The organism is Arthrobacter sp. P1_D4 (genome assembly GCF_056406115.1).
In genome coordinates this window covers 223444-274902 of record NZ_JBFUAU010000006.1, presented here as the reverse complement: position 1 = coordinate 274902, position 51459 = coordinate 223444, and the positions used below count along the sequence as shown (strand labels likewise).

Genomic DNA, 51459 nt, shown 5'->3' with positions numbered 1-51459 from the left:
GAGTTTCTCGGCGGCATTGTGGATCTTGTCACCCAGGCCCATGATGAACCTCCTTAGTTATGTCGCCCCCGCGACGTGAATGCCATGGAGGCCACACTTAATTGTAGGGACGGAACCGTGGAAAGCGGGGGCCATTTGGTGCGGTCCGGGCCATTCCCGGCTCCGGGACAACAATCCAGGTCAGGCGGTCACGGTTCCAGAATACAAATGCCGCCAGCCGAAGTTATTCGGGCAGGGACCCTTGGCAGCGGTGGCAGTGCGCCGGCCGAAGCGGCGGTGTTAGTCGGCAAGAATGCGGTAGAGCGCGCGGCGGGTGTCATCGATTACCGTCATTGCGGCATTGCGTTGTTCCTCGGTTGCCGAGAAGCGGAATTGGTGGATGACTCCCATGAGTTTTCCGACGCTTTGGTGGAACGCCGGCCCGGATCCCTCCGGGTCGGTGTTCCAGGCGTTCCCCAGCTCCTCGGCGTGATCGGCCACGTAGGCCTTGCCCGCATCGGTGAGGGTGAACTCGGTGCGCCGGCCATCACCTGCGGGCGCAATGAGCTCTTCATCAACGAGCTGCTGGAGCGTCGGGTAGACGGACCCCGGGCTCGGACGCCAGGCGCCCGAGGTTTTTTCTGCAATGGTCTTGATCAGCCCGTAGCCGTTGGACGGTGATTCGGCCAAGAGGGAGAGAATCGCCGAACGAACATCGCCCCTGCTGGCCCGCCGCGACCCGCCGGGGCCAAAACCCGGTCCGAAGCCCGGTCCGAAGCCCGGTCCAAACCCGCGGCCCGGGCCGAAACCACCGTGTCCGTGGGGTCCGCGGCGGCTCCTGCCGCGCCCGAAACGTGCCTGGGCGGGTCCGCCGTCCGTGAATTTGTCGTCATGCATGCCTTTCATAGCGGCATCGACCTTTCTCAATCAGTTGTGATCAATGATGGTCGCCGATTGTTCGGCGATAATTAACGATATATCGGTGAGTATCGGCGGTCAAGAGTCGATTTACCCCGGCATCCGCTGACTCGCGGACGCTGCCAGCCGCTGCCGTACAGGTCACGGATACAGCAGGTCATCGAGCAGCCGTTGCACATGCTCGGGCCGTTCGATGTTCGCGAAGTGGCCGCAATGCGGGAGTGTCACCGTCTGGACGCGTGGGATTATCTCGGCCAGTCGGAGCAGGTCAGAGGGTGGTGTGAACACATCGCTGTCCCCGCGGATCGCCAGCACCGGACACAGAATGCCCCGCCACTGGCCAAAATCGTAGTGCGCCGCGGCCCGGGCTGCCGCGGAGAAACAGGCCGGCCGGGCGTCCTCGCCAAGCCCTCGAAGCACCCCCGCGGAGATGGATGCGGGTTCTGCAAAAAACGGGAACAACAGCGGCCGCATCACGGCGGTGGACCCGATTGCACGGACCAGCGCGGGCCCTGCCGGGGCGAGGGCTGCCGCGGCGCGCATGGCCAGCAGCATGCCCAGAAACATCGGGAACCGGAACAGGCTGCGCAGTGGCTTGCCGGCCGCTTCGGACACGCCGAAGGTGGTCGCCGAAATCGCGGTCACGCTGGCGGTCCGCCCGGGCCACGCCGCGGCGATGTGCAATGCCAGGAAGCCTCCCATGGAGTGGCCCACCAGGTTCCACCGCCGGTAGCCGAGCGAGGTCAAAGTACCGGTGACGGCGCGTGCCATCGCTTCGATGCTCAAATTCGCCATCCGGGCGTCCTGCGTGGACTCGCCCCAGCCCGGCAGGTCTATCAGCACCCGGTCATGTGCCGCTGCCGGGTGAAGAAGCTCCCGGAAGGACGTCCAGGAGCCCGCGGCGCCGTGGAGGTAGACATCCGCCGTCCCGGATACGGCGTGCGGGCCCCCGGTGCCTTCCTGGACATGCACCGTGCAGGGGCCCAGCTCCGTGGCAAGGGTGCGCCGCCGCAGCGTGGCAGCCCCCGTACTTGCGGTTTCCTGCTGAACACCCATGGTCACCTTCTGTTCGTGGTCTTTGAAGGTGATTCGGAGCGGCGGGGGTGCAGGACCGGACGCGAGGCTCGAGGCGGTGGAGGCCGGTGCGGATCAGGGCCTCCGAGGCCGCCGTTATCCGCGGCTCGGGGGAGGCGGTGGTCCGGCCGTCGCGGCCGGGCCGAACGTGGGGACCGTTGTCACGGAGCCCACGTTCGGGAGTGCGTGGCGGGTGGCGTGGTCGATTTCGTCGTGGATTGTGGCAAGTTCGCCCACGTCGGTGATCGTGGTCAGGGGGATGGAGACCTCGACGTGAAGCCGGTGGCCGGACCAGCGCAGCCGGGATGTTGCGCCCGCGGGGGCGTGGGCAGTGACAACCGCCGCCAGGCGTTCCGTAAGGTTCGGGTCCACGCCGTCCATCAGCCTGCGCCCGATGTCGCGAATGGTTCCCCAGAGGAGCACGGCGATGGCTGCGGAGATGAGCAGGCCCACGATCGGATCTGCAAGCGGAAATCCGAGCCATATGCCGATGACTCCGGCGACGACGGCCAGCGAGGTGAAGCCGTCGGTGCGGGCATGAATGCCATCGGCGACGAGCGCGGCGGACCCGATCCGCCGTCCCACGCGGATCCTGTAGATCGCGACTAGTTCGTTGCCGGCAAAGCCCACGAGCCCGGCGGCGAGCACCCAGCCCAGGTTCTGGACGGGTTGGGGTTCAAAGAAACGCCGGATGGATTCGACGGCGGCCACCACGGCGGAGAGCGCGATCATCGCCACGATGAACAGCCCTGCGAGGTCCTCGGCGCGGCCGAATCCGTAGGTGTACGTCCGGGTCGCGCGGCGGCGTCCGAGCAGAAAGGCGATCCACAGCGGAACGGCGGTCAGGGCATCGGAAAAATTGTGGACCGTGTCCGCCAGCAGTGCCACGGAGCCGCTGATGAGGACGATGACCAGCTGGAACAGCGACGTGGCCCCCAGTCCGAGCAGGGAGACCTTGACGGCGCGAATGCCCTGGGAACTTGTCTCCAGGACGGAGTCGATTGAGTCGGCCGAGTCATGGGAGTGGGGCACGAAGAGCTCCTGCAGCCAGCCCTTGAACCCGGTCGCGTGGACATGGCCGTGCGGGCCGTGGTCGTGGTGATGGGCGTCGTCGTGAGCATGTCCGTGCGGGTGCGGGTGGACATCGTGGCCGGGATGCATTGGCCGGTTCATGCGCCGGCCTCCCTTGTGAGGCTGTGCGGGGCTGTGCTGTGATGCGGGGCCGTGCCGAGGGTGTGTTCGGCCTGGTGGATGGCGTCGGCCACGAGCTGCCAGGCGTGCCCGTCCTGCAGGCGGTAGTAGACCTTAGTGCCTTCCTGGCGGGTGGCGACCATGCGCGCCAGCCGCATCTTGGCCAAATGCTGGGAGACCGCGGCCGCCGATTTCCCGGCCTTTTCGGCCAGTACGTTGACGGGCAGTTCACCGTGGCGCAGGGCCAGGATGAGCCTGACCCGGGTGGCGTCAGCCAGCATGGCAAACACCTCCACGGCCAGCTCGACGTACTGGCTGTCCGCGGTGAGCGTGCAAGCCTTGTTATCTGCATTCATACGCAGATACTTACATATAACCCCGCTCCACTCAAGACGGCCGACTCAACGGGATACCGTTAGTGGCCATCAGGACGATTCCGGTGCGTCCGGATTCCGAAGGCTCAGCTGCTTGGCGTGGAAGTCGAAATGAAGCGTGGGGTAGGCGTAGACATCGTTGAGTGTCATCAGCGGCGTGAAGAAGGGGTCCCACCTGTCAGGAAACGGCATTGACCTGGCAAGGGACTGCGGGTTCTCGTGTTCGAGCCGGCGGGAGAGCGCGGCGATGGTTCTATCCAGTTTCCGGCTCATCCTGCGCCTGTTGTAGACGCGGGCGGCGGCCCGGGAACCCCAGTAGTTCACCACATCAAAAGGACCGGTGCCCGCGTTGAGGACAGCAGCGAATGCCCGGCCCGCCGGGCGGGGGAGCCGGCTGACGACGTGGACCAGCGGAAGCAGGGCGCGGACCACCATGTAGCCGAAGACCATGTGGAAGAGCAGTTCCTCGTTGGTCCAGCGGGTGCCCGTACTTTTGCGGCCGAGGTCATTGGGCGCCGCGTCCTGCAGCAGGGCGTCGAGGTGGCGGCGGGCGCCGCTGTACCCGGCCAGGATTTCGTCCATCGTCGGCTCCACAATGTGCCCTTCGCCGTCTCACGCCTTCAGTCGTGCCCTTATTATGTCCCGTGTCTATCAGCCTCAGGGGCAGCGGGTCTCTTAGCTGGTTCTGGAGGGCCTGAGCTGCCGCACGCCTCCGGCAGCGGCGAGAATGGCGGCCGTGGCGGCTGCAGCGGTCATGGCGTACGCCATGACCGTGTATGTCCCGAGCCAGGCGGCCAGCACGGGTCCCGCCGCCGGGGCGACGGCCGTGACAGCTGTGAGCGGTGCCGCGAACAGTCCCTGCAAAGTGCCAAGATTCTGGGTTCCCCAGCGGTCAGCCATGATGGTGGCCTGCAGCAGTGTCTGGCACCCGCGGACCGCGCCGGCGAGCATACCCGCCGCGATCAGCGCCGGCATCGGGCCGGGCAGTGCCGCGAGCAGGAAGACGGCGCAGGCCGCCGTGCCGGCGATGACCTGCAGCCGGGCGCCGGACGGGATGGCTGCGAACAGCAGCCGGCCGCCGACCTGACCGGCGCCCACAAGACCGAGCCCGAGCGCGGCCGTGGCATAGTCGGCGCCTTTCTCTACGAGCAGCGGAATGATGTTCAGCGTCACGGTGTAGAGCCCGAGGCAGAGCAGGACCATCAGCGCCTGCAGACCCAGGAATTCCGGGCTTCGCCGCACGGCCCGCACCATCACCTGGTGGTCCGGGGCCGGGATTCCGGGGGCAGCCGGGGCCCAGTTCCGGTTCAGGTACCGGGCGTGCAGCGGCACGGAGATGATTCCCATGATCCCGGCGAGGATGAGGAAGGCGCCGCGCCAGCCGAACGCGGATATCAGGGCTGCGGTGAGCGGGGCGAAAATGGTGGATGCGAACCCGGCGACAAGGGTCAGGACGGTCAGAGGCCGTACCCGGGCGCGTCCGTACCAGCGGCTGATCACCGTGAAGGCCGGCTGGTACAGTACCGTGGCCTGCGCGGTCCCGGCGACGAGCCAGGCCGCAAAGAACACTGGCAGATTAGGGGCCAGTCCCACCGCGACCAGGGCCAGCACTCCGAGCAGGGATCCGCCGATCATCAGCGCACGCGGCCCGGTCCTGTCCAGCCTCCTGCCGACGGCGATCCCGGCCGCAGCGGAGACCAGCAGGCCGGCGGAAAAGGCTCCCGTCACTAGCGCCGGGTCCCAGCCGGTGTCCTCGCTGATGGGCCGGACCGCCGCGATCAACGAGTAGTAGAGCACGCCCCACCCGGTCGTCTGGGTGATACACAGCGCGGCCAGGCCGCCGCGCGGTGCACCCTCCGCGACCACTGTCCGGGACAACGCCGGGGCGGGCATGGCCTAGTCCCCGGTCAGCTCCGCATGCAGTTTCCGGACCCGGGCCTTGATGTCGTCCCGGACCAGGCGCATGCGTTCCATGCCTTCGATGCCGCGTTCGGAGGGCTCGTCCGTATCCCAGAACTCGAGCCGCTGGCCCTCGCGGGGCTCGACCTTAGCCTGGTTGCCCAAGACGATGACGACGTCGGCCGTGTCCAGGGCCTCGTCGGTGACGGGCTTGGGGTATTCGCCGGTGATGCCGATGCCGAGTTCATTCAGAGACTCCACGGCCTGGGGGTTCAGCGACTGACCGGGCTTGGTCCCGGCGGAGTGCACCGTGACGCTCCCATCGGCGAGATGGTTCATCAAACCTGCGGCGAGCTGGGACTTTCCGCCATTCTTGCTGCAGACGAACAGGACGCTGGGCGTTTTCGTGGTCTCGGTCATGCGTTTGATTCTTCCTTCTCTGGGCTGGGTTCGTGGAGCAGTGATACTGCCGGTTGATCTTCGCCGGAGCGTCCGTGGGACAGTCCGGTGGGGAAGCCGACGAGCACCGGCTCGGGAGCGGCGCAGCACGAGGACTCTGATGCGACGGCGACGGCCGCCGGAACGTCGCAGCTGGTGCCAGCGTCGGCGGAGCAGACACCGGTTTCGGGGAGTTCGAGCTGGACGGTGTCCGCGGCCTCGCGGTCGCCGGCCAGGGCGGCGGCGACGGAGCGGACCTGTTCGTAGCCGGTGGCGAGCAGGAAGGTTGGCGCACGGCCGTAGGACTTCATGCCGACGATGTAGAAGTCCTTGTCCGGGTGGGCCAGGAGCTTGGCGCCGTGCGGTGCAACAGTGCCGCAGGAGTGGAACTCCGGGTCGATGAGCGGGCCGAGCTCCACGGGTGCTTCGACGGCCGGGTCAAGGTTCAGGCGGAGCTCACGCAGGATGTCCAGGTCCGGGCGGAAGCCGGTGCAGGGGACGACGACGTCGGCCTCGAGGGTGCGTCCGTCAACGGATTCCACAGTCACGCCGGAATCCAAGGCTTTGAGGGAAGCAATGCCGAAGCCGGTATGCAGTTCGATGGTCCCGGCCTCGACGAGGCGGCGCAGGCGGGCACCGAGCTGGCCGCGTGCGGGCAGCCCGTCGGCGTCGCCGCCGCCGTAGACTTTCTCGGCGGACGCGCCGCGGACCGCCCAGAGGATCCGGGTGCCCGGTTCGTCCTTGGCCAGGTCCGCGAGACTGATCAGGGTGTTGGCGGCGGAGTGGCCGGCGCCGACGACCAGGACACGGCGTCCGGCGAAAGCGCCACGGTCACGGCCCGTGACGTCAGGGAGCGGCGAGGAGATCCGGTCTGCGGCGGAGTCCTCGCCGATGGCGGGAAGCCCGGAGGTCCCCAGCGGGTTGCGGGTGGACCAGGTACCGGAGGCGTCAATGACCCCGGCCACGGTGTGGTCGCGGGTTTCCCCGTCCTGGTGCTCGACGCGGACGACGAACGGTGTGATCTCGCGGTTACGGGTGTGGGTCTTGTCCATGCCTGTGCGGGTGACGGCGATGACTCTGGCTCCGGTCTGCAGCCGGGAGCTGATGGCCGGGAGCGCGGCCAGCGGAGCCAGGTATTGATCGATGAGTTCCCCGCCGTAGGGCAGCGCGGTGGGCCGGGGCGCCTCCCAGCCGGCGGCTTCGAGCAGGCGAACGGCGGCGGCATCGATGTTGAACCGCCACGGGGAGAACAGCCGGATGTGGCGCCACTGCTCGATCGTGGCGCCGGCGGAGGGGCCGGCTTCGAAGATCAGCGGTTCGAGTCCGCGTTCGATCAGGTGGGCCGCGGCGGCCAGGCCCACGGGGCCGGCGCCGATCACGGCAACGGGAAGGTTCTTCGCTGAATCCATTGGTGTCCTCTTTCATCCGTTGTGGTGTTGCGGTTGTTTTCGGTTGGCCCTGCCGGCCGGGGTTGGGCCGGCAGGCGCCGGGGTTGGGTTAGCAGCAGTCCTGATCCTCATCGTCGCAGCATCCGTCGCTGCAGCATCCGGTGTTCATTCAGCTCACCCCCTCTCCGTCCTGTGTCAGACGTGTGGTGCTGCCCCTTACTTGGCGGCAGGGGTCAGGGACTCGATCAGGTCCTCGATGCGGCCCTTGATCTCGTCGCGGATCGGGCGTACGGCTTCCACGCCCTGGCCTGCCGGATCCTCCAGGACCCAGTCTTCGTAGCGCTTGCCGGGGAAGTAGGGGCATTCGTCGCCGCAGCCCATCGTGATCACGACGTCGGATTCCTGCACGGCCTCGGTGGTGAGGATCTTCGGGATTTCGGCGGACATGTCGATGCCGAGCTCCGCCATGGCCTCGACCGCGGCCGGGTTGACCTTGTCGGCGGGCTGGGAGCCGGCGGAACGGACCTCGATCCGCCCCTCACCGAGGGTGGTCAGGAAGGCTGCGGCCATCTGGGAACGGCCGGCGTTGTGGACGCAAACGAACAGGACGGACGGCTTCTTGGCGGTTTCGGTGCTCACGGGGTTTCTCCTGGAATCAATGAGGTGAGTGGGCGATACAGTCTGGAGTCTTGCGCCCGGCTTGAAACTCTCAACCGAACATTGATGATGATCGATATAGAGAGTATCGGGCTATAGATTGATGAATGTCAATATTTGCTGTCGGTGGATTTCTGCGACGGACCTAGACGGCGGTTACGCGGGGTGCAAGGTCATTGATGCGGCGGGTGATGTCGTTGAACGCCATGTCGAAAGCTTCTTTGGTGCCCGGGCGCAGCGGGTCCGGCACGGACCAGTGGATTCCACCCAGTCCGGGCAGTTCCTCGTGGGCCTTGTCGCAGACGGTCACGATGAAGTCGCCCTCGTCTGCCACCTGGATCAGGGTGCGCGGGGGAAGGTCCGCAAGGTCCAGGCCATGACGGCGGGCGACGTCGATAGCGCCTTGGGCGATGCGGTCTGCGGGGTGCGTTCCCGCCGACGTCGAGGGAATTTCACTGACCTGCTGCCAGAGAGCGGCGGCCAGCTGGGACCTGGCGCTGTTTCGTGTGCAGACAAACAGGACGCGGCTCGCCCCGTGTTCGGCCCCCGGCACCAGGCCCTCCAGGGCGCCGGCAGCAAGCCGGATATAGCTGCGGCGCCTGTCGGCTTCGGAGCGGTGCCGGGTTGCCAGCCCGGCATCTTCCAGCGTGCGCAGATGGTGGGACAGCAGATTCGACGGCATCCCCAGCTCGGCCTGCAGCTCCGTCGGGGAGAAGTCCCCCAGGGTCAGCAGATCAACGATGCGCAGCCGCGCAGGATCGCCGAGGGCTGCGTGCTTGGCTACCCGCACCCGAAAGCCTTCTGCTGCCTCAATATTCATTGGTTCAATTTTGACTGACTTAGTTCTTTGGATCAAGCTGTTGCCATGACTTCCAACCAGCCGCCGCTGTGGCGCCGCGCCATCGCCGAATTGCTCGGTACCAGCCTGCTCGTGGCCATCGTCGTCGGCTCCGGGATCGCCGCGCAGCAGCTCTCACCCAGTGACGTTGGCCTGCAGCTGCTGCAGAACAGCACCGCCACAGTGCTGGGGCTGACGGTGCTGATCCTGATGCTCGGGCCTGTGAGCGGCGCGCATTTCAACCCCGTGGTCTCCCTCGCCGACTGGATCCTGGGCCGACGCGCCGGTAGCGGCTTGACCCTGCCGGAGCTGGGCACCTATGTGGTTGCCCAGACCGTGGGTGCGGTCAGCGGCAGTATGGTCGCGAACGCCATGTTTGAGGTGGGCACCTCCATCTCGTCCAAGGAGCGCGCAACGCCGGGGCATCTCCTGGGTGAAGTTGTCGCCACTGCGGGGCTGGTCCTGCTGATCTTCGCCTTGGCTGCCACCTCCCGCGGCGTCCTTGCCGCGCCGGCGGTGGGCGCCTACATCGGAGCCGCGTACTGGTTCACGTCCTCGACCTCGTTCGCGAATCCGGCAGTGACGGTGGGCCGCATCTTCAGCGACACCTTCGCCGGCATCGCACCGGCCTCAGTTCCCGGCTACGTTCTGGCGCAGCTGATCGGCGCAGCAATAGGAATTGGCCTTCTCCTCATCCTGTTCCCCTCCGCGGCCCGCACCGCGGACGGCGTCGTCCTGGCGCACAGTGCCGAAACCGCCCGCTCCTAGCCTTGGCCGGCGGCCGAACAATGCCGCCTCCACACAAAACAGATCTGCGCCGGGGACGCTTCCGACCCGAGCTTTTGCGCCCATACATTGATGTCTATCAATATCAGGGCATAATTGGTACATGAAGTTGTTGCCTGTACTCGAGCCGGCCACGGATGAATCCTGCTGCACCCCGGCAGGGCCCCCTGCCCTGGGTGCCGAGGAAGCCCAGCAGAGGGCCCTGGTTTTCAAGGCGCTGGCCGACCCGAACCGGCTCCGGCTGCTCTCCATCGTCAAGGCCGGCGAGTCAGGGGAGGCATGCGTCTGCGACCTCACCGAGCCGCTGGACCTGGGCCAGCCCACGGTCTCCCACCACCTGAAGGTCCTGGTCGAGGCCGGGCTGCTGCACCGTGAAAAGCGCGGCACGTGGGCCTACTACTCCCTGGTGCCCGGGGCGCTCGAGCAGACGGCCGGGCTCCTGGCGACGCTGTGACCGCGCAACAGTCCGCGGTGACGATCCGCTCCATGCGCGAGGACGACTGGCCGGCCGTCCGGGGAATCTACCGTGAAGGAATCGCCACCGGCCATGCCACCTTTGAGGCGGAAGTGCCGGACTGGGAACGCTTCACCAGTTCCCGGCTTCCCGCGCACCGCCTCGTCGCCGAGGCTCCCGAGGGCGGGATCCTTGGCTGGGCGGCTGTCTCCGCGGTGCCGGCGCGGCCCGTTTATGCCGGCGTGGTCGAACACTCCGTCTACGTCGCCGCGGAAGCCCGCGGCAAGGGAGTCGGGGCCGCGCTGCTTCAGGCCTTGGCCGCATCGACCGAACGGTGCGGGATCTGGACGATCCAGGCCAGTGTCTTCCCCGAAAACGAAGCAAGCCTGAAGCTCCACCTCGCGAACGGATTTGCCGTCGTCGGCCGGCGGAACCGCATTGCCCGCATGAGCTACGGCCCCAGCGAGGGGCAATGGCGGGATACGGTGCTGATCGAGCGGCGCTCCCCGGTCGTCTAGGACTCCGCCTCGCCAAACCGCTGGAAGGATGCGCTTTGCTGGGCAAGCCGGCGCATGGCCAGGAGTACCGGTTCCATCAGGAGTGTCCCAAGAACCACGTGCCTCATGGCGGCCTCGGCCGAATCCGTGGGGACACTTTCGACGTCGGCCGCCGCGATGTCCCGCATTGCTGCGGCGTAGCGGTCCAAGAGTGCGGCCGGCGCATCGAACCCGGCATCTGAGAGCCCGTGCAGGGCGTCCACCAGGGCGGCCTGAGTATCGCGGTCGCATGTCTCTGCGCCCCATCCCCAGCGGTCCAGGAGCCGCTGTGCCGGGGAGAGATCGACGTCGTCCGGTGCGGTCCGAGTGACCGCGTGGTGCGCAATTCCGAGCAGGTCGTGGCCTGACTCCGGCGGGTTCTCCAGGCCAAGCAGTACCTGGCGGGTGGCGCTGATGCTGAGCCCGGCGGTCCCAATGAGTGCCCGGATGAGCTTCAGCCGCCGAACATGCGAGTCGTCGTAGCGGGCCTGCGTCGCGGACGTCAGTACGCCCTCATGAAGCAATTTCTCCCGAAGGTAGTACTTGATGGTGGCCACCGGAATCTCAGTAGCAGCGGCCAGCTGTGAGATGCGCAAAGTTTCTCCTTGACTTGGATAGTCGCACTCGCCAATATTGGGGAGTAGCGGTATCCAGTTAGGAGAAAAGTATGGCACGCATCAATGCTGGACGTTTCACTCACCGCCATTCCGGTGATTTGGTGGTCTTCCTCATCGGCATGCGCATCAACAGGACCTGGCGTCCGGATCTCTGGCTGCCGGTGTTCCTTGCGATGCCCCGGATGCTGACCGAACTCTTCCGGGAGCCGGGGTCGGGCCTCCTTGGTTGCCGGTTTGCCCTCGGAGCCGGCGGCCCGGTCATTGTGCAGTACTGGGACTCGGTGGACAAGCTGTATGCCTACGCCAGCGCGCCCCAGTCCGAGCACAGACCCGCCTGGGCTGCCTTCAACCGCCAGGCAAGGAAGGCCCCAAAAGCTGTCGGCATCTGGCATGAGACCTTCCAGGTAAGCAGGGCCGAGAGCATGTATGTCTCTATGCCTACCGAAGGTCTCGCGCAGGCCACAGAGCTTCTGCCCGTGGGGCCCGGAAGCCATCAGGCGAAGGACCGGCTGTCCAGCCCGGGCTGAGATGCCCGGTGCCTTTCCAAGGGGAAATTCCGGATCAGGGTTCGGTCGGGGAGTCCGGCAGCGGGAGGCGGGCCGCGAGCCCCGAGAGCAGGATGGTTATCCCCTCATCCAGTTCGGCCATCCCGTCGTAGTCGGCGAGGACCGGGGCGAGGGCGCGGAGTCGGGGGAAGTCTTTCGGCGGCAGGCGGTGCAGGCCCAGCCGGAGAAGGGCCTCGTTTTCCTCGGGGTCGACGACGAATTCCTGCAGTTCGTTGAGGATGTGCCCGTAGAGGTATCCGTAGTAGGCGCGGTAGACGTGCAATGCGTCAACGGGGGCGAATCCGGCGTCGATCAGCAGGGACAGGATCTGCTCCAGCGGACGCAATGTTCCCAGCGGCCGCAGGCCCAGGGGCGTCGACAGGGGGCGGGTCACGAGGAGGGGCACGACGTTGGGGTGCCGGAGCGCCAGGAGCCGCAGGTCGTGGGCAATGCGCCGGAGCTGCGACTGCCAGTCGGGATCATCGGGAATGATGGCCAGTTCATCCAGCACGAGTTCTGAGACGCCGTCCAGCAGGGCTGCGCGGTTGGCGGCGTAGCGATACAGGCTCATGGGGTCCCGGCCGAGCTCCTGCCCGAGCCTGCGCATGGTGAGGGCGTCGAGTCCTTCGGCGTCCACCAGCGCCAGTGCCGTCGACAGGACAATCTCCCGGCTGAGGCGAGCTTTCTTGCCGGGAGCCGCAGGGGGCGCCGGGTGCTCTTCGGGCGACATGGTTTTCCGTTCGGGTCGATACAGAGTGGTTGCATTTCCGGGATGAAAAGCCGGTTGCTTAATGTGTAGTCTACGCCTACAGTCTACATTGTAGAGAAGTTGCATTGGCTGGTTTCCGCAGGATGTGGACTGCCAGCCCAGTAACGCTTTATCCCCGGATCTGCGGTGACGCAGCAGTGCGGGATCTTGCTTCATCGCCCCGTGCATGGCCTTGACGCTCAGCTGCTGTAGCCACACGGCGGCACAAAATGCACCGCGAAGAAACGAGCCACTCATGGCAACTTCCCAATACGACCAATTTCTGCAGGAAGCCACCACCCGGGACCCTGCATCCGACCACGCCCTGGGCCGGGACTGCCTTTACGGGCTCTACACCAGCTGGTGCTTCCTGCGCCAGACCGCGCCCCGCACCGAAGATGCCTTCTGGGCGGCAATGAAAGAAAAGCAGATCCATCCCAAGCGCAACGGCCTCCGCATGAAAGGACCAGCCGCGGCGGACTACATCCTGGCCAGCTACCCGGGCCTGGTCTGACCCGGATGACAATCACGTCAAGCACGTACTTGCCCCGGGATGCCCACCAGCCCCGAGGGCGCCGGCCTTGGTGTGCGACATGTGAGACCGACCGGCACCTGCTCCTGGACTCTGTCGCCACCTTGAATCCGCAGCAGGAAACCCTCGCGGCCGCCATCAGCTGCACCAACTGCGGCAGCTCGCATGTGGTAGCAACGACTGCGGCGTTTCTCGCAATCATCCCGGCGCGGAACGGGAACAGCGGCGGCGCCATGCACCGGGAGGACGCCTACCGCCACTGCCAGGAGCCGATGTCCGCAGTGGACCCCGAGCGGCGAAGTGCCCACCGGGCGGTTTCCACACACGCCGGGAGCCCGGATGTTCTGGGCGACTATCTTCGGACGCGCGTTCTCCGGTGCCGGTGCGGGTTCCAGATGGAAATACCCCGCCCGTGACAGGCAGCACCCTCCGGGGCCTGTATCCAACAAAGTATTAGGGGCACACCGTTTCCAACCACAGCACTGCCACCACCGGAGCTTCCGCGGCCCACAATCAACGACCCGCGCTGATGGACATGGATCTGTCCCCTCAGGGACTCGCGGATGCCCCGGCGAACGAAGTCGACCCGGACAGCCTCGTCTACACCGGCAACAGCTAAGGGGCTGCACCCATGGGCCCCTCCGGCCAGTACCCCGCGCCGGACCCGCATCGACGCACTTTCACCGGCCGCAGCCAGTATCGCTGAGGCCCACGTAGGAGAAAAACATGAAGATCCCTGACGCGCGCGGACCCATAAGCGGCGCCCTGTTCCGGCTTCTGGCCGACGGGACCGGAGCTGATTCCGCAGCCCAGGGCACGCTGCTCGATCTCACCGAGGGGCAGCTGGCACTCGCCGATGACCTCATCGACGACGGCGATGTGCAATTGACCCTGTTCTGCCTCTACGAGCTGCATTACGGCGGCCTGGACGGGGTGGACGACCGCTGGGAATGGAACCCCGGGCTGGTCACACTCCGGCAGCTGCTGGAGGAACCCTTCGAGCTGGCGCTGCGGTCTGCGGCCCGCTCGTCCGCCGGATCAGTCCAGCCTGCTCCTGCCGCCGGCCTGGACAGCGACGCGGTGGCGGACATTCTGTTCGGGCTCGCGGGCCAGGACGGTGGACCGGACATGTCCCGCCATGTGGCGAAGAAGGCCACCCTCGGGCAGCTCCGTGAATTCCTGGTCCACAAATCGATCTATCAGCTCAAGGAAGCCGATCCGCACACCTGGGCGATCCCGAGGCTGACCGGGCGGGCCAAGGCTGCACTGGTGGAGATCCAGGCTGACGAGTACGGCGGAGGCCGCCCGGACCGCATGCACAGCGCACTTTTCGCCCGGACCATGCGAGGGCTGGGGCTGGACGATGTCTACGGCGCTTATGTGGACGCCGTCCCGGCCATCTCCCTCGTCGCGGTCAACATGATGTCCCTTTTCGGGCTGAACCGCAGACTGCGGGGAGCCATCGCAGGGCATCTGGCGATTTATGAGATGACCTCCTCCCGGCCGAACCAGCAGTACGGCAACGGTTTCCGGCGTCTCGGACTCGGGGCCGATGTGACCGCGTACTTCGACGAGCATGTCGAAGCCGACGCCGTCCACGAACAAATCGCGGGCCGGGATCTCGCCGGAGGGCTCGTGGAGGCAGAACCGGACCTTTTTCCGGACGTCCTGTTCGGCGCGACGGCGGCGCTTGCCATCGACGCCCGGCTCAGCGCGCACATCATCGGGGCGTGGCAGAACGGCACGTCGTCGCTGAAGCCGCCCGTCCCCGCCGGGGTCTGACCCGGGCACGAACCCAGCCAGGGAGCATCTATGAACCAGAGCCCGCAAGAATCGTCCAACGACGCCGCCATTGTTATGTATCCCGACGGACCGATCCTGGTCCGCGGCGAGTTTGAGATCGTCACCCCGTCCGGGGGAGCAGTGCCGCGGACGCGCAAAACAGTGGCCCTGTGCCGCTGCGGCGCGTCCGCGATCAAACCCTACTGCGACGGCACCCACAAATTGATCGGGTTCCGGACCGAATTCCCCGCCACCCCGGGGACGAAAGAAGCGACGTGAGGCACCCGGGAATGGTTGGGGATCTGTGGCACCTATCGCCGGATTCGTGGCCCCCGGTGACCGGAGTACCAACGCTTTAGGCAGCCCGGTGCCTTACTCAAGGCGCCGGCGTCGGACTCAGCAGTGCTGGGCTGGGTGATGGACGGCCGCGGGGCAACGAACGGGTAAACGGCGGGCGACGTGAAAAAGAAAGCATATTTTTTAGGAAATATTTGACTGAATCTTAGAGTCGTGGCACGCGCGCGGAGAGATTGTGCAAGCGCTTACATCGACCGGGGTGTGAGCCGTTTTGGTGTCTGAAATGTGGTTTTGAATCCTCGCCGGCACTGTCTACGGTGATGAACGTCCAGGAGGTCAGCACCCTCCCGGGCCACTGACGGGGCCCTACCGAGGTCCCGTCCCCTCGACACGATGGCGTCCTCGATGACGCCTGTGGTGTCATCGGGGCTGCCGGAGTTTCGGGGAATGAGGGCATATGCCCGTCTTCCACGAATGGTCTCAACTCCGCGAGAAGAGCAAAAATGCACGAGCACCCCAATACACACCGGAAGCTGCGGTGGCGTTCTGTCGCCGCGGCACTGGCGGCGGCCGTGGCGGCCTCCGTCTTCCTTGCCGTTCCGTCAGCCCAGGCAAACACGCCCTCGGATCCGCCGAGCGGCGGCCAGATGCCGGCTCCGACCCCCGGCTTCCCCCTGCCCACGAAGCACACCCAGCAGGCGTTCGATCCGGCCGCGGCCTTCACCTCCAAGTGGACGCGTGCCGATGCCAAGCAGATTATGGCCCAAAGCAGCACAAGCGTAACCCCGGGCCAGAACTCCATGAGCCCGAACGTCACCATGCCGGAAATCCCCCAGGACTTCCCGGCCATGAACGACGACGTCTGGGTTTGGGACACTTGGTCCCTGACCGATGAGAACGCAAACCAGATCAGCTACAAGGGCTGGGACGTGATCTTCTCACTCGTTGCCGACCGCCACGCCGGCTACGGCTTCGACCAGCGGCACTGGAACGCCCGGATCGGCTATTTCTTCCGCAAGACCAACGCCGATCCGGCCAAGGACAAGTGGAACTACGGCGGACACCTGTTCCTGGACAACACCTCCGTCGGCAACACCGAATGGTCCGGTTCGACCCGCCTCATGCAGGGGAACCACGTCAACGTCTTCTACACCGCAACGACGTTCTACGACGTTGCCGAGCGCAACGCCGGCGGCGGCGGAATCGCCCCGGATGCCGTGATTGCCAAGGCGCTGGGCAACATCCACGCTGACAAGAACGGCGTGAGCTTCGACGGCTTCGAGCACACCAAACTCCTTGAGCCGGACGGCGTCATGTACCAGAACAAGGCCCAGAACCCAGGGTTCGCCTTCCGGGACCCCTACACGTTCGCGGACCCGGCGCACCCGGGCAAGACCTTCATGGTCTTCGAAGGCAACACCGGTGGCCAGCGGGGCGATTACAAGTGCACGGACCAGGACCTGGGCTACCAGCCCGGGGACGCCAACGCCGAATCCGCGAACACCGTCAACGCCACCACCGGTGCATGGTTTCAGACCGCCAACGTGGGCCTGGCCGTGGCGGACAACAAAGACCTGACCAAGTGGCACTTCCTGCCGCCGGTCCTGTCCGCCAACTGCGTCAACGACCAGACCGAGCGTCCGCAGATCTTCATCCAGAACGAGGGCGGCAAGAACAAGTACTACCTGTTCACCATCAGCCACCAGTTCACCTATGCGGATGGAATGCGCGGCCCCGACGGCGTGTACGGCTTTGTTGGCGACGGCGTCCGTTCCGACTACCAGCCCATGAACAACAGCGGCCTGACGCTGGCATCCCCCACGGACCTGAACATGCCGGCCAATGCCCCCGAAGGGCCGGACCCCCGCCAGAACGGCCGCCAGTTCCAGGCCTACTCGCACTACGTGCAGCCGGGCGGGCTGGTGCAGTCCTTTATCGACAACGTGAACGGTGTACGCGGCGGTTCCCTCTCGCCCACCGTGAAGATCAACTTCCGCAACGGAGTTTCGGCCGTTGACCGCACTTTCGGCCAGAACGGTCTGGGCCCGTTCGGGTACCTGCCCACGAACCTCAACGTCGGCGGTGCCGGCCTCTACAAGTAGTGCACTAGGCAGTCATGGGGCGGAAGCGCCCGGAATCCCGGGTGCTTCCGTCCTTCGCATATACAAGCCACAGGTGGGGCGGGATGGCTTCCGCCAGAACCAGGAATGTTGAATCATGAAAAACCGTCGGACGATCTGGATAGTGGCCGCCGCGGCCGCGGCCGTTCTGATCGCAGTGGCGCTGGTCCCATCGCCGGGATCCCGCCCGGGTTCCCAGAGCCACGCCGGGCAGGCGCAGTCAGCCTTCGACCGGCCCGAGGGGGCATCCGAGTTCCGGCCGAGCTATCACATCACGCCCGGGAAGAACTGGATGAATGATCCGCAGCGTCCCATCCTGCTCGACGGCGTGTGGCACTACTACTACCTCTACAACGCCGGGTACCCGAAGGAGAACGGCACCGAGTGGTACCACCTAACCAGCACGGACCTGGTGCACTGGAAGGAGGAGGGAGTGGCGATCACCAAGTACAAAAACGGGCTGGGCGACATCGAGACCGGAAGCGCCGTGGTGGACCACGACAATTCGGCCGGCTTCGGCAAGGGAGCCGTCATCGCGGTCATGACGCAGCAGGACCAGGGCATCCAGCGCCAATCCTTGTTCTATTCCACCGACCACGGATACTCATTCACCGCCTATGCGGAGAATCCGGTCATGGAAAATCCTGGCGAACCGGACTGGCGGGACCCTAAGATCATCCGCGATGAAGCCCACGGCCAATGGGTGATGGCCCTGGCCGAAGGCAGCAAAATCGGCATGTATACCTCGCCGGACCTGAAGAATTGGCACTACGCCTCGGGCATCGAACGCAAAGGTCTGGGCGTCCTGGAATGCCCGGACCTCTTCCAGCTGGATCTCGACGGTGATCCAGCCAAACGGACCTGGGTCCTTGCCGCCAGCGCCAACGGGAGTGAAGAGGGATTCACCACGGGCGTTGCCTACTGGACTGGCGAATGGGACGGAACCCGATTCACCCCGTCTGACGGGCCGCACCAGTGGCTCGACGCCGGCTCCGACTTCTACGCCGCCGTGACGTGGGATGATCCCAGGCTCACCGAAAGCCAGCGGATGTCCTCGCGGCACGCTCTCGGGTGGATGAACAACTGGGCGTACGCCCGGCAACTGCCCACCGAGGACTGGCACGGCGGTGCCGACACCATTGTGCGCGACATTCGGCTGGAAACAATCGCGGGAGAGCCGACTCTTGTCTCGAACCCCACCGCCGCCATGAAGTCCATTGAAGGCCCGGCGGCAACAACTGGGGAACGTCGATTGACACAGGATGGCGCAGGGCAGTTGCCGGTTCCGGAGGGCCGGGCGTACCGGCTCGATGTGACTCTTGAGCGGACGGAGGAAGACGACGGATCCGAAGCGAGGATCGAGCTCGGAAGCGACGGCGGAACGTTCGCGACCGTCGGATATGACTTTTCCGAAGAATCAGCATTCATCTCCCGGGAGTCCGACGCTGCCGCCACCGGCAAGGCCGAACTCAGTCCGGACTACCGGGCATCGCGGCGGGCAGTCAGCCCAGCGCGAGACGGGAAAGTGGAGCTGTCGATTTTCGTCGACTACAGCTCGGTGGAGGTTTTCATCAACGGCGGAGAAAAGACCATGACGTCACTGGTCTTCCCCACCGCGGGGACGCCGAACATCAAGGCCGTCACGGCGGGGGGCACGCTGACGCTGAAGTCCTTCAGCTCCAGGCAGCTGGCCGCCACACACTGACCAGCACCCGTTTGGAGGATCACAGAGATCCACGTCGATGAGATGAAATTCCGCTCTATCGCTACCGGCAAGAGGCCTGGGCCAGGTTCCATGGGAACGAGGGTACGAGTTTTTAGTTTTGTCATGTTGACGGACGGTTCATTCGAACCTGGAACACGTAGGGTTGTCAGCATCGGCGGTCAATATCCAGTCAGCCCGATGGCATCGCACGTATTCCCCTGTCAGCAAAAGCCCGACAGGTTTTTCGTTGAACCGATGCCTGAGAGGCAGCAGTGACTAACATGCACATCAAGGAACAATGGAACCGGCTCGATCCGACCACCCAGCAGTGGCTGATGGACAACCCTGGATGCATGGTGCTGCCCCGCACCCTGACGGCAATTTTCAACAAGGAAACGGGCGAAAACGCCGACATCGACACCCATGGCGAAGCCGTGCTTAGCGACGAGGACAGGGAGTTCATCCAGGGCAAGGCACGCGAAGCCGCCGGCGGCCTTTCGGATGACCGCTTTCTTTGATTCCGCCCAACCCTAACCCCGTCTCCGGGGGGTCCTGCGTGGGCGAGCTGTCCTTGGCGCCCAATCGGCCGCGACGGGAAAGAGAACCCTCTATTGGAGATAATCGGGCGCCGCTTCCAGACCGAAGTACTTCTCAAGGGTGGCAATCCCGGTGCTTTGCATATCCTCGGCGATAACCTTTCCCACATAGCGCAGATGCCATGGCTCGTAGGTGTAGCCGGTAGTGGCCTCGGCCCCGGCCGGATATCGGATGATGAATCCGTACTCCCAGCCGTGCTCGGCCGCCCACCGCCCTGCCGGGGTATTGGCGAAGCAGGCTTGCAGGGCGCAGGTTCCGCTGGCATTGCCGATGTCCATCGCCAGGCCGGTCTGGTGTTCGCTGTAGCCGGGCCGGGCAGCAAGGGTGTCCGCCGTCGCCTGTCCGTACTGGCGCACGTAGCTGTCATAGAGGCTGGCCTGCTCGCTGAACGAACGGTAGCCGCTGATCGGCATGACGTTCACGCCGGCCGCCTTGGCGGCTTTGGCAAACTGCTTGTAGGCGTCCGCGGCCGGCGCCCGCAACCGTTCCGCTTGGACCCTGACCAGCTGCCCCGGTACATAAGCGGCCGGGTTCAGCTGCCGGTGCTTGTTGACCACCACCTGCAGGCTGGAGGCAGAATCAAAGTCGTAGCCCGCCGCGGCCACTGCCGTCACGGACGGTGCGATCATGCCGAGCGAAAGCACCAGCCCTGCCACAGCACCCGTCATCCTGCTGATTCCTCTAAGCACGGTGGCCTCCTAGAAGTGTCCGGAACAGATTCGGGAACTCTACCGGCCTGCAGGGTCCGTGGTCGAGAGGGATCCGGAACAACTACGCGCCCACGGCGGTCCGCACGGGACCGTCAGCACTTGACCTCGGTCCTGAGGTCCCGGATCGCGGCCTCGACGTTGGAGGCTTCGTCCCGGAGGGAATCAGCTGCTTGAGTCAACGTGGCGTTGTCAGGCACCGCGGCGACGGCGGCATTGAACTTGGCTTCGGCGGCCATCACCGCCTCCGCCCGTTGCTGGGCGAGGTTCTCGCTTGCCTTGGCCAGCTCTTCATAGGTCTTGGAGACTTGGTCTTGGGCCGCGCGCACCTGCTCGATTGTGGCGTCCGGCTTGAGCGTGGCCTTGAAATTCGCCAGGGCCGCGGCATGGGCATCGGCAGCAGCGCAGATTTCCGACACGCTCGCAGGCGGGCTCGAGATGGCCGCGGTGGGGCTTGGGGTGGCAGCCGGCGGACTCGCGGGGCTGCATCCGGTGAGCAGTACGAAGGCGGTCGCAAGCGCGATGGATCCCACGGTGATTGCGTGCGGTCTTGACATTTGAGGGCTCCTCTCCCAGCTTGGATCGCCCCCGAGCAGTGGGGCATCGAAGGGCATATCCATCGTCTGCCCGGACGCGGGTGCGGACCTCATCCGCCTGGGGTGAAATGGGCGGTAGTGCCCTGCCGACCCGCACGGGCCCAAAGGCCCTTTTGGGACCGGCGGAACGCGGGTATTAATGGTTGTGCCACGGCGGGACGGGTCCTCCGCGACTGGTGTTGAAGCCGGGGCGGGCGGTCCAGGGCGGATGTTGAATGCCTCCCTGGGCCGCCGCGGCGCTGAAGCGGATTTCCCGCTGTCACGGGAACAGCTCAGCGGAACAGCTGCCGGAACAGCTGAGGAAAGTTCATCGAAACAGGTCGCCGGGACAGCCCGGAACCATACCAATGCGACAGAGGCCCTGGCTCTGACAAATGGGAGGCGCGGCGGTGTCCGCCCGGACGTATGCTGTTTTCATCGGTTCAGCAGTGAGCTGCGTGCTTTGATCTCGAGCGTGGAACATGACCCAAGGAATTGCAAGAGACGGCCGGCAGGATCGTTATGCCTCCTTCTGGGAGCTGCACTTCAACGACCCGGATGTCGGTGCCTTCCTCAGCGAAGCCGTGAGTGAGTTTGTCGACGACATCGGTGGTCCCGGCCGTGGGATCAGCTGGGCAGTGACACTGGTCGGGTCCGCGGAGGCACTCACGCTGACCGCGGGCAGCGCACCGGCACGGGCCGCCGGCGCTGGCCCGGATACGCCAGCGCCGCCGCAGCCTTCGGGGTCCGGTCCCTCGTATCCGTTCCACTGGCACCACAAGCGGTCTTCCATGCCGCCGTGAACCTGTACGCCGCGTGGCCGCACGTCTTCACCAGCGCAGACATCATCGCAGCGGCTCGGCTGGCCCGCTACATCTCCCGTGCACTGCGATTGGTCCAGGAGTTGGCGCTGAGGTCCGGCGGCGGCGCAGACCTCTCCTCGGCGCAGCTCTCCCGGGCACTGGCCGGGCTGGCGCTGCGGACGCTGGTGCGGGAGTACGGGTTCAGCGAAGAAGGCGCCCTTGACTACCTGCGCAGCGTCGCAGGCGGAGCCGCGCGGGAATCATCCGGCGGCACGGTCCACGTCCTGGTGCCCGATTCCGTTCCGGGCCAGAACGTGCCCCAGCCCAGTCCCTATGCCGCGGCGCCACACGGCGGAGACACGCCCCCCGTCCGTCGGCGGCGGCGCAGGACGGGGACTCCGGCGTAGGCGGACACCGGCATGCGCCGGGACGGCAATCCGGGCTCAGCCTGGGCAGCGGTCACGCCGCGCTGGCGTCTTCTGTTCCGTGGGCATGGCCTGGCCGGAGGACCTTCAGCGCGCCGGACCACGCGATCACCTGGTCAAACAGGATCTGCAGGCTCTTTTCCGCGGCCGCCGTCGGGATGAAAGTGCGGTAATTCGCGAATTCCGTGGCCAGGGGCAGCGCCACCTGGGCCCGGACGTCGGCCATCTGCAGCTCCGCGGACACTCCGCGGAAGTGTTCGACGGCGCGGATGCCGCCGCTGCTTCCGTAGCTGACAAACCCGGCCGCCTTGTTGTTCCACTCCTTGTAGAGGTAGTCCACAGCGTTTTTCAGTGCGCCGGGAATCGAGTGGTTGTACTCGCCCGTGACGAAGATGTAGCCGTCGAATCCGTCGACAGCTTCGGACCAGGCCTTGGTGTAGGGCTGGCTGTACCGGCCGAGGGAGGGTGGCAGCGGCTCGTCCAGCAGCGGAAGATCAAAATCGGCGACGTCGAGGACGTCAAAGGTGGCATCGCCGCGTTCTGATGCCCGGGCACTTACCCAGTCGGCGACGGCCTTTCCGAGGCGACCGGGCCGGGTGCTCCCGAGCACGATAGCGATGCGGATCATGGCGGGCTCCTTTCCGGAAGTAATGTTTGCCCACACTCAGAACAACAAAACGAGGGGCTCGAAACTTCCGCGCCGCCGTGGGCCCCGCGGGTTCAGGGGCTAACGCTCGGCACGTCGATGGTCCGGCAGGATCCGTCCGCCGCGCAGCACGGCCACGAGGTCGAAACCCGGGTCGACGGCGATGATATCCGCGCGCATTCCCGCCCGGAGGGCGCCGATCTCGGCCTCCAGGCCCAGGACACGGGCCGGGACCAGGGTGGCCGCCGCTACGGCGTCGGCCGGACTCACTCCCGCCGCGATGGTGGCGCGGACAACCTCCAACAGGGTCGCCGTTCCCCCGGCAAGGGCGCCGTTGCTCCGCAGGGTGGCCACGCCGTCGTGCACCACCACATCCGCGGGGCCGAGTTCGTAGTCGCCGTCGGGCAGCCCGGTCGCCGCCATGGAGTCCGTCACCAGCGCGATGCCCCCGGCTCCGACCAGGTCAAAGACCATCCGGACCGTCTCCGGGTCGAGGTGGACGCCGTCGCCGACGAGCTCGACGACGACCGTGCCGGCGGCCGCCAGCCSCAGGCACGCGGCCGCCGGTCCGGGACTCCTGTGGTGCAGGGGAGGCATGCCGTTGAACAGATGGGTCACCGTGGGCCGGGCGCGCGGCCCGAAGGCCCCGGAAGCCGCGCCCCCGCGGATGAGGTCCGCGGCCTCCGCCAGTGAGGCCGCGGCCACGGGGGCAGCGGCATCGGTATGGCCCAGCGAGGGGATCACCCCGTGGTCAGTGAGGATCCGGAGGAGCTCACCCGCGCCGGGCAGTTCGGGGGCGTACGTCATGGTCCGCAGGGCTCCGCCGGCCGCCGCCACCAGCCGCCTGAGCAGCGCAGGGTCGGGGGCGCGGAGCCAGTGCGGGTCCTGCGCGCCGGAGCGGGCGGCGGAGAGGAAGGGTCCCTCGCAGTGCACGCCGGCGATCAGTCCCTCGGCCGCCAGGACCTTGAGTACGCCGAGCGACCCCACCAGCTCATCTTCCGGGGCCGTGACGAGGCTGGCCAGGAGGCTGGTGGTCCCGTTGCGGTGCAGGAAGTCCACGGCGGCCCGGCAGGCCCGGTCGTTGCCGGCCGGGAATCCGCCGCCCGCGGCGCCGTGGCAATGGAGGTCGACAAGCCCGGGAAGCAGGGAGCTGCCGGGCGGCAGCGGGAGCTCCTCCGCACCCGGGAAATGTGCGGCGTCAAAGCCGTCGCCGGGTCCCGCGTAGGCGATCAGGCCGCCGTTCACCGCCACCACGCAGCCCGGTGTGCAGTCGCCGTCCGTGATGAGGGCACCCCGCAGGATGTAGGCAGGGGCGGCGGCTTCGCGGTCCTCGAGGGGCAGGATCATGCTGCCAAACCTAGCGCAGCACGACCGTCCTGTTGCCCTGGAGGATGACGCGTCCCTCGCAGTGCCAGCGGACGGCGTTGGAGAGCGCCTTGCACTCGGTGTCGCGTCCGGCGGCCACGAGGTCCTCGGGCCCGAAGGTGTGGTCTACTTCCACCACCTGCTGGGCGATGATCGGCCCCTCGTCCAGTTCGGCGTTGACATAGTGGGCTGTGGCGCCGACCGTCTTCACGCCCCGGGCGTGCGCCTGGTGGTAGGGCTTCGCGCCCTTGAAGCTGGGCAGGAAGGAGTGGTGGATGTTGATGGCGCGGCCATCCAGCTGGCGGGTGAGGTTGTCGCTGAGGACCTGCATGTAGCGGGCCAGGACCACCAGTTCAACGTCCATCCGGTCGATCAGTTCCAGGAGCCGCTGCTCGGCCGCGGGCTTGGTGTCCGGGGTGATGGGCACATGGAAGAACGGGATTCCGTGCCATTCGACGGTCCGCCGGTGATCGGGATGGTTCGAGACGACGCCGACGATCTCGATGGGCAGTTCACCGGTGCGGGCCCGGTACAGCAGATCGTTGAGGCAGTGCTCGAACTTCGAGACCATGATCAGGACCCGCCGTTTGCTGCCGTGCCGCCGCAGGTCCCAGCGCATGCCGAATTTGTCGGCGACCGGAACGAAGGCTTCCCGAAGCGTGTCCAGGGTTGTTTGGTCCCCGGTCGAGGCGAAGTGGAGCCGCATGAAGAAATGGCCGTCCAGTTGTGAGTCGAACTGTTTGCTTTCCAGGATGTCGCAGCCCTGGTCCAGCAGGAAGCCGGAAACGGCGTGGACGATCCCGCGCGTTTCCGGGCAGTCCAGGGTCAGGATGTGCTCCACGGTTTCGGTGCTCTGGTTCTCGGCCATGGTCAGCACTCCACGACATTCACGGCGAGGCCTCCGCGGGAGGTTTCCTTGTACTTGGTTTTCATGTCTGCTCCTGTTTCGCGCATGGTCTTAATGGCCTTGTCCAGCGAGACTTTATGGCTGCCGTCCCCGTGCAGGCACAGGCGGGCGGCGTTGATGGCTTTGACGCTGGCAATGGCGTTGCGTTCGATGCAGGGGATCTGCACCAGCCCGCCGACGGGGTCGCAGGTCAGACCGAGGTTGTGTTCGATCCCGACTTCGGCAGCGTTTTCCACCTGTTCCGGGGTGCCGCCCAGCACTTCGCAGAGCCCCGCCGCCGCCATGGAGCACGCCGATCCGACTTCACCCTGGCAGCCGACCTCTGCCCCGGAGATGGAGGCATTGATCTTGAACAGTATCCCGACGGCGGCCGCGGCCAGCAGGAAGCGCACCACGCCGTCGTCGTTGGCGCCAGGGACGAACTTGACGTAATAGTGCAGCACGGCCGGCACAATGCCCGCGGCACCGTTGGTGGGCGCCGTGACGATCCGGCCCCCCGCGGCGTTTTCCTCGTTGACGGCCAGCGCGAAGAGGTTTACCCATTCCATGGCGAGCAGCGGGTCGGCAGGGACCTGGACCGGCGATGGGTTCCGGGCGTCCGCCTCGGCGCTGACGGCGGATGCTGCCAGCGTCCGAAACAACGACGGGGCGCGCCGTTTGACGTTCAGCCCACCGGGCAGGATTCCCTCGGCAGCGCAGCCGTTTTCCACGCACTGGCGCATGACCGCCCACAGGGCCAAGAGCTTCTCCCGGAGGTCGGCTTCGGTGCGCCAGACGAGTTCGTTGGCCAGCATGACGTCGGAGACGGACTTATTCTCTCGATGGCATATTTCGAGGAGTCCGTCAGCTGTTGTGAACGGGTAGGGCAGCACCGTGTCGTCGGCCACCACGTGGTCGGCGCCTTGTGCATTGCCATCGACGACAAAGCCGCCCCCAATCGAATAGAAGCTCCGTTCGCTGAGGACGTCGCCGGCGCGGTCAAGGGCCCGGAAGGTCATGCCGTTCGGATGGGCGGGCAGCGACTTGCGGCGGTGCAGGACCACGTCCTCATCCCAGTTGAAATCCACCCGGTGATGGCCGGCGAGCTGCAGTTCCGCATCCAGGGCAGCGGCTGCCACCTGGTCATCCGCCGTAGCGGTGTCCACTGTCTCGGGGTCCTGGCCCTGGAGGCCCAGGACGACAGCCTTGTCCGAACCGTGGCCCCGGCCGGTGGCGCCGAGGGAACCGAACAGCTCGGCCTGCACCCTCGCCGTGGAACTCAGTTGCCCGTCGCTCTTGAGCCCGTCGGCGAACCGCTTGGCCGCCCGCATCGGGCCGACCGTGTGGGAGGAGGACGGCCCGATGCCAACAGAAAACAGGTCGAGGACGCTGAGCGCCATCAGGGGACCTCGGTGGAGGCATATTCGCGCATGGCGTCGAGGAGCCAGCGGCCGAGGAACTCCGCGAAGGATGCCCGCGGGAAGATCCGGTAGGTCTCGTCCCCGGTCTTCCACAGAACGACGGGGATGCCGCCGATTTCCGTGGACAGGGCCGTTCCGGGCTGGAAGACGCGGGGGTGCAGGTCCAGGGCGCAGCCCTTCTCCAGCACGGCACTGGCCCGGGGTCCGGAGAGCTCGAGCGTGGTGCGGTTGGCGGAGAGATCGACCACCTGGCCCTGGCCGTCACCCAGTGCTGCGATGAGCGTCCGGGGGAGCTCACCGCCCAGGCTTTCGTGGGATTCGGCGGGGGCCACGAGCAGGAATTCTGCCGGGCCCAGCCACAGCACTGCGGTGTCGTCGCTGCCGCGGACTTCCCCGGAAGCGGAGGGCAGGCCACCTGTGAGGGCGCCCAGCCGCTGCCCTGCGTCGCCGGCAGGATCGACCCGGAGCCCTGCCATGGTCAGGAACGGCACCTCGCGCAGCTCCACGGTGCCCGCAACGGATCCCGCTTCAAAAGCCGTTCTCAGGAGCGACGCCGGACTCTTCCTGAGGGTCTGGATCTTCTTGGAATTTTCGAGTGCTGCAGTGTCAGCCATCTTTGCGGGCCCCTTCAGAGTCAAATAGTACGGTTTCTGCGACGATTACGTCCACGAGTTGGTCGCCGGCGGCGGCCACCAGGGTCTCGCCAATGCGGTTGCGGCCGTTCTTGATCAGGGCCAGGGCAAACGACCTGCCCAGCGCCGCACTGTGGTAGCTCGAGGTCACGAATCCCTGCATGGGCACGGGGCCGTAGGCGGGGTTGACGGTGATGCCCTGTTCCACCAGTTGGGTGCCTTCGGGGAGCCGGATGGTGCCGTCCACGGGGAGGACGCTGACCAGGTGTTTCCGGTCGGTGCGGCCGGCGTCCTTGCGGGTGTAGGAGCGTTTGCCGATGAAGTCCTTGACCTTGGACACGACCCATTCCATGCCGGCGTCCTGCGGTGTCACGGTCCCGTCAGTGTCCTGGCCGACGATCGGGTACCCCTTCTCCGCGCGCAGCACGTGCATGGTCTCGGTGCCGTACGGGGTGATGTTGAACTCCGCGCCGGCCGCCGCCACGGCTTCCCAGGTGCTCAGCCCGTACCAGGACGGGATGTTGATTTCGTAGGCCAGTTCGCCGGAGAACGAGATCCGGCAGACCCGGGCCTGGACACCGGAGGCCAGGGTGGTCTCCCGGAATGTCATGAACGGGAAGGCCTCGGCGTCCAGGCCGCCGTCGGCTGCCAGTTCCGGAGCCACTTTGGCGAGAACGGCGCGGGATTTCGGACCGACGACGGCGATCGTGGACCACTGCTCCGTGACGGAGGTGCAGTGCACATCCAGTTCCGGCCATTCGGTCTGCAGCCATTCCTCCAGCCAGTCCAGCACCTTGGCCGCGCCGCCGGTGGTGGTGGTCATGAAGAAGCGGTCCTCGTCCAGGCGCAGGGTGACGCCATCGTCGAAGATCATCCCGTCCGGGGTGCACATGACGCCGTAGCGGGCCGAACCCGGAGCCAGCTTCTTGAACGCGTTGGTGTAGATGCGGTTCAGGAACTCGCCGGCGTCCTTGCCGCGGATCTCGATCTTGCCCAGGGTGGTGGCGTCCATGAACCCCACGGATTCCCGGACGGCGGCGCATTCACGGAGCACCGCGGCGTCCATGTCCTCGCCGTCCTGCGGGTAGTACCACGGCCGCTTCCACTGCCCGACGTCTTCGAAGAGGGCTCCCTGGGCGACATGCCAGGGGTGGATGGAAGTGAGGCGGGCGGGGTCGAAGAGTTCGCCGCGCTGGCGTCCGGCCAGGGCGGCAAACGCCACGGGCGTGAACGGTGCCCGGTAGGTGGTGGTGCCAATGTCGCCGATCCCGCGGGACGCTTCGCCGGCTGTCCGGAGCGCGGCGGCGATGACGCCGATCGCGTTCACCCCGGAGGTCTTGCCCTGGTCGTTCGCGGTGCTGATCGAGGTGTAGCGCTTGATGTGCTCCACGGACCGCATGCCGGCACCGGTGGAGCGGAGGACATCGGCCACGGACTGGTCGCGCTGGAAATCCACGAAGTGGTGGTGCCAGTCATCCGGGCCGCCTTCCTGCCCGGGTACCAGCCAGAGCTGGCGGGTGGGGGCGGCGGCCTTCGGCTCGCCAAGTACTGACGGTTCGACGGCGGACTCGAAGCCCGCGGCGATGACCGCCGCGGCCCCGGCGGAGATGCCTTCGGCCACGCAGTCGTCGAGGTCGAAGCTGCCGCGTCCGGATCCGGCCACCTGCTGGTTGGGGACCACGCTGTTGGGGACGAAGGCGGCGAGGTCTTCGTCCCAGCGGAGCCTGCCCTGGCGCTGGGAGTGCAGGTGCACCACCGGTGACCAGCCGCCGGAGACGGCCAGCAGGTCGCAGGCGAGGTGTTCGATGCCCGAGGTGAGTTCGCCGGCGTCGTTGATGCTCCGGACGGTGACGCCGAGGAGCCGGCCGTCGCCGGAGTCAGCAGCGGTGGTGTTGGCGACGGCGCTGCCGATCAGCACCCGCGTTCCCGCGGCCGCAGCTGCGGAAGCGGTTTCGCTTAGCTGTGCACGGGCGTCTACGACGGCTTCGACCCGGATGCCCGCGGCGCGGAGGTCGGCGGCCAGGGCGTAGGCGCTGTCGTTCGTGGTGCTGATGACCACCCGGGAACCTGCGGCGACGGCGTAGCGGTTGAGGTAGGTGCGGACTGCGGACGCGAGCATGATGCCGGGGCGGTCGTTGTTTTCGAAGACCAGCGGGCGTTCGTGGGCGCCCGGGGCCAGGATGACCTGGGCGGCCCGGATGTGCCAGATCCGCTGGCGGGAAACACCGGGGGCGGCCGGGGTCAGGAGGTGGTCGGTCCGGTTCTGGGCCGCAATGACGTAGTTGGAGTCGTAGGAGCCGAAGGCGCTGGTGCGGTTCAGCACCGTGCATTCGGCCGCGGAGATCAGTTCGGCTTCAACATTGGCCACCCATTCCAGGGCGGGCTGCCCTTCGATGCTCTCGACGAGGGCCGGATCCGTGGAGCCGGACAACAGCGAGCCGCCCAGTTCGGGCTGGTCGTCGATAAGGATGACCCGGGCGCCGGAGCGGACGGCCTCGCGGGCCGCGGCCAGGCCTGCCGGGCCGCCACCGACCACCAGGACGTCGGTGTGGACATACTTCTTGTCGTATTCGGCGTGGTCCTCGGCCGGGTCCAGCTTGCCCAGCCCGCTGAGCACTTCGGCGCTGAGGCCGTCCACCAGGGACACCGTGGTGGCGGGGAGCATGGATTCGGCCACGTGGCCCGGGAACCGGGCCGCGACCTTGACCAGGGCGTTGGATTCCTCGACGCCGGCGGACATGATGCCGCGGGGCCGGCTCTCATACAGGGAGTCACCCGCGCGGAGCCGGCCGTTGGCCAGCAGGGCGGAGGCGAGGGTGTCGCCGGGGTGGCCAGTGTATTCACGGCCGTCCAGGGTGAAGCGCCACGTGACGCTGCGGTCGATGCGTCCGCCGGTGCTAAGACGCGCGGGCTGCGGCTGAGCGGTCATTTGACTGCTCCTTCCGGGGAGACGGGGCTGGTGACGGTGGGGGCTGTGGGGCCTGTGGCGGGCCGGAGCTGACCCATCGGGTAGACGGCCTGGATGTCGTAGGTGACGGTGTCGCGGAGCATGTTGAACCATTGCCGGCAGCCGGTGCTGTGCAGCCAGCGTTCGGCGAAGGCACCCTTGGTGTTGTCGCGGTAGAACAGGTACTCGGCCCATTCGCGGTCCGTGAGCTCTGCCGGGTTTTCGGGGTAGGCCACGTGGGCCTGTCCGCCGTAGTGGAATTCGGTCTCGTCGCGGGGACCGCAGTTGGGGCAGGGAATCAGGAGCATGTCCTTACCTCTTTCTAGTGGGCCACGGCGGCGGCGCCGTGTTCGTCGATCAGGGCGCCGGTTTCGAAGCGCTCGAGTGCAAAGGGCTTGTTGAGTTTGTGCGGTTCTCCGGTGGCGATCGTGTGGGCGAACGTTAGCCCGGCCGCCGGTGTGCCCTTGAATCCGCCGGTGCCCCAGCCGCAGTTGACGAACATGTTTTCCACCGGGGTGGTGCCTACGATCGGGGAGGCATCCAGGGTGGTGTCAACGATCCCGCCCCAGGTCCGGAGCACGTGGGCCCGGGCGAAGATCGGGAAGAGTTCGACGGCGGCTGCCATCTGGTGCTCGATCACGTGGAAGGATCCGCGCTGGCCGTAGCCGTTGTAGGAGTCCACGCCGGCGCCCATGACCAGTTCGCCCTTGTGCGCCTGGGAGACGTAGACGTGGACGTGGTTGGACATGACGACGGTGGGGTGGACGGGCTCGTGGAGCTCGGACACGAGTGCCTGGAGGGGGTGGGACTGGATGGGGAGCCGGAATCCGGCCATTTCGGCAAGCACCGAGCTGTGCCCGGCGGCGCAGAGTCCGACCTTTTCGGTGTTGATGGTGCCGCGGGTGGTCTTGACCCCGGTGACGCGGTTGCCGTCCTTGATGAAGCCGGTGACCTCGCAGTTCTGGATGATGTCCACGCCGAGCTCGTCGCATTTGCGGGCGAACGCCCAGGCGACGTGGTCGTGCTTGGCGATGCCGGCGCGCGGCTGGTAGGTGGCGCCCATGACCGGGTAGCGGATGTTGTCGTTGATGTTCAGGATGGGGCAGAGTTCCTTGACCTGCTGCGGGTCCAGCCACTCGGCGTCGACGCCGTTGAGTTTGTTGGCCCCGACGCGGCGGACGCTTTCGCGGACGTCGCCCAGGGTGTGGGCCAGGTTCATGACCCCGCGCTGGCTGAACAGGAAGTCGTATTCGAGTTCTTCGGGCAGGATCTCCCAGAGTTTCAGGGCGTGCTCGTAGATCGCCGCACTCTCGTCCCAGAGGTAGTTGGAGCGGATGATGGTGGTGTTCCGGGCCATGTTCCCGCCGGCCAGCCAGCCTTTTTCCAGGATGGCGATGTTGGTCATCCCGTGGTTCTTGGCCAGGTAATACGCCGTCGCCAGTCCATGTCCGCCGCCGCCCACAATCACGGCGTCGTAGCTCTTCTTGGGGTCCGGGTTGCGCCAGAGGAAGTCCGGGTGCTCCGGCAGGTGTTCGGTGGTCATTGTGCTGCTCCAATCAGTTCTGCCTCAAGCCCGGTCGCCGGCGTGCCGGTGCCGAGATGCGGGTAAAGGGGGAACCGGTCCGCGAGGGCGCTGACGCGTCCACGCAGTTCAGCGGCGGTTTGGTCGCTGAGTTCGTCCCCGGGCGCCTGCGAGATGAGGGCGGAGGCGATGATGTCCGCCACCTCGGTGAACTCCGCGGCACCGAAGCCGCGGGTGGCCAGGGCGGGGGTGCCGATCCGCAGCCCGGAGGACACCATGGGCGGGCGGGGATCGAAGGGGACGGCGTTGCGGTTGACGGTGATGCCGATCCGGTGGAGCCGGTCTTCGGCCTGCTGCCCGTCCAGTTCCGAGTCCCGCAGGTCCACCAGGACCAGGTGCACATCGGTGCCGCCGTTGACCACGGAGATCCCGGCCGCCGCGACGTCGTCCTTCAGGAGCCGGGACGCGAGGATCCCGGCGCCTTCGAGCGTGCGCTCCTGGCGTTCCTTGAACTCCGGTGACGCCGCGATCTTGAAGGCCACGGCCTTGGCCGCGATCACGTGTTCCAGCGGGCCGCCCTGCTGGCCGGGGAACACAGCGCTGTTGATCTTGCGTGCGTACTCCTCCTTGGCCAGGATCACGCCGCCGCGCGGTCCGCCGAGGGTCTTGTGCGTGGTGGTGGTGACGACGTCGGCGTAGGGGACCGGGTTCGGGTGAAGCCCGGCGGCCACGAGGCCGGCGAAGTGTGCCATGTCCACCATGAGGTAGGCGCCGACGCGGTCGGCGATGCGCCGGAACTCGGCGAAGTCCAGCTGCCGGGAGTAGGCGGACCAGCCGGCCACGATCATCTTGGGCCGGTGTTCAAGGGCCAGGGCCTCCACTTCGGCCATGTCCACCAGGTGGTTGTGCTCGCTCACGTGGTACGGGACCACGTTGTAGAGCTTGCCGGAGAAGTTGATCTTCATCCCGTGGGTGAGGTGGCCGCCGTGGGCCAGGGCCAGTCCCATGATGGTGTCGCCCGGTTCCAGGAGGGCAAACATGGCGGCGGCGTTGGCCTGCGCGCCGGAGTGCGGCTGGACGTTGGCGTACTCGGCGCCGAACAGGGCCTTGACCCGGTCGATCGCGAGCTGTTCGATCACGTCGACGTGCTCGCAGCCGCCGTAGTAGCGCTTGCCCGGGTAGCCCTCGGCGTACTTGTTGGTCAGCACCGAACCCTGTGCCTCCATGACCCCGGCGGGGGCGAAGTTCTCGGACGCAATCATTTCCAGGGTGGACTGCTGGCGCTTCAGTTCGTGCGCCACGGCCTCTTCGACCTCGGGATCGACTACGGAAAGTCGCTCGTTCAACTGCTCAACCACGGTTGCTCCTTTGAAATACCACTATTGCTATGACTGATATATCAGTGTGAGAACAATGGTATGATTGAGATCACACCAGAGTCAATAGCTGGAAGCCAAGTGGAACCAGGCTTCCGGTTGAAATCCAGAAACGTTGAAATCCAGAAACGGAGCCGAGCTGTGAATGCACTCACCGTCCTGCCGCCCGCAGAGGACGAAGCCATCTCCCAGGCGGAGGCCGCGTACAGGCAGTTGCGCGACAAGCTGATCATGCTCGAAATCCGGCCGGGCGAACCCATCAATGACGGGCAGCTCGCCGCCGAGCTCGGGTTCGGCCGCACTCCCGTGCGCGAGGCGATCAAGCGGCTGGAAGTGGACCACCTGGTGGTTTCCTACCCGCGAAGGGGAACCTTTGCCACCACCGTGGACTTCACGGAACTGGCCGACGTCTCGGAAATCCGGGAACTGCTGGAACCCCTGGCGGCGCGGCGGGCGGCAACGCGGGCCAACGCCGCCATGCGACGCGAGCTGCTGGATGTCGCCAAGACCATTGCAGAACTGGCCCCGAGCCCTGCAGAGTCCCGGGAGCTGATGCGCTACGACCTGACAGTGCACCGCCTGATCTACCGGGCCGCGGCCAACCCGCACCTGGAGGATACGCTGATCCGCTACGACAACCTGGCCACGCGCATCTGGTGCCTGGTCCTGGACAAGGTCCCCTCGGTCAGCGGCCACATCACCGAGCACGTGGAGCCGCCTTAAGCTTCCGGCGAGCCCGCACGTGACCGGCGACTTCGACCACGACGGGCGCCCGAGTCGCCGCCGCAGTGGATTAGAGTTCCGGAACTTCAGCCGTTTTTCTTCCAGCGCTTCGGCCACTTCACGTTCATCAGGAGCAGCCCCAGCAGGAGCGAATCAACGGTCATGATTGCGGCCATGAGATAGGCCCACCCGGCCATCATGGCTCGACCGCCGACCGGCGGCCTGAAGTGCGCGTACGTACCAGAATGCCCATGACGATCTCCTGACGTGGATCCCCCAGTCACTCGATAGTCCACTTAGTGTGCCACCGCGCCGGACTGGGCGGAACCGCGGCGCCGTCCGGCTCAAGCTTTCCCCAAGTTGACGGACACATCGCTCAATTTATGCAACACCGTTTCGTTCATTGCAACTATTGTTGTGCGATCCGGCTGGGTGCCCGCGGCGCTGTCTTGGTGCCTCATCCAGATTGATCCGCGTAAGAGAAATCACAAAAAGCATTGACTGTGTCATGCGTCACGCCTAATCTGGTGCAACAGCGTTGCACTGATTGCAACTCCCAAAACTCTTTGGTGGACACATGAGTAACGAAAATTTCTCCCCGTCGACACTTGCGGGGTCGAGCAGACCAGAGTCGAATAGCGGGCATGGCAGTACTTCCTCCGGACAGGCCACGGTGAGCGGCCGGGCGGCCCCGGGCGGGCACGATCCCGCAGTCAGCAAGGAAACCCGACGGCGGGTGGTCGCCGCAAGTTTCATCGGAAACTTCGTCGAATGGTTCGACTACGCCGTCTACGGCTACCTGGCCGCAACCATCGCCGCGGTCTTCTTCCCCGAGTCCAATCCCCAGACCGCGCTTCTGCTGACTTTCGCCCTCTTCGCCATCTCGTTCCTGGTGCGGCCGCTCGGCGGCTTTGTTTGGGGCCACATCGGTGACCGGGTGGGGCGCCGGACCGCGCTTTCCCTGTCAATCCTGATCATGTCCGGAGCGACCTTCTGCATCGCCCTCATCCCGGGGTACAACTCCATCGGCATCTGGGCGCCGATCCTTCTCCTGGTGGTGCGCGTCGTCCAGGGCTTCTCCGCCTCGGGTGAATACGCCGGCGCGTCCGCCTTCCTGGTGGAGTATGCCCCGGCCAACAAGCGCGGCCTCTACGCAGCGGTGGTTCCGGCCAGCACGGCCGCGGGCCTGCTGCTGGGTTCCCTGCTCGCGGGCCTTTTGACCATCCTGCTCACCGCCGAGGCGATGCAGAGCTGGGGGTGGCGCCTGCCGTTCCTGCTCGCCGCCCCGATGGGCCTGATCGGACGCTACATCCGCACCAAGCTCGAAGACACCCCGGTGTTCCGCGAACTGGCAGAGGAGGATCATGCCATCAAGGCCCCGGTATCCAGCCTCTTCCGGAACCACTGGCGGTTGCTGCTGAAGGCCGTCGGAGCAGTGCTGCTCAACGCCGTCGGGTTCTACGTGATCCTCAGTTACATGCCGACCTACCTGTCCTCGGAACTGGGACTCGGCGCTGCCGAATCTTTCCTGGCCACCACCATCGCACTCGTGACGTACATCGGGTTCATCTTCCTGACCGGAATGCTCTCGGACCGCTACGGCCGCAAAAAGGTCCTCATTGCCGCCTCCTTGAGCTTCATCGTGCTGACCGTGCCGGCCTTCGCCCTGCTGGGCACCGGGAACTTCCTGGTGATCGTCCTGGTCCAGATCCTGCTGGGCGGCATGCTCACGCTCAATGACGGCACGCTTCCGAGCTTCCTGGCGGAAATGTTCCCCACCCGCGTCCGCTACAGCGGCTTCGCCGTCAGTTTCAATCTCTCCAACGCGCTCTTCGGCGGCACCGCGCCGTTCATGGCGACCCTCCTGATCGCCGCGACGGCCAATGCCCTGGCGCCTGCCTGGTACCTCGCCGGCGCCGCGGTCATCTCCCTGATCGCCGTAGCGCTCTCCCGGGAAACCAGTAAAGAACCGCTGCGCCACGAGTAGTCCCGGCCGACGCCCACATTTTCCCTCCTAAGAAATCAAACCGCAGAAAGGCACCACCATCATGACCATCGCAACGTCCAACAACGCTTCGTCCATCGCCGAACTGGAGCGACTGAAAGTCCTGCACAACGGGCAGAAGGAAGAGCTGACCTTTTCCAACGCCGAATTTGAGCGCCGGCTCGGCGGACTGCGCCGCATCATGGCCGATAAGGACCTGGACGCCGTCGTCCTGACCAGCTACCACTCCATTAAGTACTACTCCGACTTCCTCTTTACCTACTTCGGCCGGTCCTACGCCATGGTGGTCACCAAGGACGACACCGTGACCGTCACGGCCAACATCGACGCCGGCATGCCGTGGCGGCGCAGCTATGGCGACAACGTGGTGTACACGGACTGGCGCCGGGACAACTACATCTTCGCCATCCAGGAGGCGCTGCGCACCCGCGGCATCAACCCCCGCCGGCTCGGCGTCGAAGACGATTCGCTCCCGCTGGATAACCGCAACAAGATCCAGGCGGCCTTCGCGGGAGCCACCCTGGTGGACGTCGCCCAGGCGGCGATGCGCCAGCGGATGATCAAGTCGGCCGAAGAGATCGAGGTGATCAAGCACGGGGCCCGCATCGGTGACCTGGGCGGCGAAGCCATCCGCAACGCCATCACCGCCGGCATCACCGAATATGAGGTCGCCCTGATCGGCACCGAAGCCATGGTCCACGAAATCGCGCGGACGTTCCCGGACTCGGAAATCCGTGACACCTGGGTGTGGTTCCAGTCCGGCATCAACACCGACGGCGCCCACAACTGGGCCACCACGCGCAAGATCCAGGAACACGACATCCTGTCCCTGAACTGCTTCCCCATGACCTCCGGCTACTACACCGCGCTGGAGCGCACATTGTTCTTCGGCGAACCCGACGCCCGCTCCCTTGAGCTGTGGAACATCAACGTGGAAGTCCACAAGCGCGGCCTCGAGCTCATCAAGCCCGGAGCTGTCTGCAAGGACATCGCCGCCGAGCTGAACGAGATCTACGTCAGCCACGGACTTCTCGCCAACCGGACGTTCGGCTACGGACACTCCTTCGGCGTCCTGAGCCACTACTACGGCCGCGAAGCCGGACTGGAACTCCGCGAGGACATCGACACCGTGCTCGAGCCCGGCATGGTGGTCTCCATGGAACCCATGATCACCGTCCTGGACGGCCAGCCCGGCGCAGGCGGCTACCGTGAGCACGACATCCTGGTGGTCGGCGAAGACGGAGCCGAGAACATCACGAAGTTCCCGTTCGGCCCCCCACGTCCACCGTGGCGCCGCTTTTGGGCCCTCATGCGGAATGATGGTAGACACCATGACCCCAGCAGAATCTCCCGGGACCACCGGAAACGGCGACACCAAGGGCACCTCCGTCATCGTCAACGCCATCGCCGTGCTGCGAACCTTCACGGCGGACGAACCGTTGCTCGGAGTCACCGAGATCGCCAACCGGGTGGGCCTGCACAAGAGCACGGTTTCCCGGATCCTGGCCACGTTCGAACAGGAACACCTGGTGGAACGTGATCCGGAAACCCGCCGCTTCCGGCTGGGGCTGGGACTGATCGCCGTCGCCGGGCCGTTGCTGGCCGAACTGGAAGAACGGCGGGTGGCGTATCCCGTCCTGCGTGAACTCACCGAACAGACCGGCGAAACCAGCGCCCTCATGGTGTGGAACGGCGCAGAGTCAATGTGCGTGGAGCAGATCGCCAGCCACCACCAGATCAAGCACACCACCCCGCTGGGAGCCCGGTACACCGACGCCATGAGCGCCTCCGTGCAGGTCTTCCTGGCCGCAGCGCCCGTCGAACGCGTCCGTGTGCTCCTGCGCAGCGGGGCGATCAGCTACCCGGGACTCGATGATGCGGGCCTGGATGGCTACCAGATCAAGCTCAAGGACGTGACGGCCCGGGGCTGGGCCATCAACTACGGCGAATCCTCCATCGATGAAGTGGGCGTCGCCGCTCCCGTCCACGACCACCGCGGCGACATCGTGGCGGCCGTCCTGATCTCGGCGCCCCGGTTCCGCGTCTCACGCGAGGCTCTGCAGAGCCTGGGCGAAGCGTGCGCCGCTGCGGCCGACAAAATCACCAGCCGGCTGGGCGGGCGCGCGTCCAGCAACGGCTAGCGCGGCCCGCGCCCGGACTAAGGCGCCGAGCGCACGTCAGCTGAGCCGGGCCAGCCGCGCGGCCAAATGCAACGCTGCGAGCCGGCCCGTCCGCCGGGGGTCGCCGCCGCACAGCTCGAAGATCCGCTGCAGCCGTTGATGCATCGATTGCCGCTCCACGTGCAGTTCCCTCGCCGCCTGGGCCGTGTTGCAGCCGGAATCCAGCCACACGGCCAGGGTGCCAAGCAGCCGGGAATTGCGTTGCGCATCATAATCCAAGAGAGCCCCCAGCTGCTGGCGCACGAAGTTCCGCCGTTGGCCAGGGTCCAGGCTTCCCACGGCAAGGCGTTCGACGGCGAATGCCTCGCAATCGATCACGGGACTGTGCGGACCTTGGGTTCCCGTATGTGGTTGCCCCAGCGCGCCCGCCAATTCCAGGGTCAGCCTGGCCTCCGACAAGGACCAGGGGGCTTCCGAAATCCCGACGGCCACCGGGCCGACGGCAACCAGCGTGTCTGACGGGGCCGGTAGCGCCCGCAGGCCAGCCAGAAGTGCGTCCCTGCTGTCCAGCGGACTATCGCCCGGGAGGACCACCACCGCCAGCAGCTCGGCATTATCGACATAGGTTGCGCTGGGCTGCGCCCGCCGGGCCAAGAGCTGCTCCACAGAAGCGCGGAGGTGTTGGAGCATGCCGGAGCGGACCATGATGGCCACGATTGTGGCACCCGGCGGAATCCCGGCCGCGGAAGCCAATTGCTGGAGCCGCCAGGCCTGGCTGCCGGAATCAATCGCGCGAAGCAGGGCCGCCCCGGCGACTTCCTTGAGCCCGGGGGACATTCGCTGCAGCAACGCCAGGGCCAGGATGTCGACAGAACGATTTCCGGCCGTCCGGGCCAGGTTCTGGTCCTCGTCCGCCGGGACCCGCAGCAACAGCTGAGCCGCAAGGATGCCGCGGATCGGCACGTCGATGTGAATCAGGCGTGCCTGCTCCTGCGGCCCACCGGTGGAGGCATCGTGGTCGGCGGCCTCGGCCCGCCCCGGGCTTGCGCTGGCCAGGGTCGCGCCGGCTATGGACGTCAGCGTCACCTCGGCATTGATGATGCCGGCCAGCACGGCGAGGATCCGGTCCAGGCCGCCGCCGTGCGCCAGTTCGACAGCCATCGCGTGACTGGCCTCATCGGCCCGCCGCAATTGGGACACCGAGTCACTGACCAGCATCGAATTAATGGCCTGCGTGACTCCGACGAACGGCACCACCCCGCGAAGTTCGATCAGCGGAAGGCCGGCTGCTTCGGCGGCCGCCACCATTGAGGACGGCAGGGACGGCAGGGCGGACCCGGTTTCGATAGCTACGGCGGCAACGCCCCGCTCCGCCAGTTGGCGGATGTAGTTGACCTGCCGCTCCTCCGAGGCGAGGGCCAGGGCTTCTCCGCCCGTCAGCAGAAGTTCCCCGCCGGCCAGCAGGGGCGCGATATCAATGATTTCACTGGAGTGGATCCACCGCAGCTGCGCCCGGGCGGCGGCCCTGGCCGCGGCGCGGACAATGGGGTCGGCGGCCGCCATGGCCGGATGGTTCAGGACGTCTTGAAGAAGGATGGACATTACACTCCGTCGCGTTGCTCTGGGTATATTTAGACACATTGTATATAGTCGCATGTGGCCCACGACACATAATCTTGAGGAATCCCACACATCCTCGGAGGCTCCACATGCGTCAAAAATCCCCAGCGGCCCCTGCCGGCACCGCGCCGGAAGCGAGCGTAGACCACGAAGCGTGGCTCCAGCCCATCCCCGAATCACAACGGACCCGCAAGGTCTCCGGCCAGTTCTGGATCTGGGCCGGCGCCAATCTCGCCCCGATCAACTGGGTGCTCGGAGCGCTCGGCATCCAGCTTGGCCTGGGATTCGCGGACACCGTCACGGTTCTTGTCCTCGGAAACCTGATCGGGATGCTGCTCTTCGGCTGCTTCGTCCTGCTGGGCCAAAAGACCGGAGCGACCGGCATGGTGCTGGCCCGCGCCGCCTTCGGCCGGCGCGGCAACTACCTGCCCGCCGGCATCCAGGCTCTCCTGGTGATCGGCTGGTGTGCGGTCAACACCTGGATCATCCTGGATCTGGTCATGGCGCTGTTCGGAACGCTCGGCTGGGTTGACCCGGAGGCCAAGAACTACGCCTGGAAGATTGGCATCGCCACCTTCATCATGGCTGTACAGGTAGCCATCGCCTGGTTCGGCTATAAAGCCATCGCCGCCTTCGAGAAGTGGACCGTGCCGCCCACCATCATCATCTTGACCGTGATGTCGGCAGTGGCCTGGTTCGGCATGAAGATCAACTGGACCTACGCCGGCCCGGCGGGCCACATCCTGGAAGGCTCGGAACGCATCGCCGCGATGAGCGCGGTCATGACGGCCATCGGCATCGGCTGGGGCATCACCTGGTTCACCTACGCTGCGGATTACTCCCGCTTTGTCAGCACCACGGTGCCCAAGCGCAAGGTTTACCTCGCGTCGGTGCTGGGCCAGTTCATCCCGGTCGTCTGGCTGGGCATCCTGGGGGCCAGCCTGGCGACCAACACGGGTGAAATTGATCCCGGCAAACTCATCGTCCAGAACTTCGGCGCGCTGGCCCTTCCTGTGCTGCTCATGGTGCTGCACGGCCCGATCGCGACCAACATCTTGAACATCTACACCTTTTCCGTCGCCACGCAGGCCCTGGACATCTCCATCAGCCGGCGCAAGTTGAACCTGTTCGTCGGCGTCTTCTCCCTCGCGGCCGTGATCTTCTTCATCTTCCAGGAGGATTTCGCCTCCGTGCTGGACGCCTGGCTGATTGGGCTGGTCGCCTGGGTGGCTGCCTGGGGCGGAGTCATGCTGGTCCATTACTTCTGGATCGAGAAGCGCTGGCCCGGCGACCCGTCCCGGCTCTTTGACGCCGTTGGCACCAAACGCCTGCCGGGCGTGAATCCGGCCGGTGTCGCTTCACTGCTCATCGGCATCTTCGCCACCTGGCTGTTCATGTACGGACTGGTGCCGGCCATGCAGGGCCCCATCGCCGTCGCCCTGGGCGGGTGGGATCTGTCCTGGCTCGCCGGGGGACTGGCCAGCGCCGCGGCTTACGCCGTCCTCGGTCCGCGGTTCCACAGGAAGTTCCTGGATGTCCCCACCCCCAGCGAACAGACAGATTCACCTGAGGCAACCGGCCTTCCGGTCACATCAACCACGCCCGCCGCCCTCTAGCAGGAGATCAACCCCGTGAACTTCCCCGCTTTCGCCGACACCGCCCATCCCATCACCTGGCCCGAAGGCAATCGTGCCGCGGCGTCCTTCACCTTCGACGTCGACGCCGAATCCTGCACCATCGCCCATGACCCGCAGAGCACCAGGCGCATGTCCCTCATGACGCACCAGTCCTACGGGCCCAAGGTCGCCGTCCCGCGGATCCTGCAGATCCTTGAGCGCCAGCAGATCCAGGCGACGTTCTTCGTCCCGGGATTCACCGCCGAATGCTACCCGGACGTGGTCCGCCGGATAGCCGACGGCGGCCACGAGATTGCACACCACGGGTACCTGCACGAACCCATGCAAGGCATCGACGCCGCCACGGAGGCGCGGTACCTGGACCGGGGCCTGGATGCCCTGGCCAAGGCCGCCGGCGTCCGGCCGACCGGCTACCGGGCACCATGGTGGGAGCTCAACTGGCATTCCCCCGCCCTCCTTGCCGACCGCGGGTTCCTGTATGACTCAAGCCTGCTCGACGGCGACGCGCCGTACCGTTTCAGCGTTGCCGAGGCAGACCCCCGCGATCTCGTGGAAATCCCCGTCGACTGGGCCCTGGACGACTGGGAGCAGTATGCCTTCTACCCGGGCGTCACCGGAAGCGGCGTCATCGAAAGCCCGGCCAAGGTCCTCGAAATGTGGACGCTGGAGGCCGAAGCCCACCACGCTGCCGGGAGCTGCTTCGTCCTGACCAACCACCCCTTCATTTCCGGCCGGCCGTCCAAGGCCGTGGCCCTGGAACAGCTGATGGACCGGGTCAAGTCGATGGACGGCATGTGGGTCACCACCATGGAGAAGATCGCGCAGCACACGCGCGACTCCGTCGAAGAGATCCACACCCACGCGCGCATTGCCGTGCCCGGATTCCCGGACACCGGTGCACAGTTCACGCCGGCCGACGTGCGGCAGCCCCAAGGAGCCACGGCGCGGCGCAGGGCCGGAATCTAGGGCACAAATCCGGCCCTGGCAAGCACAGGTCCCCGGCGCGGCCCCTCGTCAGAGGGTGGCTGGGCCGGGGACCTTCCTGCGGGGCGGCCCGGAGCCGGCGGCGAAGCTGGTGTTTAGCCGGTCTTGGCCATCGCGTAGGCCACGGTGCCGTAGGCCAGGGCGCCGGACATTTCGGTGAGCAGTTCCGGGTTGGTGTTGGCGATCGTGTCGCACGCCTCGTGGTAGCAGGGATCGAGGTCCTTGCCGGCCACCCCGCCGTAGGCCTGGGCCTGGGCCTGGGTCTTCCTCTTCTCATCGCCGGTGAACAGCCCGCCGCCGGGAATGCCGGCCGAGAGGAAGGCGTCGTAGTCCGAGCCGCCGTCAAAGGGCGTGGTCTCGGCCGGCAGCGCGTTCTCCTGGAAATAGCGGAAGAAGACGTCCTCTATCGCCTTGGACCCGGCCGGGCCGGCATGGCCGAAGTCCGTGCCGTCCCCGTCATGGACCGAGCGGACCCCGTTGGGCGAGGCCACCATGTCCACGTTCAGGTTCGCCGCGGTCTGGCCGATCTCGGCCGGGCTGAGTTCGTCGACGTAGTGCTGGGACCCGTACAGCCCGTCCTCCTCGCCGCCCCAGAACGCGAACCGGACCCGGTTAACCGGCGTGATCCCGGCCTCCTTCATCCACCGCGCGGTCTCCAGGACCGCCGCGACCCCGCTGCCGTTGTCATCAATGCCCGGGCCCTCCTGCACGGAGTCCAGATGCGCGCCCACCACCACGGTGTGCCCGGCACTGCCCCCGGTGTCGGCCAGGATGTTAAAGGACTCCACCGTCTTGCCGCGCCGGCCGTCCTCTTTGAACGTGAAGCTCTGCCGCACCGGCGAGTACCCGGCCGCGCGCAGCTGTTCCTCGACGTAGCGGGCCGACTCCTCATACCCCGAGGTCCCCGAGGCCCGGTTCCCGCCGTTGGCATCCGCCACCCGCTGCAGCGCCTGCAGGTGCCCCACCATGTCCCGGGACTTGAACGCCGCCAGCACCGCACGCGCATCCACCGTGCTCGCCGGGGTCAGCTGCGGAACCGCAGCACTCGGACTGGCAGACTCGGCGGGTGCGGCGGATTGGCTCGTGCCGCCGCCTGATTTGCCCGTGGCGCCACCTGAGGGTGTGCCGGATGGTGTGCCACCGGACGGAATGCCGGCCGACGGGATGTCAGCCGCGACCCCGGAGGTACAGGCCGACGTCGAGAGCAGGACCAGGGCGAGGAGCGAGGGAAATACGTGCTTGCGGAGAGTGATCATGCCGGGAGCCCATCACTAGTCGGTACAAGTTCGCTTGCTCCGGCTCGATCGGTCAGGACGCTCGCCACTGACGCTCCAGTAAGACGCGGCCCGCAGACAGGCTCTGCGGCGCCCCCTCCCGTGGCGGCCCTAACTGGCGGGGGTGGCCGTTAAGCGAGCAGTCCCTCCACATCCGCCGCTTTCGGGTACGCCGTTTGCGTCCCCTTCCTGGTCGCTGCCAAGGCCGCGGCAACGGACGCGAAGGCGGCAGCGGCCGGAAGTGAATCGCCGGCGGCAAGGCGCGCAGCCACGGCCCCGGTGAATGCATCGCCTGCGCCGGTGGTGTCCTTGGCGTCGACCCTGGTGGGTTCAATGCGGGTGATGCGGCCCTCGGCGCCGGCTCCGGAGTCCAGGACGACGGAGCCGTTCGCCCCCAAAGTGACCACAACGCGGTGCAGTCCGCGATCGGCGAACTTGTCCCGGACCGGCGCCCACGCCGCGGCGTCAGCCCCGGCGTCGGGCACGGCGGCGCCGCCCAGGAACAGCGACGCCTCATGCGCGTTCACCAGCAGGATGTCGCAGAGTGCGGCCAAGCTCGCCGGGATCTCGGCGTAGGGCGACAGGTTGAGCAGAACTGTCGCCCCGGCGTCGTGGCCCAAGCGGGCCGCGGCCTCAACGGTGTCCAGACCGACCTCGAGGCACAGGCACATCACGGACGCGCCCTCGAACAATTCGGCGGAAGCGGCAACATCCCCGGGCGCCAGTGTGCCGTTGGCTCCGGCCGAGATGATGATGTTGTTCTCACCGTGGGCGTCGACGGAAATGACGGCGACGCCGGTCGCAGCATCAGGCGTGCGGCGGACGCGGGAAATGTCCACCCCGGCCCCGGCGGTGGAGGCCAGAAGCATGGTCCCGTTGGTGTCGTCGCCCACCGCACCGATCAGCACGACCCGGCTTCCGAGTTTGGCCGCCGCGACCGCCTGGTTGGCGCTCTTGCCGCCGGGATTGACCGCAAAGCCATTCCCGTGCACCGTTTCGCCGGGGAGGGGGAGCCTGTCGCAGTAGATGGTCAGGTCCGCATTCAGTGAACCGACGACGACGATCCGGCCAGAGTCCGGGCGGGTCATTTCGCCTCAGCTTCCAAGGGCTTGGGAATCAGGAGTGAAGCGGCGAAAGCCGCCACGGTGATGATCAGGCCCACCGTGATCGCGGTCAAGTAGGATGCCTGGGCATCGCCCAGTGCAGAAGAGGCCACCAGCGCTGCCGGCAGGACCAGGAAGCTCAGGCCGGCGCCCAGGTTGAACGCGCCGGCGTTCATGCCGGGGAGAAAGCCGGGGTTGCCAGCTGGGGAGAGGACAACGCCAAGGCCGTTCAGCATGATGTTGACCGTACCCGCGTACATGATGCCCAGCAACGCTGTTCCGGCAATCATCATGGGCAGGCTGCTGAGGCCGAAGAAGGCGATGATCGCCAGGGCCACGACGCTGCCGGCCATGCCGATCCGCAAAACTTTGGTGTAGCCGAAAACCGGGGCCAAACGGCCGCTGATGGGTCCGACAACCCAGCCCAGGAGGGCGTAGGGAGTCAGGATGATGAGTGACATTTCGGTCGGTCCCACGCCGAAGCCGGGAGCCGTGGCCTGCACGTAGGCGGGAACGATCCCGTTGATGACCGCGAAGACGCCGGTCATGGTCAGGATTGTGGTCAGCAACGGCGCCCAAGTGGAGCGCTGGCGCAGGTGGGCGGTCTCCACCATGGGCTGCCGGGAGCGCTTTTCCACCGTCCAGAACCCGAAGAAGGCGATCACTGCAACGGCGATGAGGGCAGTCGCCAGTGCGAGGGTGCCGGGGGAGAATCCGCTGACCAGTTTGGAGGCCTCGTTGAGGGCTGTGAGCAGGGCGCCGACCGCGATCACGATGAAGAAGACGCCGGGCCAGTCCATCTTGGTGCCCACCGCCGGCTTGCTCTCACCGGCCAGAACGGCGACCAGGCCCGCCGCCACGACGGCCAGCACCACCATGAGCCAGAAGATGCTGCGGAATCCGTAATGCTCGGCGAAGTAACCGCCGACAAAGGAGTCGACGCCGGCAACCCCGCCGTTGACGGCGGTGATGAGGCCCATGAGGGCACCGTACTTCCGCGGGTCACTGACGGCGGAGCGCAGCATGATCAGGCACAGCGGGACCGTGGGGCCGCTGACGCCCTGGATGATGCGTCCGACGAAGAGCCAGGTGATATCGGGAGCCATGGCCGCGATCACCGAGCCGACAGCCATCATCAACATCATGCCCAGCAGGATCTTCTTGCGCCCCACAATGTCGCTCAGGCGCGGCAGGAAGAGGGAAAACAGTGCTGCCGCGGTGAAGAACCAGGTCTGGGACAGGCCGATCACGGCCTGATCGGTGTGGAGTTCGTTGCCCATCGTGACCAGGGCGGGGCTGAGCATCGACGCGTTGAGCTGGAAGGCAATGCAGGCCGTCAACAGGGCCGCCGTGAGTGCAGCGACGCTTCGTCCCGTTGTCTTGGATTCGTAAGTCAGAGTGCTCATGAGTTGGCTCCGTTTCCTGCGCCGATGCTGACGGCGGCGGACGGGTCCACGTCGCCGATGCGCACCAGGGCGTCTGTGACGAGGTTCCAGAACTTCGCGTGATCGAGGTCCACAGCAACAGACGTGTGGCAGTCCTCCGGTGCCGGGGCGCGGAAATCGGCGACGGTCATGCCGAGCGTCAGTTGGCCCTGCAGTTCGATGTTCACGGGGACTTTGCGGGTGGTCATCACCGTGGGATCGATGACGTAGGCCACCGCGCAGGGGTCGTGGACGGGCGGGTAATCGAAGCCCTGGGCGTCCTTGTACGTCTTGGTGAAGAACTCCATCAGCTCCAGCACGAACTGGGCGGGCTTGGTACCCACGGCGGCGATTTTTTCCACGACTTCGGGGGTCGCGAGGGCCTGGTGCGTGAGGTCCAAGCCCACCATGACCACCGGCCACGGCTCGTTGAACACAATATGTGCGGCCTCGGGGTCGATGATGATGTTGAATTCGGAAACGGCGCTCCAGTTGCCTACGTGGTACCCGCCGCCCATGAGCACAACTTCTTTCACGCGCTCCACGATGCGCGGCTCCTTGCGGGCCGCCATGGCAATGTTGGTCAGTCCTGCCGTGGGCACCAGCGTCACAGTGCCAGGCTCGTGCGCCATAACAGTGTCGATGATGAGGTCGACGGCGTGGCGCGGGTCCAGTTCGATGCTGGATTCGGGCTGGGCGGGGCCGTCCATGCCGCTCTCACCGTGGATGTCGGGGGCGGTTTCGATGCTGCGGACCAAGGGCCGATCGCAGCCGGCGGCGAAGGGGACGCCGGTGATGCCGGCAATCGTGCCCACCGACAGGGCGTTGCGGGTGACCCTTTCGAGGGTCTGGTTGCCGACGACCGTTGTGACCGCGAGCAGCTCAATGTACGGATTGCCGTGAGCCAGCAGCATGGCCACGGCGTCGTCATGGCCTGGGTCGCAGTCCAGGATGATCTTCCTGCGTTCCGGTTTCAGGGTGATGGGATCCACGTAAATATCTCCACGTCGTTGGGGGTCCGCCGGGGCGGTGCGATAAAGCGTTCAGAGTGAGTTTGGCACTGTCAAGCGTCAAGCGTCAAGCGCTTAACGTAAGTGACGTCAAGCGCTTGATGTCTTGCGGCAGGTGCGATGCGTCACTCCCGGCTACGATCGAGGTATGGAATCCGGCGAACAAGTACACGAGCTTCGGGGGCGCACCCCGCGCGTCACTGCGGCGATGGTGGCCGCGCGGGCCGGGGTCTCCACCGCAACGGTCTCCCTTGTGGCCAACGGAAAGACCCAGGGGCGGGTCTCGGAGGACAACATTTCGCGGGTCCGGGAAGCCATTGCGGAACTCGGCTATGTGGTGGACAGTATTGGCAGTTCGCTAGCCAAGGGCATCAGTTCGATCGTCATTCTCGTGGCGCCGGACATCTCCAACCCTTTCTTCGCCAACGTCATTGCAGGTGTCCGCGGCGCGCTCGGCGCCGAATACCAGCTGCTGCTCTCCGTCACGGACGCCGGGGAGTTCCCGCGCGTCGACGACGTCCGCAGGCTCCTGGCTTTGCGGCCGGCCGGGCTGCTCGTAGATGCGCCCAGCGCGGAGTTCCTGGAGGATCTTTCCGTCGCTGGGCCTCTCGTTCTGCTGGACGCCCCCGGCTTGGAGTCCTTTGCCCCCTCGGTGAATCTCGACGTCGGACACGGCGCCCGCCTGCTGGCCCGGCACCTGGCGGACGCCGGACACAAACAAGCGGCGTACATGGACAGTGTGACCGGCACGGCGACCTTCGATATCCGGCGGGCGGCATTCCTAGAGGAGTCCGCGGCGCTGGGCATCACCGTGGCCACGGACCATGTCATCGGCACCACCATTGACGTCGGCGCCGCCGCCGGCGCGTTCGCCGCGGCGTGGCCGGATTGGCAGCGGGACGGTGTCACCGCCGTCGTCTGCGCCACCGATACCCATGCCTACGGCGTGCTGCAGGAAGCCAGGGTGGCCGGCGTCCGCATTCCGCAGGAACTGGCCGTGGCAGGCTTCGATGACCTGCCCTATTCGGCCACGTCCAACCCGGGCCTGACCAGCGTCCACCTTCCGGGCGACGCCCTCGGGGCCAGGGCCGGCGAACAGCTCCGCAGGGTCATGGAGGGCAAGGGCTTGGAACAGCACCAGCTGATCCTCCAGGGTTCACTGATGGTCCGCGGTTCCACGGAACCGGCCAGCACCTAGAAAACCGGATTGAGCCCACCCACGAACATCTCACCCGAGGAGTTGTCAGCATGACCAACGCAGACGCCCTGACCATCCACAATGCCCGGATCTTTGACGGACATTCGCCCGAGCTGGCGAGCGGATCCATCCTGTTCCGGGACGGGATCATCCAGGAGACCGGCGACGTCATCCCCGAAGGTGAGGTGATCGACGCCGGCGGCCGCGTCGTGTTGCCAGGGCTCATCGATGCCCACTTTCACGCGTACGCCGTGGGCTTGGGCGGCCTTGAGGTTGAGCGCTCGCTCCTGAGCTACACCGCACTGGTGGGGGCGCGCCGCTTGGGCGCCGCCGTGCGGCGGGGATTCACGACCGTCCGCGATGTGGCCGGCGGGGACAGCGGGCTGGCCCGCGCCATCCGCAGCGGCCTGGTCACGGCTCCGAGATACTACTACACGGGTCCGGCCCTCAGCCAAACCGGTGGCCATGGCGATCCCCGGTCCGCGGATCTGGATGTCTGCTTCGATCACGGTCACATGTGCGCCGTGGTGGACGGGGTGGACAACCTGCGCCGGGCAGTTCGTGATCGGTTCCGCACGGGAAGCCACGCCATCAAGATCATGACTTCCGGAGGCGTGGTCTCCCTGACAGATCCCATCCGGCTGCCGCAGTATTCAGCGGAAGAAGTCCGGGCGGTGGTGGACGAGGCCACCCGGCGCAAGAGTTACGTGGCGGCCCATGCGTATTCACCCGAGGCAATCAGGCATTCCGTGGAAAACGGGGTACGTTCCATAGAACACGGGAACCTCTTGGACCGGGACACGGCGCAGATGATGGCCGAGCACGGGAGCTTCCTCGTGCCGACGCTTGCCGCCTACGACGCCATGAGCCGAAGGGGAGCTGCAATGGGCCTGAACCCCGTTTCCCAGGCCAAGAACGCCGAGGTGCTTGAGGCCGGCAAAATTGCTGTGGAACTGGCCCTGCAGGCCGGAGTCAAGGTGGGCTTCGGATCCGACCTGATGGGGGACCTTGAGGATGATCAGCTTGTCGGCATTCGGCTGCAGATCGAGGCGGCAGGTGTCTTGGAGACGCTGAGATCCCTTACCTCAGTAAACGCAGAGCTCCTTCAGGACCCAAGCATCGGGAGCATCGGCGCTGGAATGGCGGGCGATGCCGTGATTCTGGACGGCGACCCCTTTGTGGACCCGGCAGTTCTCTGGGACCACAACAGGTCGAGGACTGTTATCCACGACGGGCGCATCATTCGGTGACCCTGGAGATGCCCGGGCGGGCTCAGGAGGGCCGGCGTTAGGGGAGCTCGCGGGGCAGAAATCTCGTTGTTTCTTAAAGCAATACAACTGTTGACTAGTGAGCAACTTCACAGTTACAGTTGCGAAACCGAAAAGCCGCCGGAAGGCGGACTCGAGATTTCCAGGTGGAATGGATGGCGCGCGCGAACCGCGGCTGTCGCTTCTCCTTCTCTCTTCACTTCTTCTCCTTCACTGCGCCACACGCAATCACACGCACCGCACCCCGCTACGCCCGCAATCCTGCACGCCCTCTTTTGGCGTGCCCGCGTCCATGAGAGGCACTTCCCCCATGACAGCATTCCGTTCCACTCCCTTTGACCGCAGGCAGCTCCTCAAAGCGGCAGCGCTGACGCCATTTGCGGGTCTGGCGCTCTCCGGCTGCGCGGCGAAGCCCGCCGAAAGTGCCGCTGCCAACAAGACGGTGACCGTCACGTCCTATGGTGGCTCGTACAACGACCAGCTGACCCAGACAATCCTGGACCCGTTCTCCAAGCAGTCGGGGATCCAGACGACGCTGCTGGCCAACACCTCCCTGGCCGCGCTGAAGGCCCAGGTCCAGTCCGGCGACGTGCAGTGGGACCTCGTGGAAATCACGGCGCCGGAGTATGAGGTGGCCGTGGCCGAGGGGCTGTTAGAGAAGTTCGACTACGACATCATCAGCGACAAGGGCCTGCCCGGATACGCGAAGGCTGAATACGGCATCAAGTACCTGAGCTTCCTGTTTGTCATGGCGTGGGACCAGAAGGTCATTTCCGACGCGCAGGCCCCGAAAGACTGGGCCCAATTCTTCGACCAGGGCAAGTACAACACCAAGCGCTCGGTGTACAACCAGCTCTCCGACAGCTCCGTCCTGGAAGCCGCGCTGCTGGCCGACGGTGTCCCGTTCGACAAGATCTACCCGCTCGACGTCGACCGGGCCCTGAGGGTTCTGGGCCAGCACCCGGGAAAGGACCGGCTGCTGTACCACGCCGCCAACCAGGAGCCCATCCAGCAGCTCACTTCCGGCGAGGTCTCACTCTCCACCAGCTTCAACAACCGCATTAACGCAGCCCGCAACGACGGCGCGAAACTGAACTTCTCCGCCGAAAACGCCGTCCTTGCCGGCGACTACTTCGTGGTTCCGAAGGGCGCCAAGAACAAGGAAGCGGCCTTCAAGCTGATGAACTTCATGTCCAACGACGCCGAGGCCGGCGCGGCGTTCGACAAGGTCACCAACCTGACCCTGGCCAACACCCCGGCGCTGTCCAAGCTGCCGAAGGAAATCGCCGACACGCTTCCCACCAGCCCCCGGCTCGCGGACAAGATCCTGGTCCGCGACGACAAGTGGTGGTCGCAGAACCTGAAGAAGACCGAGCAGCAGTTCAAGCTCTGGCAGGCCAGCTGACATGAGCAACGCAACTCTCGAGCGGCCCCGGCCGCGGGGCCGCGGTGCGCCTGCCTCCGCCGAGGCACCACCACGACGGCGGCGCAGCGGCTGGTGGCTGCTGCTGGCTCCGATCCTTGCCTTCGACGTCGTGCTGTTCCTGACGCCGCTGGGCAAACTGGTCGGCGCAAGCTTCGCCGACAACGCCTACCAGCGGGTCCTTGAGGACCCGCTGGTGGTGCGCGCCCTGGTCAACACCCTGACCATCAGCCTGGCCAGCACCATTGTCACCGTGGTGCTGGGCTACATCATCGCCATGGTGCTGTGGCGGGCCGGCAACGTCACCCGGGTGATCCTGTTCGCCGTCGTACTCCTGCCGTTCTGGACCGGCATCCTGGTGAAGAACTTCGCCTGGGCCGTCCTGCTGCAGGACAACGGCATTGTGAACGCCTTCCTGCAGGGAATCGGGCTGACCGGTGCGCCGGTCCCGTTGCTGCACAACCGGTTCGCCGTGATCGTCGGCATGGTGCACTGCCTCCTGCCGTATGCGGTGTTCCCGATCTTCTCCTCGCTGACATCGATCGATGACCGGCTGGGGCTCGCGGCCCGCTCGCTTGGCGCGCGGGAAGGATCCGTCTTCCGCACGATCACGCTGCCGCTGAGCATGCCCGGCATTTCCGCGGCCGGGCTGCTGGTCTTCATCATCAGCACAGGTTTCTTCATCACCCCGGTGGTGATGGGCGGGCCCGGCGACATGATGATCGCCAACCAGATCGACTACTACGCCCGACAGCTGACGGACTTTTCCGGGGCCGCTGCGCTGGCCGTCATCCTGACGGTCATGGTCAGTATTCTCGTGGCCGTCTACCAGCGCGTCCTCAAGGCAGGAGGCCACCATGAAGACAACTAATCCGCAGCACCGGATGCTG

The 51459-nt window shown here is 66.1% G+C and carries 49 protein-coding genes and 2 pseudogenes (1 of these 51 only partly in view); 23 read left to right on the top strand and 28 right to left on the bottom strand.

Going from position 1 to position 51459, the window contains the following annotated elements:
- Nucleotides 1-279: 279 nt before the first annotated feature.
- The 10 genes from AC1D0A_RS07870 to AC1D0A_RS07825 all read right to left on the bottom strand — a co-directional run bounded on the left by AC1D0A_RS07870 (nucleotide 280) and on the right by AC1D0A_RS07825 (nucleotide 8738).
- A complete protein-coding gene (locus AC1D0A_RS07870) occupies nucleotides 280-885 on the bottom strand; it encodes a PadR family transcriptional regulator (protein ID WP_476945511.1) in 606 nt (201 codons plus the stop codon).
- Between the two features lie 153 nt (nucleotides 886-1038).
- On the bottom strand, nucleotides 1039-1953 hold the full coding sequence (locus AC1D0A_RS07865) for an alpha/beta fold hydrolase (RefSeq protein WP_476945510.1): 915 nt from the start codon (nucleotides 1951-1953) through the stop codon (nucleotides 1039-1041).
- A gap of 114 nt (nucleotides 1954-2067) precedes the next feature.
- Entirely contained in the window at nucleotides 2068-3144 is a 1077-nt protein-coding gene (locus AC1D0A_RS07860) for a cation diffusion facilitator family transporter (RefSeq protein WP_476945509.1), read from the bottom strand.
- Nucleotides 3141-3518, bottom strand: coding sequence for an ArsR/SmtB family transcription factor (locus AC1D0A_RS07855; RefSeq protein WP_243178223.1), 378 nt, complete (start codon nucleotides 3516-3518; stop codon nucleotides 3141-3143). The genes AC1D0A_RS07860 and AC1D0A_RS07855 overlap by 4 nt, the downstream gene beginning before the upstream one ends.
- A 69-nt stretch (nucleotides 3519-3587) precedes the next feature.
- The gene (locus AC1D0A_RS07850) at nucleotides 3588-4130 is read right to left on the bottom strand and encodes a DinB family protein (protein ID WP_476945508.1); all 543 of its coding nucleotides are present in this window, start codon (nucleotides 4128-4130) and stop codon (nucleotides 3588-3590) included.
- Between the two features lie 81 nt (nucleotides 4131-4211).
- Nucleotides 4212-5429, bottom strand: a complete 1218-nt coding sequence (locus AC1D0A_RS07845) for an MFS transporter (RefSeq protein ID WP_243178225.1) — start codon at nucleotides 5427-5429, stop codon at nucleotides 4212-4214.
- 3 nt (nucleotides 5430-5432) lie between these two features.
- Nucleotides 5433-5855 carry an arsenate-mycothiol transferase ArsC gene (locus AC1D0A_RS07840; RefSeq protein WP_243178226.1) on the bottom strand — a complete coding sequence of 141 codons (423 nt, stop codon included), beginning with the start codon at nucleotides 5853-5855 and terminating at the stop codon, nucleotides 5433-5435.
- Nucleotides 5852-7282 carry an FAD-dependent oxidoreductase gene (locus AC1D0A_RS07835; protein WP_476945507.1) on the bottom strand — a complete coding sequence of 477 codons (1431 nt, stop codon included), beginning with the start codon at nucleotides 7280-7282 and terminating at the stop codon, nucleotides 5852-5854. Before AC1D0A_RS07835 ends, AC1D0A_RS07840 begins: the two co-directional genes overlap by 4 nt.
- Nucleotides 7283-7477: 195 nt before the next feature.
- A complete protein-coding gene (locus AC1D0A_RS07830; protein WP_028278157.1) occupies nucleotides 7478-7900 on the bottom strand; it encodes an arsenate reductase ArsC in 423 nt (140 codons plus the stop codon).
- A 163-nt stretch (nucleotides 7901-8063) separates the two neighbouring features.
- Nucleotides 8064-8738, bottom strand: coding sequence for an arsenate reductase/protein-tyrosine-phosphatase family protein (locus AC1D0A_RS07825; RefSeq protein ID WP_243178229.1), 675 nt, complete (start codon nucleotides 8736-8738; stop codon nucleotides 8064-8066).
- A 45-nt stretch (nucleotides 8739-8783) separates the two neighbouring features.
- Here AC1D0A_RS07825 and AC1D0A_RS07820 point away from each other — a divergent pair, with 45 nt between their 5' ends.
- The 3 genes from AC1D0A_RS07820 to AC1D0A_RS07810 all read left to right on the top strand — a co-directional run bounded on the left by AC1D0A_RS07820 (nucleotide 8784) and on the right by AC1D0A_RS07810 (nucleotide 10514).
- A complete protein-coding gene (locus tag AC1D0A_RS07820) occupies nucleotides 8784-9524 on the top strand; it encodes an aquaporin (RefSeq protein WP_476945506.1) in 741 nt (246 codons plus the stop codon).
- Nucleotides 9525-9645: 121 nt separating this feature from the next.
- Complete coding sequence (locus AC1D0A_RS07815; protein WP_459383543.1) at nucleotides 9646-9996, top strand: ArsR/SmtB family transcription factor; 351 nt, start codon at nucleotides 9646-9648, stop codon at nucleotides 9994-9996.
- A gap of 32 nt (nucleotides 9997-10028) precedes the next feature.
- Nucleotides 10029-10514, top strand: coding sequence for an N-acetyltransferase family protein (locus tag AC1D0A_RS07810; RefSeq protein WP_476945514.1), 486 nt, complete (start codon nucleotides 10029-10031; stop codon nucleotides 10512-10514).
- Here AC1D0A_RS07810 and AC1D0A_RS07805 read toward each other — a convergent pair.
- The gene (locus AC1D0A_RS07805) at nucleotides 10511-11128 is read right to left on the bottom strand and encodes a MerR family transcriptional regulator (protein ID WP_243178232.1); all 618 of its coding nucleotides are present in this window, start codon (nucleotides 11126-11128) and stop codon (nucleotides 10511-10513) included. The genes AC1D0A_RS07810 and AC1D0A_RS07805 overlap by 4 nt on opposite strands.
- A gap of 71 nt (nucleotides 11129-11199) precedes the next feature.
- Here AC1D0A_RS07805 and AC1D0A_RS07800 point away from each other — a divergent pair, with 71 nt between their 5' ends.
- The gene (locus AC1D0A_RS07800) at nucleotides 11200-11676 is read left to right on the top strand and encodes a DUF4188 domain-containing protein (protein ID WP_476945505.1); all 477 of its coding nucleotides are present in this window, start codon (nucleotides 11200-11202) and stop codon (nucleotides 11674-11676) included.
- A 34-nt stretch (nucleotides 11677-11710) separates the two neighbouring features.
- Here the strand turns inward: AC1D0A_RS07800 and AC1D0A_RS07795 are convergent, their stop codons facing one another.
- Nucleotides 11711-12424, bottom strand: coding sequence for a TetR/AcrR family transcriptional regulator C-terminal domain-containing protein (locus AC1D0A_RS07795; RefSeq protein WP_028278150.1), 714 nt, complete (start codon nucleotides 12422-12424; stop codon nucleotides 11711-11713).
- A 274-nt stretch (nucleotides 12425-12698) separates the two neighbouring features.
- Here AC1D0A_RS07795 and AC1D0A_RS07790 point away from each other — a divergent pair, with 274 nt between their 5' ends.
- The 6 genes from AC1D0A_RS07790 to AC1D0A_RS07765 all read left to right on the top strand — a co-directional run bounded on the left by AC1D0A_RS07790 (nucleotide 12699) and on the right by AC1D0A_RS07765 (nucleotide 19396).
- Complete coding sequence (locus tag AC1D0A_RS07790) at nucleotides 12699-12956, top strand: hypothetical protein (RefSeq protein ID WP_243178235.1); 258 nt, start codon at nucleotides 12699-12701, stop codon at nucleotides 12954-12956.
- Between the two features lie 744 nt (nucleotides 12957-13700).
- The gene (locus tag AC1D0A_RS07785; protein ID WP_476945504.1) at nucleotides 13701-14756 is read left to right on the top strand and encodes an iron-containing redox enzyme family protein; all 1056 of its coding nucleotides are present in this window, start codon (nucleotides 13701-13703) and stop codon (nucleotides 14754-14756) included.
- A 30-nt stretch (nucleotides 14757-14786) separates the two neighbouring features.
- Nucleotides 14787-15035: a CDGSH iron-sulfur domain-containing protein gene (locus AC1D0A_RS07780; RefSeq protein WP_476945503.1), complete on the top strand. Its 249-nt coding sequence runs from the start codon at nucleotides 14787-14789 to the stop codon at nucleotides 15033-15035.
- Nucleotides 15036-15556: 521 nt separating this feature from the next.
- Entirely contained in the window at nucleotides 15557-17155 is a 1599-nt protein-coding gene (locus tag AC1D0A_RS07775) for a glycoside hydrolase family 68 protein (RefSeq protein WP_243178238.1), read from the top strand.
- 115 nt (nucleotides 17156-17270) lie between these two features.
- Entirely contained in the window at nucleotides 17271-18878 is a 1608-nt protein-coding gene (locus tag AC1D0A_RS07770) for a glycoside hydrolase family 32 protein (RefSeq protein WP_476945502.1), read from the top strand.
- 281 nt (nucleotides 18879-19159) lie between these two features.
- On the top strand, nucleotides 19160-19396 hold the full coding sequence (locus AC1D0A_RS07765; protein WP_028278144.1) for a hypothetical protein: 237 nt from the start codon (nucleotides 19160-19162) through the stop codon (nucleotides 19394-19396).
- A 90-nt stretch (nucleotides 19397-19486) separates the two neighbouring features.
- On the opposite strand, the gene AC1D0A_RS07760 is transcribed toward AC1D0A_RS07765, so the two are convergent.
- Nucleotides 19487-20143 carry a M15 family metallopeptidase gene (locus AC1D0A_RS07760; protein ID WP_459383550.1) on the bottom strand — a complete coding sequence of 219 codons (657 nt, stop codon included), beginning with the start codon at nucleotides 20141-20143 and terminating at the stop codon, nucleotides 19487-19489.
- Between the two features lie 134 nt (nucleotides 20144-20277).
- On the bottom strand, nucleotides 20278-20739 hold the full coding sequence (locus tag AC1D0A_RS07755; protein ID WP_476945501.1) for a hypothetical protein: 462 nt from the start codon (nucleotides 20737-20739) through the stop codon (nucleotides 20278-20280).
- Between the two features lie 500 nt (nucleotides 20740-21239).
- Between AC1D0A_RS07755 and AC1D0A_RS07750 the strand changes: the two genes are divergently transcribed.
- Together AC1D0A_RS07750 and AC1D0A_RS07745 are read left to right on the top strand one after the other, a co-directional pair.
- Entirely contained in the window at nucleotides 21240-21560 is a 321-nt protein-coding gene (locus AC1D0A_RS07750; protein WP_476945500.1) for a hypothetical protein, read from the top strand.
- Entirely contained in the window at nucleotides 21557-21967 is a 411-nt protein-coding gene (locus tag AC1D0A_RS07745) for a hypothetical protein (protein WP_476945499.1), read from the top strand. Before AC1D0A_RS07750 ends, AC1D0A_RS07745 begins: the two co-directional genes overlap by 4 nt.
- 52 nt (nucleotides 21968-22019) lie before the next feature.
- On the opposite strand, the gene AC1D0A_RS07740 is transcribed toward AC1D0A_RS07745, so the two are convergent.
- The 9 genes from AC1D0A_RS07740 to glyA form a co-directional block, all read right to left on the bottom strand.
- Complete coding sequence (locus tag AC1D0A_RS07740) at nucleotides 22020-22613, bottom strand: NADPH-dependent FMN reductase (RefSeq protein WP_243178243.1); 594 nt, start codon at nucleotides 22611-22613, stop codon at nucleotides 22020-22022.
- A gap of 99 nt (nucleotides 22614-22712) precedes the next feature.
- Nucleotides 22713-23978 carry an N-acetylglucosamine-6-phosphate deacetylase gene (locus tag AC1D0A_RS07735; RefSeq protein ID WP_476945498.1) on the bottom strand — a complete coding sequence of 422 codons (1266 nt, stop codon included), beginning with the start codon at nucleotides 23976-23978 and terminating at the stop codon, nucleotides 22713-22715.
- 10 nt (nucleotides 23979-23988) lie between these two features.
- Nucleotides 23989-24864, bottom strand: coding sequence for a formyltetrahydrofolate deformylase (purU, locus tag AC1D0A_RS07730; RefSeq protein ID WP_243178245.1), 876 nt, complete (start codon nucleotides 24862-24864; stop codon nucleotides 23989-23991).
- 2 nt (nucleotides 24865-24866) lie between these two features.
- Nucleotides 24867-26282, bottom strand: a complete 1416-nt coding sequence (locus AC1D0A_RS07725) for an L-serine ammonia-lyase (protein WP_476945497.1) — start codon at nucleotides 26280-26282, stop codon at nucleotides 24867-24869.
- Nucleotides 26282-26917 carry a sarcosine oxidase subunit gamma gene (locus AC1D0A_RS07720; protein ID WP_476945496.1) on the bottom strand — a complete coding sequence of 212 codons (636 nt, stop codon included), beginning with the start codon at nucleotides 26915-26917 and terminating at the stop codon, nucleotides 26282-26284. The genes AC1D0A_RS07725 and AC1D0A_RS07720 overlap by 1 nt, the downstream gene beginning before the upstream one ends.
- A complete protein-coding gene (locus AC1D0A_RS07715) occupies nucleotides 26910-29864 on the bottom strand; it encodes a 2Fe-2S iron-sulfur cluster-binding protein (RefSeq protein ID WP_476945495.1) in 2955 nt (984 codons plus the stop codon). The genes AC1D0A_RS07720 and AC1D0A_RS07715 overlap by 8 nt, the downstream gene beginning before the upstream one ends.
- Entirely contained in the window at nucleotides 29861-30190 is a 330-nt protein-coding gene (locus tag AC1D0A_RS07710; protein ID WP_028278136.1) for a sarcosine oxidase subunit delta, read from the bottom strand. Before AC1D0A_RS07710 ends, AC1D0A_RS07715 begins: the two co-directional genes overlap by 4 nt.
- A 14-nt stretch (nucleotides 30191-30204) precedes the next feature.
- On the bottom strand, nucleotides 30205-31425 hold the full coding sequence (locus AC1D0A_RS07705) for a sarcosine oxidase subunit beta family protein (RefSeq protein ID WP_243178249.1): 1221 nt from the start codon (nucleotides 31423-31425) through the stop codon (nucleotides 30205-30207).
- The gene (gene glyA, locus AC1D0A_RS07700; protein ID WP_476945494.1) at nucleotides 31422-32762 is read right to left on the bottom strand and encodes a serine hydroxymethyltransferase; all 1341 of its coding nucleotides are present in this window, start codon (nucleotides 32760-32762) and stop codon (nucleotides 31422-31424) included. Before glyA ends, AC1D0A_RS07705 begins: the two co-directional genes overlap by 4 nt.
- 159 nt (nucleotides 32763-32921) lie before the next feature.
- Between glyA and AC1D0A_RS07695 the strand changes: the two are divergent.
- The 4 genes and pseudogenes from AC1D0A_RS07695 to AC1D0A_RS07680 all read left to right on the top strand — a co-directional run.
- Nucleotides 32922-33494, top strand: a pseudogene (locus tag AC1D0A_RS07695) (GntR family transcriptional regulator); the annotation flags it as partial.
- Nucleotides 33495-34080: 586 nt separating this feature from the next.
- Nucleotides 34081-35490 (top strand): MFS transporter, encoded by a 1410-nt coding sequence (locus AC1D0A_RS07690; RefSeq protein WP_476945493.1) that lies wholly within the window; start codon nucleotides 34081-34083, stop codon nucleotides 35488-35490.
- A gap of 61 nt (nucleotides 35491-35551) precedes the next feature.
- A pseudogene (locus AC1D0A_RS07685) lies at nucleotides 35552-36784 on the top strand (aminopeptidase P family protein); the annotation flags it as partial.
- Between the two features lie 43 nt (nucleotides 36785-36827).
- Nucleotides 36828-37649 carry an IclR family transcriptional regulator gene (locus tag AC1D0A_RS07680; protein ID WP_028275926.1) on the top strand — a complete coding sequence of 274 codons (822 nt, stop codon included), beginning with the start codon at nucleotides 36828-36830 and terminating at the stop codon, nucleotides 37647-37649.
- A 36-nt stretch (nucleotides 37650-37685) separates the two neighbouring features.
- Here AC1D0A_RS07680 and AC1D0A_RS07675 read toward each other — a convergent pair whose 3' ends face one another.
- Complete coding sequence (locus tag AC1D0A_RS07675; RefSeq protein WP_476945492.1) at nucleotides 37686-39230, bottom strand: PucR family transcriptional regulator; 1545 nt, start codon at nucleotides 39228-39230, stop codon at nucleotides 37686-37688.
- Nucleotides 39231-39337: 107 nt separating this feature from the next.
- Between AC1D0A_RS07675 and AC1D0A_RS07670 the strand changes: the two genes are divergently transcribed.
- Complete coding sequence (locus tag AC1D0A_RS07670) at nucleotides 39338-40864, top strand: purine-cytosine permease family protein (RefSeq protein ID WP_476945491.1); 1527 nt, start codon at nucleotides 39338-39340, stop codon at nucleotides 40862-40864.
- Between the two features lie 15 nt (nucleotides 40865-40879).
- Nucleotides 40880-41851, top strand: a complete 972-nt coding sequence (locus AC1D0A_RS07665; RefSeq protein WP_243178255.1) for a polysaccharide deacetylase family protein — start codon at nucleotides 40880-40882, stop codon at nucleotides 41849-41851.
- A 113-nt stretch (nucleotides 41852-41964) separates the two neighbouring features.
- Here the strand turns inward: AC1D0A_RS07665 and AC1D0A_RS07660 are convergent, their stop codons facing one another.
- From AC1D0A_RS07660 to uriH, 4 genes are all read right to left on the bottom strand, one after another.
- A complete protein-coding gene (locus tag AC1D0A_RS07660) occupies nucleotides 41965-43125 on the bottom strand; it encodes a M20/M25/M40 family metallo-hydrolase (RefSeq protein ID WP_243178256.1) in 1161 nt (386 codons plus the stop codon).
- Nucleotides 43126-43274: 149 nt separating this feature from the next.
- Nucleotides 43275-44231, bottom strand: coding sequence for a ribokinase (locus tag AC1D0A_RS07655; protein ID WP_243178257.1), 957 nt, complete (start codon nucleotides 44229-44231; stop codon nucleotides 43275-43277).
- Nucleotides 44228-45652, bottom strand: coding sequence for a uridine transporter UriT (uriT, locus tag AC1D0A_RS07650; protein WP_243178258.1), 1425 nt, complete (start codon nucleotides 45650-45652; stop codon nucleotides 44228-44230). Before uriT ends, AC1D0A_RS07655 begins: the two co-directional genes overlap by 4 nt.
- The gene (gene uriH / locus AC1D0A_RS07645) at nucleotides 45649-46662 is read right to left on the bottom strand and encodes a uridine-preferring nucleoside hydrolase UriH (RefSeq protein ID WP_243178259.1); all 1014 of its coding nucleotides are present in this window, start codon (nucleotides 46660-46662) and stop codon (nucleotides 45649-45651) included. The genes uriT and uriH overlap by 4 nt, the downstream gene beginning before the upstream one ends.
- 166 nt (nucleotides 46663-46828) lie before the next feature.
- Here uriH and AC1D0A_RS07640 point away from each other — a divergent pair, with 166 nt between their 5' ends.
- The 5 genes from AC1D0A_RS07640 to AC1D0A_RS07620 all read left to right on the top strand — a co-directional run.
- Nucleotides 46829-47878 (top strand): LacI family DNA-binding transcriptional regulator, encoded by a 1050-nt coding sequence (locus tag AC1D0A_RS07640; protein WP_243178260.1) that lies wholly within the window; start codon nucleotides 46829-46831, stop codon nucleotides 47876-47878.
- 50 nt (nucleotides 47879-47928) lie between these two features.
- Nucleotides 47929-49128, top strand: a complete 1200-nt coding sequence (locus AC1D0A_RS07635) for a metal-dependent hydrolase family protein (RefSeq protein ID WP_476945490.1) — start codon at nucleotides 47929-47931, stop codon at nucleotides 49126-49128.
- Nucleotides 49129-49456: 328 nt separating this feature from the next.
- On the top strand, nucleotides 49457-50551 hold the full coding sequence (locus AC1D0A_RS07630; RefSeq protein WP_018775012.1) for an extracellular solute-binding protein: 1095 nt from the start codon (nucleotides 49457-49459) through the stop codon (nucleotides 50549-50551).
- Nucleotide 50552: 1 nt separating this feature from the next.
- Complete coding sequence (locus AC1D0A_RS07625; protein WP_476945489.1) at nucleotides 50553-51440, top strand: ABC transporter permease; 888 nt, start codon at nucleotides 50553-50555, stop codon at nucleotides 51438-51440.
- Nucleotides 51427-51459, top strand: the beginning of a protein-coding gene (locus AC1D0A_RS07620) for an ABC transporter permease (protein ID WP_028275936.1). It continues 795 nt past the right edge of the window; only the first 33 of its 828 coding nucleotides appear in the window; the start codon lies at nucleotides 51427-51429; its stop codon lies off the right edge, out of view. Before AC1D0A_RS07625 ends, AC1D0A_RS07620 begins: the two co-directional genes overlap by 14 nt.

What these genes read in the sequence shown, in the direction of transcription:
- AC1D0A_RS07870 (WP_476945511.1), bottom strand. Translation starts at nt 885, where the DNA reads ATGAAAGGCATGCATGACGACAAATTCACGGACGGCGGACCCGCCCAG.
- AC1D0A_RS07865 (WP_476945510.1), bottom strand. Translation starts at nt 1,953, where the DNA reads ATGGGTGTTCAGCAGGAAACCGCAAGTACGGGGGCTGCCACGCTGCGG.
- AC1D0A_RS07860 (WP_476945509.1), bottom strand. Translation starts at nt 3,144, where the DNA reads ATGAACCGGCCAATGCATCCCGGCCACGATGTCCACCCGCACCCGCAC.
- AC1D0A_RS07855 (WP_243178223.1), bottom strand. Translation starts at nt 3,518, where the DNA reads ATGAATGCAGATAACAAGGCTTGCACGCTCACCGCGGACAGCCAGTAC.
- AC1D0A_RS07845 (WP_243178225.1), bottom strand. Translation starts at nt 5,429, where the DNA reads ATGCCCGCCCCGGCGTTGTCCCGGACAGTGGTCGCGGAGGGTGCACCG.
- AC1D0A_RS07840 (WP_243178226.1), bottom strand. Translation starts at nt 5,855, where the DNA reads ATGACCGAGACCACGAAAACGCCCAGCGTCCTGTTCGTCTGCAGCAAG.
- AC1D0A_RS07835 (WP_476945507.1), bottom strand. Translation starts at nt 7,282, where the DNA reads ATGGATTCAGCGAAGAACCTTCCCGTTGCCGTGATCGGCGCCGGCCCC.
- AC1D0A_RS07825 (WP_243178229.1), bottom strand. Translation starts at nt 8,738, where the DNA reads ATGAATATTGAGGCAGCAGAAGGCTTTCGGGTGCGGGTAGCCAAGCAC.
- AC1D0A_RS07820 (WP_476945506.1), top strand. Translation starts at nt 8,784, where the DNA reads ATGACTTCCAACCAGCCGCCGCTGTGGCGCCGCGCCATCGCCGAATTG.
- AC1D0A_RS07815 (WP_459383543.1), top strand. Translation starts at nt 9,646, where the DNA reads ATGAAGTTGTTGCCTGTACTCGAGCCGGCCACGGATGAATCCTGCTGC.
- AC1D0A_RS07810 (WP_476945514.1), top strand. Translation starts at nt 10,029, where the DNA reads ATGCGCGAGGACGACTGGCCGGCCGTCCGGGGAATCTACCGTGAAGGA.
- AC1D0A_RS07800 (WP_476945505.1), top strand. Translation starts at nt 11,200, where the DNA reads ATGGCACGCATCAATGCTGGACGTTTCACTCACCGCCATTCCGGTGAT.
- AC1D0A_RS07795 (WP_028278150.1), bottom strand. Translation starts at nt 12,424, where the DNA reads ATGTCGCCCGAAGAGCACCCGGCGCCCCCTGCGGCTCCCGGCAAGAAA.
- AC1D0A_RS07790 (WP_243178235.1), top strand. Translation starts at nt 12,699, where the DNA reads ATGGCAACTTCCCAATACGACCAATTTCTGCAGGAAGCCACCACCCGG.
- AC1D0A_RS07785 (WP_476945504.1), top strand. Translation starts at nt 13,701, where the DNA reads ATGAAGATCCCTGACGCGCGCGGACCCATAAGCGGCGCCCTGTTCCGG.
- AC1D0A_RS07780 (WP_476945503.1), top strand. Translation starts at nt 14,787, where the DNA reads ATGAACCAGAGCCCGCAAGAATCGTCCAACGACGCCGCCATTGTTATG.
- AC1D0A_RS07775 (WP_243178238.1), top strand. Translation starts at nt 15,557, where the DNA reads ATGCACGAGCACCCCAATACACACCGGAAGCTGCGGTGGCGTTCTGTC.
- AC1D0A_RS07770 (WP_476945502.1), top strand. Translation starts at nt 17,271, where the DNA reads ATGAAAAACCGTCGGACGATCTGGATAGTGGCCGCCGCGGCCGCGGCC.
- AC1D0A_RS07765 (WP_028278144.1), top strand. Translation starts at nt 19,160, where the DNA reads ATGCACATCAAGGAACAATGGAACCGGCTCGATCCGACCACCCAGCAG.
- AC1D0A_RS07760 (WP_459383550.1), bottom strand. Translation starts at nt 20,143, where the DNA reads ATGACGGGTGCTGTGGCAGGGCTGGTGCTTTCGCTCGGCATGATCGCA.
- AC1D0A_RS07755 (WP_476945501.1), bottom strand. Translation starts at nt 20,739, where the DNA reads ATGTCAAGACCGCACGCAATCACCGTGGGATCCATCGCGCTTGCGACC.
- AC1D0A_RS07750 (WP_476945500.1), top strand. Translation starts at nt 21,240, where the DNA reads ATGACCCAAGGAATTGCAAGAGACGGCCGGCAGGATCGTTATGCCTCC.
- AC1D0A_RS07740 (WP_243178243.1), bottom strand. Translation starts at nt 22,613, where the DNA reads ATGATCCGCATCGCTATCGTGCTCGGGAGCACCCGGCCCGGTCGCCTC.
- purU (WP_243178245.1), bottom strand. Translation starts at nt 24,864, where the DNA reads ATGGCCGAGAACCAGAGCACCGAAACCGTGGAGCACATCCTGACCCTG.
- AC1D0A_RS07725 (WP_476945497.1), bottom strand. Translation starts at nt 26,282, where the DNA reads ATGGCGCTCAGCGTCCTCGACCTGTTTTCTGTTGGCATCGGGCCGTCC.
- AC1D0A_RS07720 (WP_476945496.1), bottom strand. Translation starts at nt 26,917, where the DNA reads ATGGCTGACACTGCAGCACTCGAAAATTCCAAGAAGATCCAGACCCTC.
- AC1D0A_RS07715 (WP_476945495.1), bottom strand. Translation starts at nt 29,864, where the DNA reads ATGACCGCTCAGCCGCAGCCCGCGCGTCTTAGCACCGGCGGACGCATC.
- AC1D0A_RS07710 (WP_028278136.1), bottom strand. Translation starts at nt 30,190, where the DNA reads ATGCTCCTGATTCCCTGCCCCAACTGCGGTCCCCGCGACGAGACCGAA.
- AC1D0A_RS07705 (WP_243178249.1), bottom strand. Translation starts at nt 31,425, where the DNA reads ATGACCACCGAACACCTGCCGGAGCACCCGGACTTCCTCTGGCGCAAC.
- AC1D0A_RS07690 (WP_476945493.1), top strand. Translation starts at nt 34,081, where the DNA reads ATGAGTAACGAAAATTTCTCCCCGTCGACACTTGCGGGGTCGAGCAGA.
- AC1D0A_RS07680 (WP_028275926.1), top strand. Translation starts at nt 36,828, where the DNA reads ATGGTAGACACCATGACCCCAGCAGAATCTCCCGGGACCACCGGAAAC.
- AC1D0A_RS07675 (WP_476945492.1), bottom strand. Translation starts at nt 39,230, where the DNA reads ATGTCCATCCTTCTTCAAGACGTCCTGAACCATCCGGCCATGGCGGCC.
- AC1D0A_RS07670 (WP_476945491.1), top strand. Translation starts at nt 39,338, where the DNA reads ATGCGTCAAAAATCCCCAGCGGCCCCTGCCGGCACCGCGCCGGAAGCG.
- AC1D0A_RS07660 (WP_243178256.1), bottom strand. Translation starts at nt 43,125, where the DNA reads ATGATCACTCTCCGCAAGCACGTATTTCCCTCGCTCCTCGCCCTGGTC.
- AC1D0A_RS07655 (WP_243178257.1), bottom strand. Translation starts at nt 44,231, where the DNA reads ATGACCCGCCCGGACTCTGGCCGGATCGTCGTCGTCGGTTCACTGAAT.
- uriT (WP_243178258.1), bottom strand. Translation starts at nt 45,652, where the DNA reads ATGAGCACTCTGACTTACGAATCCAAGACAACGGGACGAAGCGTCGCT.
- AC1D0A_RS07640 (WP_243178260.1), top strand. Translation starts at nt 46,829, where the DNA reads ATGGAATCCGGCGAACAAGTACACGAGCTTCGGGGGCGCACCCCGCGC.
- AC1D0A_RS07635 (WP_476945490.1), top strand. Translation starts at nt 47,929, where the DNA reads ATGACCAACGCAGACGCCCTGACCATCCACAATGCCCGGATCTTTGAC.
- AC1D0A_RS07630 (WP_018775012.1), top strand. Translation starts at nt 49,457, where the DNA reads ATGACAGCATTCCGTTCCACTCCCTTTGACCGCAGGCAGCTCCTCAAA.
- AC1D0A_RS07625 (WP_476945489.1), top strand. Translation starts at nt 50,553, where the DNA reads ATGAGCAACGCAACTCTCGAGCGGCCCCGGCCGCGGGGCCGCGGTGCG.